General features: G+C 60.6%; 49 protein-coding genes and 1 pseudogene (2 of these 50 running past the window's edge). 25 read left to right on the top strand and 25 right to left on the bottom strand.

All coding sequences use genetic code 11. From position 1 onward, the window contains the following. Both glgA and glgP read left to right on the top strand, forming a co-directional pair. Nucleotides 1-595 carry the end of a glycogen synthase GlgA gene (glgA, locus tag GUC32_RS23065; RefSeq protein WP_025304565.1) on the top strand. 836 nt of this gene lie to the left of the window's left edge, so only the last 595 of its 1,431 coding nucleotides appear in the window; the start codon falls outside the window, past its left edge; it ends in the stop codon at nt 593-595. A gap of 141 nt (nt 596-736) precedes the next feature. Continuing rightward, nucleotides 737-3,184: a glycogen phosphorylase gene (glgP, locus tag GUC32_RS23060; RefSeq protein WP_025304564.1), complete on the top strand. Its 2,448-nt coding sequence runs from the start codon at nt 737-739 to the stop codon at nt 3,182-3,184. 67 nt (nt 3,185-3,251) lie between these two features. Here the strand turns inward: glgP and glpD are convergent, their stop codons facing one another. The 5 genes from glpD to malT all read right to left on the bottom strand — a co-directional run bounded on the left by glpD (nt 3,252) and on the right by malT (nt 9,947). Next, a complete protein-coding gene (gene glpD, locus GUC32_RS23055; protein WP_043138961.1) occupies nt 3,252-4,760 on the bottom strand; it encodes a glycerol-3-phosphate dehydrogenase in 1,509 nt (502 codons plus the stop codon). Nucleotides 4,761-5,005: 245 nt separating this feature from the next. Next, the gene (locus GUC32_RS23050; RefSeq protein ID WP_004930797.1) at nt 5,006-5,764 is read right to left on the bottom strand and encodes a DeoR/GlpR family transcriptional regulator; all 759 of its coding nucleotides are present in this window, start codon (nt 5,762-5,764) and stop codon (nt 5,006-5,008) included. A gap of 50 nt (nt 5,765-5,814) precedes the next feature. Further along, nucleotides 5,815-6,651, bottom strand: a complete 837-nt coding sequence (gene glpG, locus GUC32_RS23045) for a rhomboid family intramembrane serine protease GlpG (protein WP_043138958.1) — start codon at nt 6,649-6,651, stop codon at nt 5,815-5,817. A gap of 172 nt (nt 6,652-6,823) precedes the next feature. Then, nucleotides 6,824-7,150, bottom strand: a complete 327-nt coding sequence (gene glpE / locus GUC32_RS23040; RefSeq protein WP_004930790.1) for a thiosulfate sulfurtransferase GlpE — start codon at nt 7,148-7,150, stop codon at nt 6,824-6,826. An 82-nt stretch (nt 7,151-7,232) separates the two neighbouring features. Further along, a complete protein-coding gene (gene malT / locus GUC32_RS23035; protein ID WP_060435144.1) occupies nt 7,233-9,947 on the bottom strand; it encodes an HTH-type transcriptional regulator MalT in 2,715 nt (904 codons plus the stop codon). A 460-nt stretch (nt 9,948-10,407) separates the two neighbouring features. On the opposite strand from malT, the gene malP reads away from it, so the two are divergent. Together malP and malQ are read left to right on the top strand one after the other, a co-directional pair. Next, nucleotides 10,408-12,813 carry a maltodextrin phosphorylase gene (malP, locus tag GUC32_RS23030; RefSeq protein WP_369435453.1) on the top strand — a complete coding sequence of 802 codons (2,406 nt, stop codon included), beginning with the start codon at nt 10,408-10,410 and terminating at the stop codon, nt 12,811-12,813. Nucleotides 12,814-12,822: 9 nt separating this feature from the next. Continuing rightward, nucleotides 12,823-14,913 (top strand): 4-alpha-glucanotransferase, encoded by a 2,091-nt coding sequence (malQ, locus tag GUC32_RS23025; RefSeq protein ID WP_151429168.1) that lies wholly within the window; start codon nt 12,823-12,825, stop codon nt 14,911-14,913. A gap of 184 nt (nt 14,914-15,097) precedes the next feature. Here the strand turns inward: malQ and nfuA are convergent, their stop codons facing one another. Both nfuA and gntX read right to left on the bottom strand, forming a co-directional pair. Further along, nucleotides 15,098-15,673 carry a Fe-S biogenesis protein NfuA gene (gene nfuA / locus GUC32_RS23020; protein WP_025304558.1) on the bottom strand — a complete coding sequence of 192 codons (576 nt, stop codon included), beginning with the start codon at nt 15,671-15,673 and terminating at the stop codon, nt 15,098-15,100. 58 nt (nt 15,674-15,731) lie between these two features. Further along, the gene (gntX, locus tag GUC32_RS23015; protein WP_099817011.1) at nt 15,732-16,415 is read right to left on the bottom strand and encodes a DNA utilization protein GntX; all 684 of its coding nucleotides are present in this window, start codon (nt 16,413-16,415) and stop codon (nt 15,732-15,734) included. 40 nt (nt 16,416-16,455) lie between these two features. On the opposite strand from gntX, the gene bioH reads away from it, so the two are divergent. Next, the gene (gene bioH, locus GUC32_RS23010; RefSeq protein ID WP_025304556.1) at nt 16,456-17,226 is read left to right on the top strand and encodes a pimeloyl-ACP methyl ester esterase BioH; all 771 of its coding nucleotides are present in this window, start codon (nt 16,456-16,458) and stop codon (nt 17,224-17,226) included. Nucleotides 17,227-17,496: 270 nt separating this feature from the next. Further along, a complete protein-coding gene (locus GUC32_RS23005; RefSeq protein WP_004930765.1) occupies nt 17,497-17,781 on the top strand; it encodes a YdgH/BhsA/McbA-like domain containing protein in 285 nt (94 codons plus the stop codon). Between the two features lie 41 nt (nt 17,782-17,822). Here the strand turns inward: GUC32_RS23005 and GUC32_RS23000 are convergent, their stop codons facing one another. From GUC32_RS23000 to greB, 5 genes are all read right to left on the bottom strand, one after another. Next, the gene (locus tag GUC32_RS23000) at nt 17,823-18,062 is read right to left on the bottom strand and encodes a FeoC-like transcriptional regulator (protein ID WP_033639206.1); all 240 of its coding nucleotides are present in this window, start codon (nt 18,060-18,062) and stop codon (nt 17,823-17,825) included. Beyond that, on the bottom strand, nt 18,062-20,377 hold the full coding sequence (gene feoB / locus GUC32_RS22995; protein WP_060448470.1) for a Fe(2+) transporter permease subunit FeoB: 2,316 nt from the start codon (nt 20,375-20,377) through the stop codon (nt 18,062-18,064). The genes GUC32_RS23000 and feoB overlap by 1 nt, the downstream gene beginning before the upstream one ends. A gap of 62 nt (nt 20,378-20,439) precedes the next feature. Next, nucleotides 20,440-20,664 (bottom strand): ferrous iron transporter A, encoded by a 225-nt coding sequence (gene feoA / locus GUC32_RS22990; protein ID WP_043139125.1) that lies wholly within the window; start codon nt 20,662-20,664, stop codon nt 20,440-20,442. 606 nt (nt 20,665-21,270) lie between these two features. Then, entirely contained in the window at nt 21,271-23,604 is a 2,334-nt protein-coding gene (locus GUC32_RS22985; protein WP_043138931.1) for a Tex family protein, read from the bottom strand. A 157-nt stretch (nt 23,605-23,761) separates the two neighbouring features. Beyond that, on the bottom strand, nt 23,762-24,235 hold the full coding sequence (gene greB / locus GUC32_RS22980) for a transcription elongation factor GreB (protein WP_025304551.1): 474 nt from the start codon (nt 24,233-24,235) through the stop codon (nt 23,762-23,764). Between the two features lie 230 nt (nt 24,236-24,465). On the opposite strand from greB, the gene cbpA reads away from it, so the two are divergent. From cbpA to envZ, 4 genes are all read left to right on the top strand, one after another. Next, the gene (gene cbpA / locus GUC32_RS22975; protein ID WP_025304550.1) at nt 24,466-25,428 is read left to right on the top strand and encodes a curved DNA-binding protein; all 963 of its coding nucleotides are present in this window, start codon (nt 24,466-24,468) and stop codon (nt 25,426-25,428) included. 5 nt (nt 25,429-25,433) lie between these two features. Further along, entirely contained in the window at nt 25,434-25,739 is a 306-nt protein-coding gene (locus GUC32_RS22970) for a chaperone modulator CbpM (RefSeq protein ID WP_004930739.1), read from the top strand. Between the two features lie 257 nt (nt 25,740-25,996). Beyond that, nucleotides 25,997-26,716 (top strand): two-component system response regulator OmpR, encoded by a 720-nt coding sequence (gene ompR / locus GUC32_RS22965; RefSeq protein ID WP_004709363.1) that lies wholly within the window; start codon nt 25,997-25,999, stop codon nt 26,714-26,716. Next, nucleotides 26,713-28,083 carry a two-component system sensor histidine kinase EnvZ gene (gene envZ / locus GUC32_RS22960; protein ID WP_015379311.1) on the top strand — a complete coding sequence of 457 codons (1,371 nt, stop codon included), beginning with the start codon at nt 26,713-26,715 and terminating at the stop codon, nt 28,081-28,083. Before ompR ends, envZ begins: the two co-directional genes overlap by 4 nt. Nucleotides 28,084-28,115: 32 nt before the next feature. On the opposite strand, the gene GUC32_RS22955 is transcribed toward envZ, so the two are convergent. Both GUC32_RS22955 and GUC32_RS22950 read right to left on the bottom strand, forming a co-directional pair. Beyond that, the gene (locus GUC32_RS22955) at nt 28,116-28,595 is read right to left on the bottom strand and encodes a type II toxin-antitoxin system VapC family toxin (RefSeq protein WP_016930378.1); all 480 of its coding nucleotides are present in this window, start codon (nt 28,593-28,595) and stop codon (nt 28,116-28,118) included. Then, on the bottom strand, nt 28,592-28,855 hold the full coding sequence (locus GUC32_RS22950) for a plasmid stability protein (RefSeq protein ID WP_004930730.1): 264 nt from the start codon (nt 28,853-28,855) through the stop codon (nt 28,592-28,594). Before GUC32_RS22950 ends, GUC32_RS22955 begins: the two co-directional genes overlap by 4 nt. Nucleotides 28,856-29,023: 168 nt before the next feature. Between GUC32_RS22950 and GUC32_RS22945 the strand changes: the two are divergent. Then, nucleotides 29,024-30,269, top strand: a pseudogene (locus tag GUC32_RS22945) (IS3 family transposase). An 18-nt stretch (nt 30,270-30,287) separates the two neighbouring features. Here the strand turns inward: GUC32_RS22945 and pckA are convergent. From pckA to GUC32_RS22920, 5 genes are all read right to left on the bottom strand, one after another. Then, nucleotides 30,288-31,907, bottom strand: a complete 1,620-nt coding sequence (pckA, locus tag GUC32_RS22940; protein ID WP_043138920.1) for a phosphoenolpyruvate carboxykinase (ATP) — start codon at nt 31,905-31,907, stop codon at nt 30,288-30,290. A 194-nt stretch (nt 31,908-32,101) separates the two neighbouring features. Next, entirely contained in the window at nt 32,102-32,980 is an 879-nt protein-coding gene (hslO, locus tag GUC32_RS22935; RefSeq protein WP_147823723.1) for an Hsp33 family molecular chaperone HslO, read from the bottom strand. Between the two features lie 25 nt (nt 32,981-33,005). Beyond that, the gene (hslR, locus tag GUC32_RS22930) at nt 33,006-33,413 is read right to left on the bottom strand and encodes a ribosome-associated heat shock protein Hsp15 (RefSeq protein ID WP_164068191.1); all 408 of its coding nucleotides are present in this window, start codon (nt 33,411-33,413) and stop codon (nt 33,006-33,008) included. Further along, nucleotides 33,410-34,090, bottom strand: coding sequence for a GMP/IMP nucleotidase (gene yrfG / locus GUC32_RS22925; protein WP_025304546.1), 681 nt, complete (start codon nt 34,088-34,090; stop codon nt 33,410-33,412). The genes hslR and yrfG overlap by 4 nt, the downstream gene beginning before the upstream one ends. Before the next feature lie 99 nt (nt 34,091-34,189). Further along, nucleotides 34,190-36,325: an intracellular growth attenuator family protein gene (locus tag GUC32_RS22920; RefSeq protein WP_025304545.1), complete on the bottom strand. Its 2,136-nt coding sequence runs from the start codon at nt 36,323-36,325 to the stop codon at nt 34,190-34,192. Between the two features lie 445 nt (nt 36,326-36,770). Here GUC32_RS22920 and nudE point away from each other — a divergent pair, with 445 nt between their 5' ends. Further along, a complete protein-coding gene (gene nudE / locus GUC32_RS22915) occupies nt 36,771-37,325 on the top strand; it encodes an ADP compounds hydrolase NudE (RefSeq protein ID WP_015379304.1) in 555 nt (184 codons plus the stop codon). A gap of 51 nt (nt 37,326-37,376) precedes the next feature. Here the strand turns inward: nudE and mrcA are convergent, their stop codons facing one another. Further along, the gene (gene mrcA, locus GUC32_RS22910; protein WP_049294950.1) at nt 37,377-39,935 is read right to left on the bottom strand and encodes a peptidoglycan glycosyltransferase/peptidoglycan DD-transpeptidase MrcA; all 2,559 of its coding nucleotides are present in this window, start codon (nt 39,933-39,935) and stop codon (nt 37,377-37,379) included. 121 nt (nt 39,936-40,056) lie between these two features. Between mrcA and pilM the strand changes: the two genes are divergently transcribed. The 12 genes from pilM to trpS all read left to right on the top strand — a co-directional run bounded on the left by pilM (nt 40,057) and on the right by trpS (nt 50,086). Then, a complete protein-coding gene (pilM, locus tag GUC32_RS22905) occupies nt 40,057-40,890 on the top strand; it encodes a type IV pilus biogenesis protein PilM (protein WP_049206041.1) in 834 nt (277 codons plus the stop codon). Then, entirely contained in the window at nt 40,890-41,429 is a 540-nt protein-coding gene (locus GUC32_RS22900) for a PilN domain-containing protein (protein WP_369435452.1), read from the top strand. The genes pilM and GUC32_RS22900 overlap by 1 nt, the downstream gene beginning before the upstream one ends. Beyond that, nucleotides 41,422-41,916, top strand: coding sequence for a hypothetical protein (locus tag GUC32_RS22895; protein ID WP_149570048.1), 495 nt, complete (start codon nt 41,422-41,424; stop codon nt 41,914-41,916). The genes GUC32_RS22900 and GUC32_RS22895 overlap by 8 nt, the downstream gene beginning before the upstream one ends. Next, the gene (locus GUC32_RS22890; protein ID WP_025304540.1) at nt 41,909-42,271 is read left to right on the top strand and encodes a HofP DNA utilization family protein; all 363 of its coding nucleotides are present in this window, start codon (nt 41,909-41,911) and stop codon (nt 42,269-42,271) included. Before GUC32_RS22895 ends, GUC32_RS22890 begins: the two co-directional genes overlap by 8 nt. After that, entirely contained in the window at nt 42,268-43,512 is a 1,245-nt protein-coding gene (gene hofQ / locus GUC32_RS22885) for a DNA uptake porin HofQ (RefSeq protein WP_049294948.1), read from the top strand. Before GUC32_RS22890 ends, hofQ begins: the two co-directional genes overlap by 4 nt. A 349-nt stretch (nt 43,513-43,861) precedes the next feature. Next, on the top strand, nt 43,862-44,383 hold the full coding sequence (aroK, locus tag GUC32_RS22880) for a shikimate kinase AroK (protein WP_004391482.1): 522 nt from the start codon (nt 43,862-43,864) through the stop codon (nt 44,381-44,383). Nucleotides 44,384-44,489: 106 nt separating this feature from the next. Then, on the top strand, nt 44,490-45,590 hold the full coding sequence (gene aroB, locus GUC32_RS22875; protein ID WP_025304538.1) for a 3-dehydroquinate synthase: 1,101 nt from the start codon (nt 44,490-44,492) through the stop codon (nt 45,588-45,590). Nucleotides 45,591-45,746: 156 nt separating this feature from the next. After that, nucleotides 45,747-46,760, top strand: a complete 1,014-nt coding sequence (locus GUC32_RS22870) for an SPOR domain-containing protein (RefSeq protein WP_049206049.1) — start codon at nt 45,747-45,749, stop codon at nt 46,758-46,760. Between the two features lie 84 nt (nt 46,761-46,844). After that, a complete protein-coding gene (gene dam, locus GUC32_RS22865) occupies nt 46,845-47,657 on the top strand; it encodes an adenine-specific DNA-methyltransferase (protein ID WP_025304536.1) in 813 nt (270 codons plus the stop codon). 50 nt (nt 47,658-47,707) lie between these two features. Then, complete coding sequence (gene rpe, locus GUC32_RS22860) at nt 47,708-48,385, top strand: ribulose-phosphate 3-epimerase (RefSeq protein WP_004930320.1); 678 nt, start codon at nt 47,708-47,710, stop codon at nt 48,383-48,385. Further along, nucleotides 48,378-49,076, top strand: a complete 699-nt coding sequence (locus tag GUC32_RS22855; protein WP_369435451.1) for a phosphoglycolate phosphatase — start codon at nt 48,378-48,380, stop codon at nt 49,074-49,076. Before rpe ends, GUC32_RS22855 begins: the two co-directional genes overlap by 8 nt. Nucleotides 49,077-49,078: 2 nt before the next feature. Continuing rightward, nucleotides 49,079-50,086 (top strand): tryptophan--tRNA ligase, encoded by a 1,008-nt coding sequence (gene trpS / locus GUC32_RS22850; protein WP_025304534.1) that lies wholly within the window; start codon nt 49,079-49,081, stop codon nt 50,084-50,086. A gap of 51 nt (nt 50,087-50,137) precedes the next feature. Here the strand turns inward: trpS and cysG are convergent, their stop codons facing one another. Genes cysG through nirB form a run of 4 tightly spaced genes read right to left on the bottom strand, consistent with a single transcriptional unit; the run spans nt 50,138 to nt 55,282 of the window. Then, nucleotides 50,138-51,541, bottom strand: a complete 1,404-nt coding sequence (cysG, locus tag GUC32_RS22845; protein ID WP_197824457.1) for a siroheme synthase CysG — start codon at nt 51,539-51,541, stop codon at nt 50,138-50,140. 51 nt (nt 51,542-51,592) lie between these two features. Beyond that, nucleotides 51,593-52,393: a nitrite transporter NirC gene (gene nirC / locus GUC32_RS22840; protein WP_049206055.1), complete on the bottom strand. Its 801-nt coding sequence runs from the start codon at nt 52,391-52,393 to the stop codon at nt 51,593-51,595. 16 nt (nt 52,394-52,409) lie between these two features. Further along, nucleotides 52,410-52,736: a nitrite reductase small subunit NirD gene (gene nirD / locus GUC32_RS22835; protein WP_019456155.1), complete on the bottom strand. Its 327-nt coding sequence runs from the start codon at nt 52,734-52,736 to the stop codon at nt 52,410-52,412. Then, nucleotides 52,733-55,282 (bottom strand): nitrite reductase large subunit NirB, encoded by a 2,550-nt coding sequence (gene nirB, locus GUC32_RS22830; protein WP_127146883.1) that lies wholly within the window; start codon nt 55,280-55,282, stop codon nt 52,733-52,735. Before nirB ends, nirD begins: the two co-directional genes overlap by 4 nt. A 303-nt stretch (nt 55,283-55,585) precedes the next feature. On the opposite strand from nirB, the gene GUC32_RS22825 reads away from it, so the two are divergent. Beyond that, nucleotides 55,586-56,854: a cytosine deaminase gene (locus GUC32_RS22825; protein ID WP_275585106.1), complete on the top strand. Its 1,269-nt coding sequence runs from the start codon at nt 55,586-55,588 to the stop codon at nt 56,852-56,854. A 54-nt stretch (nt 56,855-56,908) separates the two neighbouring features. On the opposite strand, the gene tsgA is transcribed toward GUC32_RS22825, so the two are convergent. Next, nucleotides 56,909-57,671, bottom strand: the 3' portion of a protein-coding gene (tsgA, locus tag GUC32_RS22820; protein WP_025304528.1) for an MFS transporter TsgA. Its footprint extends 422 nt past the window's final position; the window shows 763 of its 1,185 coding nt (coding positions 423-1,185); its start codon lies beyond the right edge, outside the window; the stop codon is at nt 56,909-56,911.

Genomic DNA, 57,671 nt, shown 5'->3' with positions numbered 1-57,671 from the left:
TCTGCAAAAGGCCATGGGACTGAAGGTGGACGAATCGCTGCCGGTGTTCGCGGTGGTGAGCCGATTGACCAACCAGAAAGGCCTCGATCTGGTGCTGCAGGCGTTGCCCGAATTGCTGGCGCAGGGCGGGCAGTTGGCGCTGCTGGGCGCCGGCGACGCGGTGCTGCAGCAGGCGTTTCTGGCCGCCGCCGCCGACTACCCTGAGCAGGTCGGCGTGCAGATCGGTTATCACGAATCCTTCTCCCACCGCATCATCGGCGGCGCCGACGTGATTCTGGTGCCGAGCCGCTTCGAGCCCTGCGGCCTGACGCAGCTCTACGGCCTGAAATACGGCACGCTGCCGCTGGTGCGCCGTACCGGCGGGCTGGCGGACACGGTCGTGGACTGCGCCCTAGAGAACCTGGCCGACGGCACCGCCAGCGGATTTGTGTTCGACGATTGCGACGCCGTCGCGCTGGGCAACGCCATCCGCCGCGCCATGGTGCTGTGGAGCCGGCCGAAACACTGGCGCCACGTTCAGCGCCACGCCATGAGTGTGGACTTCGGCTGGCCGGTGGCGGCGAAAGAGTATTTATCGCTTTATCAACGCTTGTAGCCCGCGTTTCGCGTCTCGGGTTGACGCACGGCGGGCAGCCGTAAGGGTAGATTGTCGGGGCGCGGTGTACCGCGTCCATGTTCAGCGGAGCCCGCTATTCCGCGGCGAATGGCGGGGCTCCCTACAAGGGATTAAAAAGCCATGACTTCACCGTTTAGTTACACCTCACCTACGGTCAGTGTGGAAGCGCTGAAACACTCCATCGCCTATAAGCTGATGTTTATCGTCGGCAAGGATCCGGCTATCGCCAACCGGCACGATTGGCTGAACGCCGTGCTGTTCGCGGTGCGCGATCGCATGGTGGAGCGCTGGCTGCGTTCCAACCGCGCCCAGCTGTCTCAAGACGTGCGGCAGGTGTATTACCTGTCGATGGAGTTCCTGATCGGCCGCACTCTGTCTAACGCGCTGCTGTCGATGGGCATCTATCAGGATATCGACAATGCGCTGAATGAGATGGGGCTGAACCTGGCGGAGCTGCTGGAGGAAGAGAACGACCCCGGGCTCGGTAACGGCGGTCTGGGCCGGCTGGCGGCCTGCTTCCTCGACTCGCTGGCCACGCTGGCGCTGCCGGGGCGCGGCTACGGCATTCGCTATGAATACGGCATGTTCAAGCAGAACATCGTCAACGGCCAACAGATGGAATCGCCGGACTACTGGCTGGAGTACGGCAATCCGTGGGAGTTTCCGCGCCATAACACTCGCTACAAGGTGCGCTTCGGCGGCCGCGTGCAGCAGGAGGGCGCCAAGGCGCGTTGGCTGGAGACCGAAGAGGTCGTGGCCATCGCCTACGATCAGGTGATCCCCGGTTTTGACACTGACGCCACCAACACGCTGCGGTTATGGGGCGCGCAGGCCAGTAACGAGATCAACCTCGGCAAGTTCAACCAGGGCGATTACTTCGCGGCGGTGGAAGATAAAAACCATTCGGAGAACGTGTCGCGCGTGCTGTATCCGGACGATTCGACCTCCTCCGGGCGCGAACTGCGGCTGCGGCAGGAGTATTTCCTGGTGTCGGCCACGGTACAGGATATCCTCAATCGCCATTGGCTGATGCACAAAACCTTCGACAACCTGGCGGACAAAATCGCCATTCACCTCAACGACACCCACCCGGTATTGTCGATTCCCGAGCTGATGCACCGGCTGATCGACGAGCACAAATTCAAGTGGCTCGACGCCTGGGAAGTGGTGGAGCAGGTGTTCTCTTACACCAACCACACGCTGATGAGCGAGGCGCTGGAAACCTGGCCGCTGGACATGATAGGCCGCATCTTGCCGCGCCACCTGCAGCTGATTTTCGAAATCAACGATCACTTCCTCAAGATGGTGCAGGAAGTGGCGCCGGGCGACAACGATCTGCTGGCGCGGGTCTCGATCATCGACGAAACCAACGGCCGCCGGGTGCGCATGGCGTGGCTGGCGGTGGTGGCCAGCCACAAGGTCAACGGCGTTTCCGCTCTGCATTCTGAACTGATGGTGCAGTCGTTGTTCGCCGACTTCGCCCGGCTGTTCCCGACTCGTTTCTGCAACAAAACCAACGGGGTAACGCCGCGTCGTTGGCTGGCGCTGGCCAACCCGCCGCTGGCGGCGGTGCTGGACGACTGCATCGGCCAAACCTGGCGCACCGATCTCAGCCAACTGAGCGAGATCCAGGCCAATATCGACTACCCGAGCTTCCTGCAGGCGGTACAGCGCGCCAAGCGGCAGAACAAGGAGCGGCTGGCGCTGTATATCGCCAAAACGCTCAACGTGGTGGTTAACCCGGATGCGTTGTTCGACGTGCAGATCAAGCGCATCCACGAGTACAAACGGCAGCTGCTCAACGTGCTGCACGTCATCACGCTGTATAACCGTTTGCTGGACGATCCGGAGATCGAGCGCGTGCCGCGGGTGGTGATCTTCGCCGGCAAGGCGGCCTCGGCCTACTATGCCGCCAAGCAGATCATCCGCTTGATCAACGACGTGGCCAAAGTGATCAACAACGATCCGCGCGTGCATACCCAACTGAAGGTGGTGTTCATTCCGAACTACGGCGTCAGCCTGGCGCAGATCATCATCCCGGCGGCGGATCTGTCCGAACAGATCTCGCTGGCGGGCACCGAGGCCTCGGGCACCAGCAATATGAAGTTCGCGCTGAACGGCGCGCTGACCATCGGCACGCTGGACGGCGCCAACGTCGAGATGCGCGAGCACGTGGGGGAGGAGAACATCTTTATCTTCGGCAATACCGCCGAGCAGGTCGAGGAGCTGCGCCGCAACGGTTACAACCCGCGCCAGTACTATGAGCAAGACCCGGAGCTGCATCAGGCGCTGACGCAGATCGCCACCGGCGTGTTCAGCCCGGAAGAGCCGAAACGCTATGGCAATCTGTTCGACTCGCTGGTCAACCTCGGCGACCACTATCAGCTGTTGGCGGATTACCGCAGCTATGTGGACACGCAGGACAAGGTGGACGAGGTCTATCTCAATCAGGACGAATGGACGCGGCGCGCGGTGCTGAACATCGCCAACATGGGCTACTTCTCCTCCGATCGCACCATTCAGGAATACGCGGACGAAATCTGGCACATTCAGCCGGTGAAGCTGTAAAGCGGGGCAGGAAAAAAGCAAAGGGCCGGATAATCGGCCCTTTTTCGTTTTTTCGTTACGCTGCGGCTCAGGAAGCCAGAGACAGCGCTTTCGTTTTCGCGTGTTCTGCCAGCCAGGCTTTCACTCGCGCCTGCTGCGCCTCGTCCAGCCACATACCCAGCTTGGTACGGCGCCAGATGGCGTCGGCCAGCTCTACGACCCACTCTTTCTCGGTCAGGTAGCGCAGCTCGGCTTCATACAGACCGTGGCCGAAATCTTCGCCCAGATCGGCGAGGCCGTTGGCGCCGGCCAGGATCAGCTCGCTCTGGCTGCCGTAGGTGCGGGCATAGCGGCGCGCGAGAGCTTCCGGCAACCAGCCGTGCGCACGGCGCAGTTTGGCCGCGTAGCCGTCGCGGTCGCCGTCGATGTCACCGCCCGGCAGCGTGGCGTTTTTGGTCCACGCCGGGCCGCAGCCTGGGTAGTAGTGGGCCAGTTTTTCCATCGCATGCTCGGCCAGCTTGCGGTAGGTGGTCAGCTTGCCGCCGAAGACCGACAGCAGCGGCGCTTTGCCCTGCTCATCGTGCACGTCCAGCGTGTAATCGCGGGTGATCGCCTGCGGTGAATCGGACTCGTCGTCGCACAGCGGACGCACGCCGGAGTAAGTCCAGACGATGTCGTCGCGGCCCAGCTGCTTCTTGAAGTGATCGTTGTACACTTTCAGCAGATAAGCGATTTCGTTCTCGTCGATCTTCACGTCCTTCGGATCGCCTTTGTACTCCACGTCGGTGGTGCCGATGATGGAGAACTCGTCATTCCACGGGATCACGAACACGATGCGGTGGTCTTCGTTCTGCAGAATGTAAGACTGCGGCTGATCGTGCACGCGCGGCACCACGATGTGGCTGCCTTTGATCAGACGGATGCCGTAAGGTGATTTCAGCTTCAGGCCGTCGTCGAAGAAGTTTTTCACCCACGGGCCGGTGGCGTTCACCAGGCCTTTGGCGCGCCAGGTGAAGGTTTTGCCGCTGTCGATATCGACCGCTTCCACCATCCACAGGCCGTTTTCACGCCATGCGCGGGTCACTTTGGTGCGGGTGCGCACTTCGCCGCCGCGTTTTTCCACTTCCTGCGCGTTCAGCACCACCAGGCGAGCATCGTCAACCCAGCAGTCGGAATATTCGAAACCGCGCTTCAGTTCAGGCTTCAGCACCGACTCTGGTCCAAAGCGCAACCCCTTGCTGCCCGGCAGGCTGGTGCGTTTGCCCAAGTGATCGTACAGGAACAGGCCGATACGGATCATCCAGGCCGGACGCAGATGCGGCTGGTGCGGCAGGCGGAAACGCATCGGGAACGCGATGTGCGGTGCCAGCTTCAGCAGCACTTCACGCTCGGCCAGCGCTTCGCTCACCAGACGGAATTCGTAGTGTTCCAGGTAGCGCAGGCCACCGTGGATCAGTTTGGAACTGGCGGAAGACGTAGCACAGGCCAAGTCTTGCGCTTCCAGTAGCAGTACCGACAGCCCGCGCCCGGCAGCATCCGCCGCGATGCCGGCACCGTTGATGCCGCCACCGATAACGATCAAGTCTTTGGTTTCCACGTCATCTTCCTCCAGATGTTCGAAATAGCTCTTTCATGTTCGTTTTCGCTCATGATTGTAATCAAAAACCAACAAGCAAGCCAAGACTTAACCAAACAAAAACATTTAGGCGTGATAGAGGTAACAGTTTGGTGATGATAGTCACATAAATGATGTGGATATGGCGCGAGCGCGCAAACGGCTGTCGGTAAGGGAGGCGGGGGTGGAAAACGGGGCGGCGGCGCGCCCCGCAGGTTAAGGCCGAATCAGCACAGCTCCAGCTGCACGTCGTACTGTTCGATGATTTTCATCACGCTCGGCGGCGGCAGCTGGTCGGTAAACAGGTAGTCGATCAGGTTCATGTTGCCCAGGTTGACCATGGCGTTGCGGCCGAATTTAGAGTGGTCGGTCACCAGCATCACGCAGCGGGAATTTTCGATAATCGCGCGTTTGGTGCGCACTTCGTGATAGTCGAATTCGAGCAGCGAGCCGTCCATATCGATGCCGCTGATGCCGAGAATGCCGTAATCGAGGCGGAATTGAGAGATGAAGTCCAGGGTGGCTTCGCCCATGATGCCGCCGTCACGGGTGCGCACTTCGCCGCCGGCCAGGATCAGGCGGAAGTCTTCCTTGGCGGTCAGCAGGGTGGCGACGTTGAGGTTGTTGGTGACCACGCGCAGGTTCTTGTGGTTCATCAGCGCATGGGCCACCGCTTCCGGCGTGGTGCCGATATCGATGAACAGCGTGGCGCCGTCCGGGATCTGGCTGGCGACGCGCTGCGCGATGCGGGCTTTCTCTTCCGACCACATCACCTTGCGATCGTTATAGGCAGCGTTGACCGAGCTGGAAGGCAGCGCCGCGCCGCCGTGGTGACGCTGGATCTTGTTCTGGTCGGCCAGGTCATTCAAATCGCGGCGAATCGTTTGCGGGCTGACGTCAAAATGTTCCACCAGCTCTTCCGTGCTGACGTAACCCTGCAGGCGCACCAGCTCGATAATTGCGTCATGACGCTGTGTTTGCTTCACGATAATCCCCTAAAACGCCCGCCATGCCCGCTGGGCACAGCTCCCGGCTGTTATTGTTCGTTGTGTGCGCGATGACGCGTATCCCAAAATGCCATCAATAACCCTAACACTAAACCGGCTACGTGTGCCGCGTTGGCGATCGACATTCCTAAAATATCGAAATATCCGGCCACCAGCCACAGCACCGAGAACACCATCAGGCCGCGTGGCAGCATCAGGCCGCGCTCCGGCGCCCGTTCCCCCGTCAGCCACACATAGCCCATCAGCGCATAGACCACGCCCGACAGCCCGCCGAACAGCGCGCCGCTGAACAGCGATTGCGCCCAGCCGCTGAAGAAGGCCGACACCACCGCCAGCACGAACAGCTTACCGGCGCCGAGGCGTTTTTCCATCTGGCCGCCGAGATACCACCACCACATCAGGTTAAACAGGATATGCAGCAGGGAGAAATGCAGGAACGCATGGCTGACCCAGCGCCACAGCTGCGTGTATTGGCTGCTGTCTTGCGGCCAGGAGAGCCAGTACATCACGGTATCGTCACCCAGCACCTGCATCAGGATGTAGACCGCGATGCACAGTACCATCACGCCGAGCGTCAGCGGCCCGGCCTTGCTGCGCAGGGTGTGCAGGTAGGATTCGCTCTGATAGTGCAGGCCGGCGTCGGTATGGCCGGTCTGCCAACTGGCGGCCTGATAACGGCGGTTGAGCGGATCGACCAGAAACTGCTGCAGCTCGTGTTGCACCTGCTCGAGGTGGCTGTCGTCGGCCAGCCAGATTTCCGCCGCCTCGCCGCTGTTGCGCAGCTCAAGCCGGATGCCCTGGGTCGCCATATAGTCGACAAAGGCCAGCGCCAGGCGCGGGTTGGATATGGCGATTACTCTAACCATTGCTCTTCCGTCGTAAGTGAATGATTTTGGCCGCGGCTTGCTCGCCGATGACCCTGACGGCCGATTATAACGTCGAAATCCTGAGCGCTGGCAAACGGATCTGCGAAAAACCCGCGAAAACGCGCATAAAATCGAAGGGAAAAGCCCGCCGATGCGCAGCGGGCGGCGGGGATCAGGCAGAGGTTTCCACGTCTTGCGGGTACTGGCGGGCCCAGGCTTCGAAACCGCCGTCGATGCTGTAGACCGCGTCGAACCCCTGGTGCAGCAGGTATTGCGCCGCGCTGCGGCTGCTGTTGCCGTGGTAGCACATCACCATCACCGGCCGCTCGAAGTCGTTTTGCTGCATAAAGGCCGACAGGGTGGCGTTGGTGAGGTGAAAGGCGCCCGGCGTATGCCCGGCTTCAAAACTTTGCGGATCGCGGATGTCGACCAGGGCGGCGCTGCCCTCTTTCCAGCGGGTGTACGCCTGCTCAACGTTGATCGCTTCGAACTGTTCCATACTGCTGACTGCCTCGTTATTGGGGGACGCCGCTATTGTAACCAACTCGGCGGCGTTTAAGACCAGAGGGATATCAGGGTTTTTACGCGCCGTACCCCATCATCTTCAACAGCTGCTGCGCTTGCTGCACTGCCTCCTGGCGATGGGCCACGCCCAGTTTCTGATACAGGTTGCGGATATGGGTCTTGATGGTGGTGGCCGCCACGTCCAGCTCGCCGGCGATCTGGTCGTTGCTGTAGCCGGAATAGATCAGCCCCAGCACCTGCCATTCGCGCTGGGTGAGCGGGCTGGTGCGGATCAGCTCCGGCACCTGCGGGTGGGTCAGCAACTTATCGACGAAGTTCTCGTCGAAATGCGCGAATTTGTGCCGATGATGCTGGTTGATGTCGCGCAGGATACGCTGGGCGCGATGCTGCTCCAGCTCCGGCAGCGTGTTGAGCTGGATCAGCTGGCGCAGCTGCTGCGCCATCGCTTCGCCTTCGATGACGAAGTGGCTGATAAAGCCGGTGCGGTTAGCCAGCGACAGTGCTTCGATCAGCGCCTGCTGCGCTTCGCCCTTGCGCTCCTGCAGCCAGTAGAGCTGGTTGCTGAGCAGCAGGTTGCGGTTGAGATCGCTCACCAGCCGCAGGCGGCGGGCGTTCTCGTTCAGTTCATCCAGCACCACCCCGGCCTCTTCGTACTGGCCGAGCAGGATTTGCACCCGCGCGATGTTGCGCCATTGGCCCTGCGTGAAGTGGTTGTCCGCCATACCGGGTTTTTCGGTGTGGCGCAGCCACTGGGCGGCGGCGGCGGTGTCGCCGGTCATCTGCCAGTGGATCACCCGCGATTTGTCGGTGTTGGTCAGCCAGTCGCGATGATAATGAGCGCCGTGCAGCAGGGCTTCGCACCGCTGCAGATGGGTATTGGCGTTGTCCAGATCGCCGCGCGCCAGCGAGCATTTTGCTAACATGGCGATGCACTGCAGCTGCTGTTGCGGTTGGTAGTTCGCCAGAATTTTCAGCCCGGCGCGCGCCGCGTCTTCCGCTTCGTCCAGCCGTGACCACGACCACAGGATCTGCGCGCGAATGCGCAGCAGGAATTCGTGCATCGGCAGCTGTTCCAGGTGCTGTTCGCGGATCAGTTCGAAGGCCTTATCCTGGGTTTCGTAAGCGGCCTGCAGGTAGCCTTGGGCGATAAGAATTTCGCTCTGCTGCAGCAGCGCCCAGAGCGCGTAATGGTTGGCCTGATGACGACGCGCCATCTGTTCGGTTTGCTGCATCATCGGCAGCGCGCGCGCCAGCTCGCCCTTGCAGTGGTGCACTTCGCCGGTCACCGAGGTGGCGACGATGCGGCTGTAGTAGCTGGACAGCGGCAGGAATTTCAACGCTTCGGTCGCCAGCCGCTCGGCTTCTTCCGGTTTGCCGGCGTTGATCGCCACTTGGGCGCGCAGGGCGTCGAACTCGGCGTGCAGCGTTTGGTCTATCTCGATTTTCTGTTCGCGCATGGTGCGCTCGGCACGCTCCAGCAGGGTATTGACCTCGCTGTAGCGGTGCTGGCTCTGCGCCAGCCAGGCCTGCAGCAGCGCCAGCTTGGGGTTTTGGATCAGGCGCTCATAGGGCAGCGCGTTGAGGCACTCCTCCAGCAAGGCCAGTTCGCTGTGGTGGAACAGCGACCAGGCGTGTTGCAGCAGGATGTCGCGCAGCATGCTGACGTCGCTGGCCGCCAACGCGTGGTGAATGGCCTCCGCCGGATACCCCAGCGCCAGCCAGCCCTCGGCGGCGGCGCGGTGCAACCCCGGCAGCTCCAGCGCCAGTTCCCACTGGCAACGCTGGCGCAGGAAAGAGGCGAACAGCGGGTGGAAGTTGAACCACTCGCCGGTGTCGTCCATGCGGTGGATAAACAGCCCCTGGCGCTCCAGCTCCTCCAGCCGCTGCTGGCCGTTGTCTTCGCCGGTCAGTCGCACGATCAGCGCATCGTTCATCGAACGCAGCACCGAACAGCGCAGAAGGAAAGCGCGCGCATCGGCATCGACGTGGTCCAGCACTTCGTCTACCAGGTAGTCGGACAGGTGACTGGCGTTCAGCCCCGCCAGGCGCTTGGCCGACAGCTGAGCCGACGAGGCGGACTGGCGGGCCGACAGCGCGATCAGCTGCAGCGCGGTGGCCCAGCCTTCGACTTCGTCGCACAGGCGGCTGCTGTCCTGCTGTTCCATCGGCGCCGCCAGGCGGCAGTCGAAGAACTGTTTGGCTTCCTGGTGGGTGAATGCCAGCTGCTGCGTGCCCATTTCCAGCAGCTGATCGCGCACCCGCAAATTGGCGATGCCGAGCGGCGGCAGGGTGCGTGAGAGCAGGATCAGCGTCAGGTTTTCCGGCTGATGGCGCAGGAAGAAGCGCATGGCTTCGTGGATGGCGTCGTTGGTGATCAGGTGGTAGTCGTCGATCACCAGGTACAGCGGCTGGTGCCAGTCGGCCAGCTCGATAAACAGCTGGGCGAACAACGCCGACAGGCTGGCGTACTGGTGTTTCTGGCTCAGCACCTCGCTCTTGACGCAGCGGCCGCCGCTGGCCTGCTGCAGCGCGGCAATCAGGTAGCTGGCGAAGCGCTCCGGCTGGTTGTCGCTCTCATCCAGCGAATACCAGCCCAGATCGGCCTTGCCGGCCGCCCATTGGGCGATCAGCGTGGTTTTCCCGTATCCCGCCGGGCAATTGACCAGTGTCAGGCGATAGTTGCCCGCGCTGGCCAGTTTGGCCAGCAGGCGATCGCGGATCACGGTATTTTGCAGCCGTACCGGGCGGCTCAGTTTTGATGGGATCAGCATAGTATTCCAGGGTATAAATCGCGGTTCCCGCCGGGATTGGAGTGGCGCTAATTATTTTATGGTTCGTAATTAATAGCTCCCCCTAACTTCTGCCAACCCTAAACGTATTGCAACAAGCTTCCGCATCGGCTTGGAGTTAAGTTGCTATTGATCACACTTTTTTACGTTTGGCGCCGGCGCGCAGCGATGTGGTCGCGGATCGCATTTCCGGCCATGGACAAAACTTCAGCAGCGCGAATACTTGTGCTAACGTCATGGTTAACGTTCTCAGTGCTCGCCGCACGAGTTGGCGGGCTTTTTTGCATCGTTGCAAGGGAGTCAAACAGTGCCTGAGATCACAATTCCAGCTACGCCCCAATCCTCCTCCCCAGCTAATCCCCAGGCGGGATGATGCCGTCAGGCTTTCTCACCGGCACGATAGCGGCAATTTGACCCACTTACTGGATAGAGAGTTTTCCTTATGTCACAGCCTACGCTCAAGAAGGATGCTTTTCTGGCGGCGCTCGCCCGTCAGTGGCAACGGTTCGGCCTCAGTTCCGCACAGCAGATGACGCAACATCAATGGTGGGAAGCCGTCAGTGCGGCGCTGGCCGAGCAGCTGGCCGCACAGCCAGCGCCGCGCAAAAGCGCCAAATCTCTGCGCCACGTGAACTACATCTCGATGGAGTTTTTGATCGGCCGGCTGACGGCGAACAACCTGATCAACCTGGGCTGGTACGACACCGTCGAGCAGGCGCTGGCCGAGCAGAACGTCAAGCTGGCGGATTTGCTGGAGCAGGAAACCGATCCGGCGCTGGGCAACGGCGGGCTGGGGCGTCTGGCGGCCTGTTTCCTCGACTCGATGGCAACGGTGGAGCAACCGGCCACCGGCTATGGGCTGAATTACCAGTACGGGCTGTTCCGCCAGTCGTTCCGCGAAGGGCAACAGCAAGAGGCGCCGGATAACTGGCAACGCGAGAGCTATCCGTGGTTCCGCCACAACGCCGCGCTGGCGGTGGACGTGGGCATCGGCGGCAAGCTGGAAAAGCAGGCCGACGGCCGCGAACGGTGGCGCCCGGCCTTCACCCTGCGCGGCGAAGCCTGGGATCTGCCGGTGCTGGGCTATCGCAACGGCGTGGCGCAGCCGCTGCGCCTGTGGCAGGCGACCCATCAGCATCCGTTCAACCTGAGCGATTTCAACGACGGCAAATTCTTGCAGGCGGAGAAGCAGGGCGTAGAAGCCGACAAGCTGACCAAGGTGCTTTACCCGAACGACAACCATCAGGCCGGCAAGCGCCTGCGCCTGATGCAGCAGTATTTCCAGTGCGCCTGCTCGGTGGCGGACATTTTGCGCAAGCACCATCAGGCTGGCCGCAAGATTGAAGAGCTGCCGAAGTACGAAGTGATCCAGCTGAACGACACCCACCCGACCATCGCCATTCCGGAAATGCTGCGCATTCTGCTGGACGAGCACCAGCTGGAATGGGAGGCGGCCTGGGCGATCACCAGCAACACCTTCGCCTATACCAACCACACCCTGATGCCGGAAGCGCTGGAGTGCTGGGATGAAAAACTGGTGCGCAGCCTGCTGCCGCGCCATTTCTCCATCATCAAACAGATCAACGCCAGGTTTAAAAAATTGGTGGATAAGCACTGGCCGGGCGACGAGGCGGTGTGGGCCAAACTGGCGGTGCACCACAACAAGCAGGTGCGCATGGCCAACCTGTGCGTGGTCAGTGGCTTTGCGGTCAATGGCGTGGCGCAGCTGCATTCGGATCTGGTGGTGAAAGATCTGTTCCCGGAATATCACCAGCTGTGGCCGAACAAATTCCATAACGTCACCAACGGCATCACGCCGCGCCGCTGGCTGAAACAGTGCAACCCGGCGCTGTCGGGCCTGATCGACGAGACGCTGAAGGTGGAGTGGGCGAGCGATCTCGACGCGCTGCGCGGGCTGGAAAAATTCGCCGACGACGCGGCGTTCCGCCAGCGTTATCAGCAGATCAAACGCGACAACAAGGTGGCGCTGGCCCATTACGTACACGGCGTAATGGGGCTGACACTTGACCCGGACGCGATCTTCGACGTGCAGATCAAGCGTCTGCACGAGTACAAACGCCAGCACCTGAACCTGCTGCACATCCTGTCGCTGTATCGTCAGCTGCGCGACAACCCCAACCTGGACATCGTGCCGCGCGTCTTCCTGTTCGGCGCCAAGGCGGCGCCGGGCTACTACCTGGCGAAGAACATCATCTACGCCATCAATCAGGCGGCCGAGAAGATCAATAACGATCCGTTGGTGAAAGATCGCCTGAAAGTGGCGTTCATCCCTGACTACCGCGTGTCGGTGGCCGAACTGATGATCCCGGCGGCGGATATCTCCGAACAGATCTCCACCGCCGGCAAAGAGGCCTCCGGCACCGGCAACATGAAGCTGGCGTTGAACGGCGCGCTGACGGTCGGCACGCTGGACGGCGCCAACGTCGAAATCGCCGAGCAGGTGGGCGAAGACAATATCTTTATCTTCGGCAATACCGTGGAGCAGGTGAAGGCGATAGTGGCGAAGGGTTACGATCCGCTCAGCTACCGCAAGAAAGACAAGCACCTGAAGGCGATTCTGGACGAGCTGGCGAGCGGCACCTTCAGCCACGGCGACAAGCACGCGTTCGACATGATGCTGCACAGCCTGCTGGAAGGCGGCGATCCCTACCTGGTGCTGGCGGACTTTGCCTCGTACTGCCAGGCGCAGCGCCGGGTCGACGAGCTGTATCGCGATCGGGACGAATGGACGCGGCGGACTATCCTTAACACCGCGCGCGTCGGCATGTTCAGCTCGGATCGCTCGATCCGCGATTACCAGCAGCGTATCTGGCAAGCCAAACGTTAAGGAGAGCGAATGGATCGCAAGCGTATCGATCAGGCGGCAGCGCAGGCGGGGATCGCCGCCGATTTCATCAATGCCCACGGCAAGCGGCAGGCGATTGAACCGCAGACCAAGCGCAAGCTGCTGGCGGCCATGAACCGAACCGATGTCGAGCAGGAAGGAGCGGCGCCGCCGTTACCGGCGGTCAAGGTGTTCTATCAGGGCGCGCCGCTGGCGCTGACCCCGGCGGGCGAAGGCGAGTACCTGTGGGCGCTGCAACGTGAAGACGGCGAATGCCTGCAGGGGCGCATCGGCGCGCGCAAGACCCTGACGCTGCCCGGCGATCTGCCGGTGGGTTACCACCAATTGACGCTGAGCCAGGGCGAGCAGCAGTGGCCATGCCGGCTGATCGTCGCGCCGAGACGCTGCTTCGAGCCGGACGCCTTGCTGACCGGTAAGAAGCTGTGGGGCGCTTGCGTTCAGCTGTATACGCTGCGCTCCGATCGCAACTGGGGCATCGGCGATTTCGGCGATCTGCGTCTGATGGTGGAGCAGGTGGGGGAGCGCGGCGGCGCCTTCGTTGGCCTCAACCCGATCCATGCGCTGTATCCGGCTAATCCGGAGAGCGCCAGCCCTTACAGTCCCTCGTCGCGCCGCTGGCTGAATCTGGCGTATATCGACGTCAACGCGGTGGAGGATTTCCAGCGCAGCGATGCGGCGCAGCGCTGGTGGCAGAAGCCGGCGACGCAGAAGCAGCTGGCCAAGGCGCGCGCCGCGGAGTGGGTGGATTACACCGCCGTGATGCAGCTGAAGCTGGCGGCGCTGAAGCTGGCGTTTCCGCTGTTTCAGGCGCGCAAGCCAAACGACGGGCAGCGTCAGGCGTTCGAACAGTTCGTCAGCGAGGGCGGCGACAGCCTGTATCAGCAGGCGGCGTTCGACGCGCTGCATGCCCATCTGGCGGCCAAAGATGCCCACCAGTGGGGCTGGCCGGCCTGGCCAGAGCGCTATCGGCAGGGGCAGAGCGAAGCGGTACGGCTGTTCTGCTCCGAACATCAGGACGCGGTCCGCTTTTACCTGTGGCTGCAGTGGCTGGCGGCCACGCAGTTCGCGCAGTGTTTTGACCAGAGCCGGCAGCAGCAGATGCCGATTGGCCTGTATCGCGATCTGGCGGTCGGGGTGGCGGAAGGCGGGGCGGAAACCTGGTGTGACCGCGAACTGTACTGCCTGAAAGCGTCGGTCGGGGCACCGCCGGATATTCTGGGGCCTCTGGGGCAAAACTGGGGCCTGCCGCCGATGGATCCGCACGTGATGGCGGCACGCGGGTACCAGCCGTTTATCGATCTTTTGCGCGCCAACATGACCAACTGCGGCGCGCTGCGCATCGATCACGTCATGGCGCTGCTGCGGCTGTGGTGGATCCCGTATGGCGAAACCGCCGATCGCGGCGCCTACGTCAAATACCCGGTGGACGATCTGCTGGCGGTGTTGGCGCTGGAAAGCCAGCGCCACCGTTGCATGGTGATCGGCGAGGATCTCGGCACGGTGCCGGTGGAAATCGTCGGCAAGCTGCGCGACAGCGGCGTCTATTCCTACAAAGTGCTCTATTTCGAAAGCGACGGTGAACACCATTTCCGCGCGCCGCAGGCCTATCCGGTGCAGGCGATGGCGACCATCACCACCCATGATCTGCCGACGCTGCGCGGCTACTGGCAAAGCGACGATCTAACGCTCGGCAACCGGCTGGGTCTTTACCCGGACGCGGAGATCCTGCGGGCGCTGTTCGCCGATCGGGAACGCGCCAAGCAGGGGCTGCTGGATGGATTGCATCGTTATGGCTGCGTGCCGCAGAAGGTGGGCAAGAAGGCAGCGCTGCTCGGCATGAGCCCGCTGCTCAACCGCGGCCTACAGCGCTATGTCGCCGACAGCGCCAGCGCCTTGCTCGGCCTGCAGCCGGAAGACTGGCTGGATATGGCCGATCCGGTCAATATTCCCGGTACCAGCGATCAGTACCCTAACTGGCGGCGCAAGCTGACCCAGACGCTGGAGGAGATGTTTGCCGACCCGCACATAAACCGCTTACTGAAGGATTTGGACAAGCGGCGCCGCAAGGTGTCGGTGGGGTGACGATGAGGTGTCGTTGTATTAGGTCAAAGGACGAGAACTTTAGTCCCATCCAAATGACGGATACCCGAATTAATTGGAGTTGCAGCTAGGCGGCAAGTGCGTAAATCCCCAGGAGCTTACTTAAGTAAGTGACTGGGGTGCGCGCATGCGGCCAACAACGCTGCAACTTCAAGTAAGAAGGGTATCAATAGTAGGAGTGCTCGCCGCGCTGGTGCTCGGTCAGGTCACGCACGCCTTTCAGCTCCGGGAATTTCTGCAGCAGCTCTTTCTCGATGCCTTCTTTCAGCGTGACGTCGACCATCGAACAACCGTTGCAACCGCCGCCGAACTGCAGGATCGCCATGTTGTCGTCGGTGATCTCCATCAGCGTTACGCGGCCGCCGTGGCCCGCCAGCTGTGGGTTGATCTGCGACTGCAGCACGTATTCCACGCGCTCCATCAGCGGCGCGTCGTCATCGACCTTGCGCATTTTGGCGTTTGGCGCTTTCAGCGTCAGCTGAGAACCCAGTTGGTCGGTCACGAAGTCGATTTCGGCGTCTTCCAGATACGGCGCGCTCAGCTCATCGACATAGGCGGACAGTTTGTCGAACTTCAGTTCGGTATCCGTCGCTTCTACCGCGTCCGGCGGGCAATAAGAGACACCGCATTCGGCCGTCGGCGTGCCCGGGTTGATCACGAATACGCGGATTTGGGTGCCTTCTTCTTGATTTGCCAGCAGTTTGGCAAAGTGTTCCTGTGCAGTATCTGTTATACGGATCATAGCATTAGCTCAATAGTTGACTTCTATAGTCGGTTATAATACGCCCATTGCCGTGGCACTACAACGTGCGGCAAATGCACCATATCTGCACCGAGGCGGCGCCTTGCCGCTGCAGCAGCGCCGCTATCTGCGCGACGGTGCTGCCGGTGGTCACCACGTCATCCACCAGGGCGATATGCCGGCCGGCGACCGATGCCACGCAAACGAACGCGCGTTGCAGATTGCGCCTGCGTACCCCGGCGCTCAGCCGCTGTTGCGGGGCGGTTTTGCGCACCCGGCGCAAGGCGGCGGGCTGATAGGTGCAGCCCAGCCAGCGCGCCAGCGGCCGGGCCAACAGATCGCTCTGGTTATAACCACGGTGCCAGCAGCGTGTTGCATACAAGGGTACCGCTAAAATCAGGTCGGGTCTGTTCAGATACTGCTCTCTGCGCGCCTGCTGCCACCGCAACAACATCAGGCGCGCTAGCGTCGGCGCCAGCTCGGGCGCGCGGTGGAACTTGAACCTTTTTACCAGTTGGCTGAGGGGCGCAACGTAGTCGCCGACGAACACCAGCCGTTGCCAGGGCGGTGGCCGTTGCAGGCAGCGGCCGCAGGGCGTTCGCGTCTTCCCGGCGGGCAATCCGCAGCACGGGCAACACGGCGGGTGGGCCGGCAGATGACGCAGGCAACAGCTGCAGATGCCATGACGGATCAGGCTCAACGGTTGTCGGCATAGCCAACAACGGCTGCGGATTGATAGCATAGCGTCTCCGTGACGGATAAGTATGAAAGGACAATAACCAATGACAGCGCTGTACTGGCAAACAATAGGCGAAGGCGAACGCGATCTTGTGCTGCTGCACGGCTGGGGATTGAACGCCGAAGTGTGGAGTTGCATTCAGGCGCGACTGACGCCGCATTTTCGCCTGCACCTGGTCGATCTGCCGGGGTACGGCCGTAGCCAGGGGTTCGGTGCCCTGTCGCTGGAGCAGATGACGGAAATCGTGCTGGCGGCTGCCCCGCCGCAGTCCTGGTGGCTTGGCTGGTCGCTCGGTGGGCTGGTGGCCAGCCAGGCGGCGCTGATGCAGCCCGAGCGAGTCAAGGGGCTTATCACCGTAGCCTCCTCGCCGTGCTTTGCCGCCCGCGATGAGTGGCCGGGGATCCGCCCGGATGTGCTGAGCGGTTTCCAGCATCAGCTGAGCCTGGATTTCCAGCGCACCGTCGAGCGTTTTCTGGCGCTGCAGACGCTGGGCACTGAGAGCGCGCGTCAGGATGCGCGCCAACTGAAAGCGGTGGTGCTCAACCAACCGACGCCGAGCGTCGAGGTGCTGAACGGTGGGCTGGAGATCTTGCGCACAGCCGATCTGCGTGCACCGCTGGCGGAGTTGACGCTGCCGCTGCTGCGGATCTACGGCTATCTGGACGGGCTGGTGCCGCGCAAGGTCGCCGAGCTGCTCGACGCCGACTGGCCGAACTCTACGTCGCAGATCGTGGCCAAAGCCGCCCATGCGCCATTTATCTCTCATCCCGATGAATTTGTGACGATGATCGAAGCGTTTATTGCAGCACATTGAATGCAGCGTGAAAACGCACGATAGAGCGCGAAAAAAAACGCCGCCGGGTGGATAAAAGACAAAGCTGTTCAATACTTAGTGAGTCAATGCGTTGGCTGCAAAATGAAAAGACCGCGTGCGGCGCTTTTCATTTTGGCGTTTCGTCTCTGGGAAACAGGCCCCGTCAGGGAAAGCAACGAGGCCTGAGGATGTCGCGGCAGCCTGCGGTACTACGCATGGATCCTTGACGGCTTTCATAACAGATAAATTATCCATTGAGAGGTTAGTGTCATGAAATCATTGAAGATGATTATTGCAGCGGCAGTGCTGGGTTCGGTGTCTTTCGGCTCCATGGCGGCAACCCTGCTGACCAAGGAAGATCTGGATAAGAATCCGGGTAAATACGAGAAGATCGGCACCGTCACCACGACGGCGGAAACCACGTCACCGATGGATGCCAAGGAAGAGCTGTCCAAACTGGCAGACGAAAAGGGCGGTCAATACTACGTGATCCTGGCGGGCCGCGAACACGGTAAATTCAGCGCCATCGCCGAAGTTTACAAAGACAAGCAATAAGCCTTGAACGGCAAGGGGCGCCGCTGCGGCGCCCCTGATCGTCAGGCCTTCAGCCGGTAGAACACCGTGCTGCATCCCTGGCCCTGCGGGCAGCTTTTGCAACTGCCGCTCAGACAGGCGCCGCCATCCTGTTCGATACGTTCCACTTTCCCCATTGCCGTCAAACGATCCAGCATCGCCTGCACCAGCGGCAACGGCGTCGCCAGCGATTGGCTGAGCTGCTGCGCCTGGGCGCTGCCGCGCAGCGCCAGCGCATCGCGCACCTGCAGCAGCCCGGCCATCAGTGACAGCTCCCTTTGGCGCTCTGGCAACAGGCCGCCGGCGTGGCGTTGCCCAGGCGCACCGTGACGCGGCTGCGCGCCCGGCGCAGGCCGAACAGCACCAGCAGGTTCACCAGCACCACCGCCAGGATCGCCGTCAGGCTGTACTGCGGGTGTTGGTTGAAGGTGGCCGCCTGATAGAACAGCGTCGCCAGCGAGTAGGCCACGTTCAGCCCCCACAGGATTGAGAAGGTCATCCAGCCGCGGCTTGATTCACGTGCGATGGCGCCCATCACCGAGACGCAAGGCACATACAGCAGCACGAAGATCAGGTAGCTGTAGGCGGAAATGCCGGAGCCGAATTTGCTGCTCATCACGCCCATCGAACCGACGCCCATCTCGCCGTCGCCCTTGCTGGCTTCGATCGGGTTGGAGAGCACGCTCAGGCTGAAGGTATTTTTCAGGCCGTCCCAGGTTTCCTGCAGCGCGCCGCCCAGCTCATCGAGCAGGTTGAAGTTGGCGGCGTCGAACGCCTCTTTGTTGATGTGCTCGGCGGTATACAGCGTGTTCAGCGTGCCGACCACCACTTCTTTCGCCATCGCGCCGGTCACCAGACCGACGGTGGCCTGCCAGTTATCGCTGTGGACGCCCATCGGCTGCAGCAGCGGCGTCAGCACCTTGGAGACCGAGGCCAGCGCGGAGTCGTTGATGTTGTCGACCGTTTTGCCGCTGAACGAGAAGCTGTTCAGGCCGCCGATGAATATGCTGGCTACTACGATCACCTTACCGGCGCGCAACACGAAGCCTTTCAACCGCTGCCAGGTTTGCAGCAGCAGGCTTTTCAGGTGCGGCACGTGGTAAACCGGCAGCTCCATGACGAACGGCGAGGCTTCGCCGCGCATGAGGGTATATTTGAGTACCAGGCCGGTCAGGATCGCCACCGCGATGCCGAGCATGTATAGCGAGAACACCACCCCAGCACCGTCCTGGCCGAAGAAGGCGGCGGCGAACACCGCGAAGATCGCCAGACGGGCGCCGCACGACATGAACGGCGCCATCATGATGGTGATCAGGCGCTCGCGCTGGGCGTCCAGCGTACGGGCGCCCATGATGGACGGCACGTTGCAACCGAAGCCGACGATCAGCGGCACGAAGGATTTGCCCGGCAGCCCGAGCGCCTGCATCAGGCGATCCATCACGAACGCCGCGCGCGCCATGTAGCCGGAGTCTTCCAGGAATGACAGGAACAGGTACATCATGCCGATCTGCGGCACCAGCGGCAGCACGGTGTTGATGCCGCCGCCGACGCCCTGCGCCAGGAATACGGTCAGCCAGCCGGGGAAGTGCAGGGTGTAGCCGAGCCACTGAATGCCCTGAATGAAGATCGCCGCCGAGCCGATATCGAAGATCGGCTGCAGCGCGCCGCCGATATTGATCGCCAGCAGGAACATCAGGTACATCACCAACAGGAAGATCGGCACGCCCAGCCAGCGGTTGAGGATCACTTTATCCAGCATATCGGTCAGGCGGTTGGGCATCGCCTGCTGCGAGTTGCTGACCGCGTCGCTCAGGGTGGCGATAGACTGGTAGCGCGCGTCGGCGATCACCAGCGCCGGGTCTTCTTGCTCCTGCTGTTGCAACGTCTGAATGGCCGCAGGCAGCAGCGCGACGGCGGGACCGGCCAGCCGGTGGCTGTAGATGTCGCCCTCCAGCATCTGCAATGCCAGCCAGCGGCGTTGCACTGCCGGCAGCGTTTGCGGCATGGCGTTGCTCAGCGTGGCGACCGCTTTCAGCAGCAACGGTGGGTAGTTCACCAGCGCCTGCTGTTCGTTGATGCGATGATTGTCGATCATCTGTTTCAGCACGCCGATGCCGTCGGCGCGGGTGGAGATCATCGGTACTACCGGGCAGCCGAGGCGCGCCGACAGCGCGGCGACGTCGATATCGATATGCTGGCTTTTGGCGATGTCGAGCATGTTCAGCGCCACGATGCAGGGGATGCCCAGCTCCAGCAATTGCAGCGTCAGGTAGAGGTTGCGCTCCAGGTTGGAGGCGTCGACCACGTTGATCAGCAGATCGGCGTCGCCGCTCAAAATGTAATGGCAGGCGATCTGCTCATCGAGCGACGTTTGCTCTGAAATGGTGGTCAGGGAGTAGGTGCCGGGCAAATCGACCAGCCGCACGTCGGACTGCGGGGTGGTGAAATGGCCTTCTTTGCGTTCGACCGTCACGCCCGCCCAGTTGCCGACCCGTTGGCGTGCGCCGGTCAGCTGGTTGAACAGCGTGGTTTTGCCGGAGTTCGGGTTACCGATTAAGCCGATGGTGAGTTTTTTCATAGTTCAGCGTGTCGTCTTGAAGGAGAACAGCGCCGGCGCAAGAGCGCGTCGGCAAACGGAGGTCAGGGCTGGCCGTCGAGCTGCAGCAGCGCCAGATCCTTCTTGCGCAGCACCAGGCTGACGCGGCGAGTTTTAATTTCTATCGGATCGCCCAGTGGCGCGACGCGCACTACGTCGAATGAAGAGCCAGGCAGCATGCCGAGCGATAACAATTTCTGGCGGTAGGCCGGCGCAATTTCACCGGAAAAGCCGACAATCTTATACGTGCGTTTAGGTTGAAGCTGCATGTGATTAACCTTCCGGGTGCCGATGAACATCGGGCTGATGATAATTGGACGTTGCCGGCGAAAATGCCACGCCGTCGGCGGTATTCATCCATAAGGTCATGCAATAAAGTGAGTGCAAATAATAGTAATTATCATTATCGCGTTCAATACAAAAAGTAAGGGTATTGTAACCAATTATTATGGTGACGGCAGTTTTTAATGGCGTTGTCTTGATTAACGATGTTTTATCACTGCTTGCACTTGGGAACAAATGAGAATGGCGAGTTAAATCAGTTACGTATTTGTAGCTGAGTTTTCTCATTTGCAAATATCGATGGCTTTTTCCCTTTATTTATTTCCGCTGAAAGGCAATTCGATAACATTATTCCACCGTAATGCGAGCGGTAACCATTTGTGTTTCTCTCACAATTCGCGAGATGAAAAATGCGTGTTAACGGAGTTGTTAATAAATGGCTGCAGAAGGCATTTTTGTTGCCTGAATAATGGGAGGGCGGTCACGCAGGAACGGGAAATAAAAAGATGATGGTTTATTGAGACGGGTCAAGAAATGCAGCAAGTTTTATTCATCAGAAAGGGCGGAGCAGGCTCCGCCCTGTTGGCTCTGGCTTAGCGTTTCTTGCCGAATGCCGCCGCCAGCGCGTCGCCCATGGCGCTGTTGCCGGCCGGCGCCGCATTGCGCGGTTTGGCCTTGTTGCCGCCTGCCGAACGGTTGGCGTTGTCGCGTGCCTGTGCCGGCGCGTTGCCGCCGCGGCGCGGTGAACCTTCGCCCGGTTGCTCATCCAGGCGCATGCTCAGCGCGATGCGTTTACGCTGCAGATCGACTTCCATCACCTTCACTTTGACGATGTCGCCGGCCTTCACCACGGTGTGCGGATCTTCGACGAACTTGTCCGCCAGCGAGGAGATGTGCACCAGGCCATCCTGATGCACGCCGATATCCACGAAGGCGCCGAAGTTGGTGACGTTAGTGACCGACCCTTCCAGGATCATCCCCGGCTGCAGATCGTTGAGGGTTTCCACGCCTTCGGCAAAGGTGGCGGTTTTGAACTCCGGACGCGGGTCGCGGCCCGGCTTCTCCAGCTCTTTCAGGATGTCGGTGACCGTCGGCACGCCGAACTTGTCGTCGGTGAAATCGACCGCTTTCAGGCTGCGCACCGCCGAGGCGTTGCCCATCAGGTCCTGCAGCGCCTGCTCGGTGGCGGCCAGGATGCGCTGCACCACCGGGTAGGCTTCCGGGTGAACGGTGGAGGCATCCAGCGGGTTGTCGCCGTGGTTGATGCGCAGGAAGCCGGCGCACTGTTCGAAGGCCTTCGGCCCCAGACGGCTGACTTTCAGCAGCTGTTCACGGTTGCTGAAGCGGCCGTTCTCGTCGCGCCAGTTGACGATGTTCTGCGCCATCATGCGTGTCAGGCCGGCCACGCGGGTCAGCAATGGTACCGATGCGGTGTTCAGATCGACGCCGACGGCGTTCACGCAGTCTTCCACCACCGAATCCAGCTTCTTCGCCAACTGGCTCTGGCTGACGTCGTGCTGATACTGGCCGACGCCGATGGATTTCGGATCGATCTTCACCAGCTCCGCCAGCGGATCCTGCAGGCGACGGGCAATGGATACCGCGCCGCGCAGCGACACGTCGAGATCCGGGAATTCCAGCGCCGCCAGTTCGGACGCGGAGTACACCGATGCGCCCGCTTCGCTGACGATCACTTTCTGCGCCCGGACGTCGCTGAACTGCTTTTGCAGGTCGAGATAGAAACGCTCGGTCTCACGCGAAGCGGTGCCGTTGCCGATGGCCACCAGCTCTACATTGTGTTTGATGCACAGCGCCGCGACGATGGCGGCGGCTTTGGCCGCTTGCCCGGTGTGCGGATAGACGGTGTCGGTGGCCACCAGTTTACCGGTCGCGTCGACCACGGCGACTTTCACCCCGGTGCGCAGGCCTGGATCGAGGCCCATGGTGGCGCGCATGCCGGCCGGCGCGGCCATCAGCAGATCATGCATGTTGCGGGCGAACACGTTGATCGCTTCGTCTTCCGCGCGTTCGCGCACCGTGCCCATCAGCTCGGTTTCCAGGTGCAGGAGCACCTTGATGCGCCAGGTCCAGTTGACCACCGCCTTACGCCAGGCGTCGGCCGGGGCGTTGTTCAGGCGCAGGTTGAGGTGATTGATGATGATCAGCTCCGCCTGGCTTTCGCGCGGCGCTTCCTCAAATTGCGGATCGGCGTTCAGCGCCAGCTGCAGCACACCTTCGTTGCGGCCGCGGAACATTGCCAGCGCGCGGTGCGAAGGCACCTGGGAAATCGGTTCGTGGTGATCGAAGTAGTCGCGGAACTTGGCGCCTTCGTCTTCCTTGCCCTCGACCACTTTGGACACCAGATGGGCGTTTTTCCACAGGTAGTCGCGCACCTTGGCCAGCAGCGCGGCGTCTTCGGCGAAGCGCTCCATCAGGATATAGCGCGCGCCGTCGAGGGCGGCTTTCACGTCCGCCACGCCCTTGTCGGCGTCGACGTAGCGTTCAGCCAGCTGTTCCGGCTGCTGTTGCGGATCCTGCCACAGCGTGTCCGCCAGCGGTTCCAGACCGGCTTCGATGGCGATCTGGCCACGGGTGCGGCGCTTCGGTTTGTACGGCAGGTAGAGGTCTTCGAGTTCGGTCTTGCTCAGCGTGGCGTTGATCGCCCCCGCCAGCTGTTCGGTCAGTTTGCCCTGTTCATCGATCGACTTCAGGATGGTCTGACGACGATCTTCCAGTTCACGCAGATAACCCAGGCGGGTTTCCAGCTGGCGCAGTTGGGTGTCGTCCAGGCCCCCGGTGACTTCCTTACGATAGCGTGCAATAAACGGCACGGTATTACCTTCATCCAGCAGACGGATGGCGGAGTCGACTTGCTCCGGCCGGGCCTGCAGTTCTGTTGCAATAATGCGGCTCAGTGGGTCATTCATAGGTCTGGTATCTGTATTGAGAACGGTGAATAAACAGGGGACAGTTATACGGATTGATCGCGGAAAATGCCAGTGGAGCGGGCCGCCGCCGCGCGGCCGCGGCGTGGAGAACAGCTCAGGCGGCGGCGTTGGCGGCGGTTCGGAAAAAGCTGAAAGCTTACTTCGGGTAGTTTATCTCATTTACGTACCACTGTGCCTCGCCCAGCGGCGTATTGACGGTGGCGATGTCCCCGACCTCTTTTTTCAGCAGGGCGCGCGCCATCGGCGCATCGATGGAGATGTAATCCTTGCGGCCGAAAATCTCGTCGTAACCGACGATGCGAAAGCGTTTGGTCTCGCCGTCGTCATTCTCCACCTCCACCCAGGCACCGAAGAACACCTTGCCTTCCTGCTGCGGGGAGTAATCGACGATCTTCAACTGCTCCAGGCATTTGGTCAGATAGCGGACGCGGCGGTCAATTTCGCGCAGCCGCTTCTTGTTGTACTGGTAGTCGGCGTTTTCGCTTCTGTCGCCCAGGCTGGCGGCCCAGGTCACTTTTTTGGTCACCTCGGGGCGCTCTTCACGCCAGAGGTAATCCAGCTCTTGTTTGAGCTTGTCATACCCTTCACGGGTTATCAGTTGAGTTCTCATCGTGATTTATCTTTATGGGGCCACCGCCACAGTGTACGTGAATGCGGGGGGCTTTAGAAATGGCGCGCGGGCCTGCGCCTTGTCGCACGGTTTTTATTCAGTTTGCGCAGCTTTTAACAATCGGGAGTATGCTTAGCGATAGCGGAAAAGGAATGTGACGAAAGGAGGATATCTGGCGAGAGAGACAAGGAATTTTGGCGCACAACCCAACACATTGAAGGTATTACCGCATGGAATTTAAAGATTACTACGCCACGATGGGCGTTGAGCCCAACGCCGATCTGAAAACCATCAAAACGGCCTACCGCCGGCTGGCGCGTAAATATCACCCTGACGTGAGCACTGAAGACGACGCCGAGAGCAAGTTCAAGGAGCTGGCCGAAGCCTATGAGGTGCTGAAGGACGACGAGCGCCGCGCCGAGTACGATCAGATCCGGCTGCACCGCAACGATCCGAACTTTGGCCGCCAGGCGCGCGGCGATCACGGCGGCTATCAGCAGAGCGCTTCATGGCACGGCGGCGGCGCCGACGCGCAAGACTTCTCCGACTTCTTCGAGAGCATGTTCGGCGGGCGTGCGGCGGGCGGGCACCGCTCCGCTTCGCACTCGCACGGCGGGCATGGCTTCCGCGGCCAGGATCTGGAGATGGAGGTGCCGCTGTTCCTCGAGGAAACGCTGCATGGCCAAAGCCGCGAGATCTCCTATACGCTGCCGGTGTATGACGAGCTGGGGCGGCAGGTGAGCGAAGCCAACAAAACGTTGAACGTGAAAATCCCGGCCGGCGTGGGCGATGGCGAGCGCATTCGCCTCAAGGGGCAGGGCGTTGCCGGCGTGGGCGGCGGCCAAAACGGCGATCTGTATCTGGTCATCCGCCTCGCGCCGCACCCGCTGTTTGAGATAGATGGCCACAACCTGAGCATCGTGGCGCCGCTCGCTCCGTGGGAAGCGGCGCTCGGCGCCAGCATTGAGGTGCCGACGCTGACCGGCAAAATCGCGCTGACCGTGCCGGCCGGCAGCCAGAGCGGCAAACGGCTGCGGGTCAAAGGCAAAGGGCTGGCGGGCAAGAAAGAGCCCGGCGATCTGTATGTCATTCTCAAGGTGGTGATGCCGCCGAAGCCGAACGAGAAGGCCAGCGCCCTGTGGCGAGAGCTGGCTGAACAGGCGGCGTTCAACCCGCGCGCGGAATGGGAGTAAAGCACATGATGAAGAAAGAGATCACATTCACCGTGGTGGAGCTGTGTCAGCGAGTGGAGATTTCAGAGGATGAGCTGGTCGAGATCGTCGGCCTGGGCGTGATCGTGCCGTTGGAGCCGGCGCAGCCGCGCTGGGAGTTCGATTATCCGGCGCTGAGCCATCTGCAGCGCGCGCGCAGGCTGCGGGCCGAGCTGGATCTGGACTGGCCGGGGATCGCCATGGCGCTGACGCTGCTCGATCGGGTTGATGCGCTACAGCAAGAGAACCGGCAGCTGCGTAGGCAGCTGGCACGTTTCCTGCAGACCTCCTGACCCGACAGCTGAACGCCACCGGGCGCTTCCCCGGTGGCGAAATTGCACAAAATTGGGCCGCTGCCCCACATTGCGCCGATAAAGGGCGAAATTTTGACGAACCCCCGTCGACATTCACTGAAAATTGTTGATAAATGGGGAAAAGAATAAGCTTTGTAACAATTTCGTCTAGAATACATACCATTAAACGCTGTCTCAAATGGCAAGGTTTTCTAACAATATTCGAGTCAGGCAATAAAGCCTTTGGGAGTAATACCATGCAAGAGAATCATAAGATCCTGGTTGTCGATGATGACATGCGCCTGCGCGCGCTTTTAGAACGTTATTTAACCGAACAGGGCTTCCAGGTTCGCAGCGTTGCCAACGCTGAGCAAATGGATCGCTTGCTGACCCGTGAATCCTTCCATTTGATGGTGCTCGATCTGATGTTGCCGGGCGAAGACGGCCTGTCCATCTGCCGCCGTCTGCGTAGCCAGAGCAACCCGATGCCGATCATTATGGTCACCGCGAAAGGCGAAGAGGTCGATCGCATCGTGGGGCTGGAAATCGGCGCCGACGACTACATTCCTAAACCGTTCAACCCGCGTGAGCTGTTGGCTCGTATCCGCGCGGTGCTGCGCCGCCAGGCGAACGAACTGCCGGGCGCGCCTTCGCAGGAAGAGGCGGTGATCGCTTTCGGCAAATTCAAACTGAACCTCGGCACCCGCGAGATGTTCCGCGAAGACGAGCCGATGCCGTTGACCAGCGGCGAATTCGCGGTACTGAAGGCGCTGGTCAGCCACCCGCGTGAACCGCTGTCGCGCGATAAGCTGATGAATCTGGCGCGTGGCCGCGAATACAGCGCCATGGAGCGCTCCATCGACGTGCAGATCTCTCGTCTGCGCCGCATGGTTGAAGAAGATCCGGCGCATCCGCGTTATATCCAGACCGTGTGGGGTCTCGGCTACGTCTTCGTCCCGGACGGCAGTAAGGCATGAGGCGATTGCGCTTTTCACCGCGTAGCTCGTTTGCCCGAACCCTGTTGTTGATCGTCACCTTGCTGTTCGTCAGCCTGGTGACGACCTATCTGGTGGTGCTGAACTTCGCCATCCTGCCCAGCCTGCAGCAGTTCAACAAGGTATTGGCCTACGAAGTGCGTATGCTGATGACCGATCGGCTGCAGCTGGAGGACGGCACGCTGCTGGAGGTACCGCCGGCGTTCCGTCGTGAGATCTACCGCGAGTTGGGCATTTCTCTCTACACCAACTCGGCGGCGGAGGAGAGCGGCCTGCGCTGGGCGCAGCACTACCAGTTCCTCAGCCAGCAGATGGCGCAGCAGCTCGGCGGGCCGACCGATGTGCGTGTGGAGGTGAACAAGAACTCCCCGGTGGTGTGGCTGAAAACCTGGCTGCAGCCCGATATCTGGGTGCGCGTACCGCTGACGGAAATCCATCAGGGCGACTTCTCTCCGCTGTTCCGCTATACGCTGGCGATCATGCTGCTCGCGATCGGCGGTGCCTGGCTGTTTATTCGTATTCAAAACCGCCCGCTGGTGGAGCTGGAACATGCGGCGCTGCAGGTGGGCAAAGGGATTATTCCGCCGCCGCTGCGCGAGTATGGGGCTTCCGAAGTGCGGTCGGTGACTCGCGCATTCAATCAGATGGCGTCGGGCGTCAAGCAGCTGGCGGACGATCGCACCTTGCTGATGGCCGGGGTCAGCCATGATCTGCGCACGCCGTTGACGCGTATCCGGCTGGCGACGGAGATGATGAGCGCCGAAGACGGCTATCTGGCCGAGTCGATCAATAAAGACATCGAAGAGTGCAACGCCATCATTGAGCAGTTCATCGATTATCTGCGCACCGGGCAGGAGATGCCGACCGAAAGCAGCGACCTGAACGCCATTTTGGGCGAGGTGGTTGCGGCGGAGAGCGGTTATGAGCGGGTGATTGAAACCGCGTTGTCACCGGGCGAACTGATGATGAACGTGCACCCACTGTCGATTAAGCGGGCGGCGGTGAACATGGTGGTGAACGCGGCGCGTTACGGCAACGGCTGGATCAAGGTCAGCAGCGGCCGCGAGCTGCAGCGCGGCTGGTTCCAGGTGGAAGATGACGGCCCGGGTATCAAGCCGGAAGAGTTGAAGCACCTGCTGCAGCCGTTCGTACGCGGTGACAGCGCGCGCAGCACCAGCGGCACCGGTCTGGGGCTGGCGATCGTGCAGCGTATTATCGACGCGCATGACGGCGAACTGGATATCGGCACCAGCGAGCGCGGCGGGCTGTTGATCCGCGCGTATATTCCGTTGCCGATGGAGAAAAAAGAGTCGACCAACGGTCATCAAACGGCCAGGGAAAACGCCTGACCTCTGATGTGGGCCGCGCCGCTGCGGCCCCGTCAGGACTTTCTGCTCATCACGTAGTATTCCGCCGCATCCTCATGCAACCGGCGGCCGGTCGGCGCCTGCCACGGATCGATTAATTCGATACCGCAGTGGAGGAAGTCTTTGGTATTGCGGGTGGCCAGGGCGGCACCGTAATGCAGGCAGGTGGCGGCGATTTGGGTATCCGGCACGCTCATCGCTTTACCCAGCAGCCGATTCCTTGCCGTCAATTCCGCGTATTGCATCGCGCACAGCCCATCAAACGGCAATATCTGCCCCTCGAACTTCAATTCAATGGCGTCCGCCAATTTCAGCTTGAGATCCCGCTGGCGCTTGCCGTCAGGCATGCAGGCGACGCCGCTGAACAGTTCGGCGAGGACAATGGCGCTGAGATAGAGCTCGTCATTGTCCTTTTCATTTAACCAGTTAATGACGTTGTAGTACGGGCTGGGACGCAGCGTTTCTGAAATGACGTTGGTGTCGATAATGATCATGCGTTGTCATCTTCATCATCAAAGGTGACGATGCGTGGCGGCACGGCGTCACGCGGTGGGATCTCCAGCTCAACGCCGCCGAATTCGGCGAAGTGCTGATGCATCCAGGTACCCAATCCATAGCGCGGCGGCTTTTTCACCAGCGCCTGTTTCAGGATCATGCGCGCTTCCTCTTCCATAGAATGGCCGTTTTTCGCCGCTGAGATACGCAGCAGCTCTTTGATTTCGTCGTCCAGATTTCTGACGGTGATAGTCGCCATTTAAACCTCCTTTGCTATCAATGATTGCATTGACTTATTTTCTCGCCTTGCTGGTTAAAAAGCAATCGATGAAAATAAAAAAAGGCGCGGGATCCGCGCCTTAGCTGAAGAGGTTGACCCGTCCTGAATAGCGTTGACACATTTTACTCACGCACAGAGGAAAATGTGATGAACCAGTATATTAAACGCACACAACGCGATTACTCTCTATCCTTTAAACTGGCTGTCGTCGAACAGGTCGAAAAAGGCGAGATGACATACCGCCAGGCGCAAGATCGCTACGGTATCCAGGGCAGCCAGACTGTCATGAACTGGCTGCGCAAATACGGTCAACTTGACTGGCGAACTTCTCCTTCCACCAGAACGTGCGGAGACAACATGCCCAAACTCCCCCTGACGCCCGAACAGCGTATTAAAGAACTTGAGCAGCAACTGGCTGAATCTGAAGTCAAAGCCCAGTTCTTCGAAGCTGTCGTCAAAGTGATGAACACCGACTTTGGCGCCACGCTGACAAAAAAGCAGCTAACCGCCTTATCGCGCAAACACAAGTACCGGGACTCACAGTAACGCGGGCCTGCCGATGGATGGGCATCAGCCGACAAGCGTGGTATCAGTCCCTGCAGCGTGAAGCAGGCAAAGAGGAGCAGGCCCGGCATCTCGTCGAACAGGTGACGGCCATCCGCTTGCACCAACCCCGACTGGGGACACGTAAGCTGCATCACCTGTTGCGGCAACACCCTGAACCGGCGTTGCATGTGGGCCGTGACCGGCTGTTCAGTATCCTGCGCTGCGCGCGGTTACTGGTGATGCCTAAACGGGCATATCACAAGACGACGCACAGCCATCATCGTTTTTATCGCCATCCCAACCTGCTAAAAGCGGGAGACAATCAAGTAATAGCCAGCCGTCCGGAACAGGTATGGGTGGCGGATATCACCTACCTGCCGCTGAGAACGGGGACGGCGTATGTCAGCCTGGTAACGGATGCCTGGTCGAGAAAAATCGTGGGATATCACGTGCATGACAGTCTGCATACCCGGCATGTCGCCTGCGCGTTCAAAATGGCACTGGCCGGCAGACGCACGGCGTTGCCGTTGGTGCATCATTCGGACAGGGGTATCCAGTACTGCTCGCAGGAATATCAGGCGTTACATCAGCAGTATGGCGTCATCTGCTCGATGACGGACGGGTATGACTGTTATCAGAACGCGCTGGCGGAACGGATAAACGGGATACTCAAAACGGAATACCTGCTCGGCAGGCCAGAAGATATCGCGCAGGCAAGAAAGATGGTCAGGGAATCGGTGAACCTCTACAACACGCGGCGGCCGCACTTGTCGCTGAAATACAAAACGCCCGATGAGGTTCATCGGGCGTTATCCGGCTGAAAAGTGTCAACCTATATCAGGACTAGTCAGGTAACGCTACCGAATTACAGCTTCGGGCCGGCGCTAACCAGCGCGGCGCCCGCAGGCGTGTCGGTGTATTTGTCGAAGTTGGTGATGAAGCGCTCGGCCAGATCCTGCGCTTTTTCCTGCCACTGCTCGAGGCTGGCGTAGGTATTGCGCGGATCGAGGATCTCTGGGTTCACGCCCGGCAGCGCGGTCGGCATCGCCAGATCGAAGATTGGCAGGGTAACGGTTTCCGCCTTGTCGATTTCACCGCTCAGGATGGCGTCGATGATGCCGCGTGTATCTTTGATCGAGATGCGTTTGCCGGTGCCGTTCCAGCCGGTGTTGACCAGGTAAGCCTGGGCGCCGGCGGCCTGCATGCGTTTCACCAACACTTCGGCGTACTGCGTCGGGTGCAGTGACAGGAACGCGGCGCCGAAGCAGGCGGAGAAGGTTGGCGTTGGCTCGGTTACGCCGCGTTCGGTGCCGGCCAATTTGGCGGTGAAACCGGACAGGAAGTGATACTGAGTCTGGTTGGCGGTCAGACGTGATACCGGCGGCAACACGCCGAAGGCGTCGGCGGTCAGGAAGATCACTTTGGTGGCGTGACCCGCTTTGGACACCGGCTTGACGATGTTTTGGATATGGTAGATCGGGTAAGAAACGCGGGTGTTCTCGGTTTTCGAACCGTCGTTGAAGTCGATGCTGCCGTCGGCCAGCACGGTGACGTTTTCCAGCAGCGCGTCGCGTTTGATGGCGTGATAGATGTCCGGCTCGGCTTCTTCAGAGAGCTTGATGGTCTTGGCGTAGCAGCCGCCTTCGAAGTTAAACACGCCGTCGTCGTCCCAGCCGTGCTCGTCATCGCCGATCAGCTGACGCTTAGGATCGGTGGAAAGGGTGGTCTTGCCGGTACCGGACAGGCCGAAGAACACCGCCACGTCGCCTTTCTCGCCCACGTTGGCCGAGCAGTGCATCGAAGCGATGCCTTTCAGCGGCAGCAGGTAGTTCATCATCGAGAACATGCCTTTCTTCATTTCGCCGCCGTACCAGGTGCCGCCGATCAGCTGCATGCGCTCGGTCAGGTTGAAGGCGACGAAGTTCTCCGAGTTCAGGCCTTGTTGCTGCCAGTTCGGGTTGGTGCATTTGGCGCCGTTCATCACCACGAAGTCCGGCTCGAAGTCAGCCAGCTCGTCGTCGCTCGGGCGGATGAACATGTTTTTCACGAAGTGCGCCTGCCAGGCCACCTCGGTGATGAAACGCACTTTCAGGCGCGAGTCAGCGTTGGCGCCGCAGAAGGTATCCACCACGAACAGACGTTTGCCGGAAAGCTGCTCGGTGACCAGGTGTTTCAGATCGGCCCACACTTCCGGGCTGAGAGGTTTGTTGTCGTTTTTGCCTTTGCCCTGATCGGCCCACCACACGGTATCGCGGGTGATGTCGTCGCGGACGATGTATTTGTCTTTCGGCGAACGGCCGGTGAAGATGCCGGTATCGACGGAGACGGCACCCAGCTTGGTGACTACCCCACGCTCAAAACCTTCCAGAGATGGGTCTGTTTCTTCCTTAAACAGCAGTTCATAGCTCGGGTTGTGAACGATTTCGCTAACGTCGTGAATGCCGTAAGCGGCCAGATCCTGAGGGGTTATACCTTTAACGCGCATGTTACTACTCCTTGGTCACAGAATTTCTGGCGGCAATTGTAGGGATCTAACGGTGAGTAACCGCGATGGGTATCAAATATTTAACGTTTTAGGCGGCATTTCGTTACGATCTGAGAGATAGCACACGGAAAAAAGCAAACGTGCAAACGGCGGGCGTTGGCGGGCGCCGGGGGCGCCCGCCGAAAAGGTGTTACTTAGTGCAACTGGTCGCTTTCACTGGTGTTACCCGCATACAACGCGGCAACATCAACCGGGTCAAAGACATAGTGGCTGCCACAGTAGTCGCAGTGCATGTCGATATTACCGTCCTGCTCCAGCATGTCCGCCACTTCATCGGTCGGCAGGGTCATCAGCGCGTCGGCGCAACGCTGGCGCGAACAGGTGCAACGGAACTGCACGTCCTGCGGTTCGTACAAGGTGACCTCTTCCTGATGGTACAGGCGGTACAACACTTCGTTGGCCGGCAGGCCGAACAGCTCTTCGCTTTTGACCGTGTTGGTCAGTTGCACCAGATGATCGAAATCATCGAGGTTGCCGTCCTGCGCCGGCAGCACCTGCAGCAGCATACCGGCCGCTGCGGCATTGCCTTCCACTTCGCCGGTGCGGATGAACAGGCGGGTTGGCAGCTGCTCGGACTGGCGGAAGTAGGCTTCCAGGCATTCTGCCAGGGTTTCACCTTCCAGGCCGACCACGCCCTGATAGCGCTCGCCTTCCGTCGGGGAAATGGTGATGACCATGACGCCGTTGCCGATCATCTGATGCAGGGTGCTGTCGTCGGCGATAGGCGCCTGGGTGCGCGCAACGCCACGCATCTCCTGGCGGTTGTTGCCGTTGATCACCGCCAGCTTCAGCGGGCCGTCGCCCTGCAGCTGCACGGTGATGTCGCCGTCGAACTTCAGGGTTGCGGTCAACAGACTGGTGGCGACCAGCAGCTCGCCCAGCAGTTTTTGCACCGGTGCCGGGTAATCGTGGTTGTTCAGGATCTGCTGATAGGTTTCGCTGACGGTAACCAGCTCGCCGCGCACCGCGTAGTTTTCAAACAGGTAACGGTGCAATTGGTCATGGTTGGACATAATCTTCTCTCATTACGGTGAGGGGTTATTCCGACTCACCAAATTTAAATTTCATCAGGTCGCGCCGCTCCTTTTTGTCCGGACGACGGTCCGGATGCGGCATGGTCAACGCGTTCATCTTGCGCGCCAGCGCCATTTTTTCGCGATTGGCGATGCTGGCTTCGGTTTCCTGATACATTTGCTGCGCCTCGTTGGCGCCGCGGCGTTGGCTGGTCAGCGCCAGCACGATCACCGTACGTTCTTCGTTGCCCTGCCGCAGTTTGAGCTCGGCGTTGAGTTCGACAATCTTGCTCGGCTTGCCGCGCTGGCCGTTGTAATGCACCTTACCGCCGTCGATCATTTCGCGCGCCAGCGCGCGAGTCTTATAGAAGCGTGCGGCCCACAGCCACTTATCCAGCCGGACCGCGTCGTCGCGCGTCGCTTTTTCCTTCATGCTTCCCCCTTGGCCAGCGCCGGTATCAGCAGACGGTAGTCGCGCATCGACGGATGGCGCTGGAAGCTTTTTTCCGCCGTGCTGGAGTCCGGGTTTTGCACGCCCAGGCAGTAACGAATGCCGAAAGTGCGCGCCGCGTCGAGGATAGGCTCGCCGTCGTCGACGAACAGCGTGCGCTGCGGGTTGAATCCGGTGTGCTGCTGCACCGCTTGCCACAGACGCTGATCTTCTTTCGGATAACCAAATGTGTGGGTGGAAAACAATAAATCAAGGTGCCGATCGAGGCCGGTATGCTCGATTTTCACCGCCAGGCTGTGAGGATGGGCGTTGGTCAGCAAAATGGTTTGCAGACCGGCGTCGCGCAGCGCCCGTAAAAACGGCTCGGTGTCTTCGCGCAGCCGCGCGCGGCTACCGACTTCGCTGGTCATGCGGTAGATGTCCAGATCCAACCGCTCGCTCCAGTAATCGAAGCAATACCAGTTCATGGTGTGCTGCACCGCCTGATATTCCCGTTCAATGATATGACGGGCTTCGTCGAACGGAATGGCGCGCCTTTCGCTCAGCGCTTGCGGCACCAGGCTGAGCCAGAAGTGGCTGTCGAACTCCAGATCCAGCAAGGTGCCGTCCATATCCAGCAGCACGGTATCGATCTGCGGCCAATCAAACTCGGGAACCATAAAAACTCCATGGGCGGACCGACGGGCGGTCCGCAGATGAGAATAATAGCGTTAGCGTAGCATAAGCAGATGACAGGGCGGAGACCCCCGGCGTCAGGTTCAGGCCATCGGCCGCATTGACATCGGATTGAGCTGCGGATTGAAGCAGCTGTCGTAGTAACGCTGGATATCGGCGACGCGGTGCTGATTGATGCGCCGACGCTGTACCAGCCGCCAGGCGTTATAGCCCAGGCTGACGACCACCGCCAGCAACAGCAGGCTGGTACCGAGGTAGCGCCACAGGGTGATCATGTCCGGTTCGCTGTGCAGCGCCACGTGGCGGGTGCCGTTGGCATCGACGCTGAGGCTGGTGATCACCCCCTGCGCCTGGAATGGGGTATGCAGCAGCAGAGTGGAAAGGCGCTGCAACTCATTCCACTGGTCAAGAGCGTTGTATTCGCTCTGCGGCGCTGAGGATTGCGGATGGCTGACCAACTGTCGACCTTCATCGCTGCGGATCAGGAAGCCGCCCGGCGGCGGGCTGTTGAGCGCCGCGGCGGCCAGACGCGTTTCATTGAAGATGAACGACGACGTGGCCACTTTGGTCAGGCTTTCCAGCGACTCGGCGCTTACCGGGCGCAGCAGGACGTTGACGCCTTGCAGCGCGCCTGATCTGGCGCGTTTCACCAGGCCGCTCCAGTTTTTGGCGTTGCCCAGGTTGACCAGCGCGTTTTTCAGCCGCACACAGTCGTTTTCTGCCTGGCATAAATCCTGTGTTTTCAAAACGATATCAGAAAAGTCATCCAACAGGATCATGCCGGATTTCTCGATGGCGCTGGCCAGCTGCGGGTTGATCTTCTGATCGGTACCGCTCGGATGCAGCTGGCTGTTGACCGTGGCCAGCAGGGCCGTCGCTTTGTCTATGACTTCTGATTCCGGCTGCGGCAGCGGGGCGGCGTTGTTCCAGTAAATGCCGGAGCAATCGAACGGCGCAAAATTGACGGCGCCGCCACCGTTGGCCGGCGGCGGCACATAGCACATGCCGCTGCCGCGCACCTTCAGGGTGTCGCCGATGCGCAGCGGCGTAGCTTCCAGCGCCTGTACGCTGGTCACTTCCACTTTTTGCGCGCCTTGCAGCCAGGCCATGCTGAGGGTCAGCGGCAGATTAAGCGGGATATAGATCAGCAACAACAGCAGTACCAGTGCCGAACTGGCGACCAGCACCGCGTTGCGGCCCCACTGCTGCAGCGGAAAATTCTTCACTTCGTCATGCAGCGAGAGGAAACGGCCCTGGCGCACCACCTGCCGATTGAGGTAGACGTCCACATCGGTGGTCTTGCCCAAGTCTTGCGTCAGGTACGGCTGCCAGTGCGGCGGGTAGATAAGATCGATGATGCCGAGTGAAATGTTGCTGATCTGTCCCTGGCCGGATTCGCCGAACAGTCCCCAGCGCTTCGGCGTGCCGCGCAGGCAGTGGATCTCTTTCAGCTCGCGTGACGCCGGACGGCGGAACAGGTTCCAGCATCCCCAGGCGATCATCAGCACCGCCACGAAAATCATCCACGGGATCACCAGCACCGGGCTGATCAGGCTGAAGAACAGCAGCAGCAGCGCGGCGGAGATGATGACGGCTTCACGGATGCCGTTCGGCCGGTTCAGCGCATGCTCTTCCGGCGTTTCCTTACGAATGTTCACCAGCTCGACATGTTCGCTCTCTTCCTTGCGGATGGAAGCGTTTTTGGTCGGCGCGGCGGTCACCACCGGCGGCTGCGGCCGGTCGTGAATATGATCTTTCAGCGAGTGCCCGTTGAGCGAAATCACCAGCGGCAGCGTCTGGGTTCGGATCACTTCCACATGGTTGTCGGCGGTGATGTAGGGTTCCCAAAACGGCGGCAGATGTACCTCTTCGGCATCGAGGTAATAGCGCCATTTATTGGGATCGTCGCTGGCCAGACCGTAGCGGGTGATGGCGTGCGTGACGGGATAAACGTTATCGCTTTGCGGGGTGAGCGCCAGTTTGGCTGCGGGCAGCGTAGCGCCGCCGCCGGGCAACAGTTTGTTGCTCAGCTTGTTTTGCTGATTGAGGTAGAACTCGACCGCGGCGCGCTCTTCATCGGTCAGCTTGCGGTGGGCAGGCTTGATAAACGGCAACGCGTGCGCCAGCGCCGACGGGTTGCGGGCCTTGAACCACAGGTACAGGCCGGCGGCAATCAGGCAGACAAGCACTAAGGCCAATATCAACACTATTGTGCTCATGCAATCCCCATCTCACACCCGTGAATTTCGCCAACCTGATGAAAAGCTGAATATTATACGGAGTAAACCGCCAGGAGGCACCCAGAACTAATGAGGGAACAAACAGATTCTCGCTCTGGATCTCATTCCTTCATGACGCAAGGCCATTTTATCACTGATTCTTGCCTGCGTGATACTAGCAACCGGCCTCTGCCGTCGATATCGGCATTATCCTATTTTCATGCGTGCTGTTTGCTGAATCAGTACGGAAAATCGCCCGCTGCTGGCTACGCTTGTTAAAAGAAAGTAAATTACTGTTCATGCTCGTTGCGGCGGAGCTTGCCCTTAACGCACAATGTGATCAGGATCGAATTTGGTCAGCATTTGAGCGCCAACGAGCCGTGCGTTACGCCAATCATTATTTCGGTTGCCCCGTCCACGCCTGGGTAACCTCTTTGAGGCAATCATGGATAAACACCTGCAAAAACCTAAAATTCTGAAAGTGGAAACGGTCGCGCGTTCGCGTTTGTTCAACGTCGAGTCGGTCGATTTGGAATTCAGCAACGGGGTTCGGCGGGTGTATGAGCGCATGCGGCCTTCGGATCGTGAAGCGGTGATGATCGTGCCGGTGATTGGCGATGACCTGCTGCTGATCCGCGAATATGCGGTGGGCACTGAATCCTATGAGCTGGGTTTCCCGAAAGGGTTGATCGATCCCGGAGAGGGCGTGCTGGAAGCGGCCAACCGCGAGCTGATGGAAGAGGTGGGATACGGCGCGAAGCGCTTTGATTTTCTCAGTAAGCTGACGATGGCGCCATCCTACTTTTCCAGCAAAATGAATATCGTGCTGGCCCACGATCTCTACCCGCAGAGCCTGGAAGGGGATGAACCGGAGCCCTTGCCGCAGGTGCGCTGGCCGATCGCCAACATGATGGCGTTGCTGGCGGAACCGGATTTCCGTGAGGCGCGCAACGTCAGCGCGCTGTTTCTCTCCGAGGCGTTTTTGCGCGCGTCGCGCTGATACGCTTCGCGCCGAATAAAAAAAGGGCCAGATTTCTCTGGCCCTTTTCGATCAGAACAGCTCGTGGCTTTCACCGCCCGGATCGGTCAATGTGGTGCCGGTATCGCGCGATGGGTAGTCCGTCGGCTGCGTCCCTTCGATAAAGTACTCGGAACGGCTGCCGCCGCCACCGCCGGAGAGCTTGCCGCTGCTTTTGTCGATGGTGACGCTGATGATGCCTGGCGGCGGCGTGACTTTCTGCTCCGGAATGCCTTCCAGCGCGGTCTTCATGAAGTCGTCCCACGCCGGCTGGGCGCTCTTGGCTCCGCCTTCACCGCCGGAAATCTGATCCGGGATAGCGCCGGATACCGTCGAACGGCCCAGATCGCGGCGGTGATCGTCGAAACCGATCCACACCGACGTCACGGTATCCGGGCCATAGCCGGAGAACCAGGCGTCTTTGGAACTGTTGGTGGTACCGGTTTTGCCGCCGATATCATGACGTTTCAGATCGCGCCCGGCACGCCAGGCAGTGCCCATCCAACCCGGTTCGCCGAAGATGTTGCTGTTCAGCGCGTCGTGGATCAGGAAGGCCAGCGGCGTGCTGATCACGTGCGGCGCATACTGTTGGTCACCGTCCTGCTGCACCTGAGCCGGGGTAACCTGCTCCAGCTGCGGCATCGGCACCGTGCTGTTGCTGCCTTCCTGCGAGGTGGCGACGTTTTCGATGTTGTCGTCGGACAGCACCGCCGAACGGTGGGTGTCGCCGTAGATCACCGGCAGGTTGCAGCTGCTGCACACCACTTTCGGTTTAGCTTCGAACACCGTATTGCCGTTGTCGTCTTCAATCTTGGTGATGAAGTACGGGTCAACCAGGTAACCGCCGTTCGCCAGCACCGCGTAGCCGCGTACCAGCTGCATCGGGGTGAAGGAGGCGGAACCTAGCGCCAGCGATTCGGTATGCACGATGTTCTGTGCCGGGAAGCCGAAGCGCTGCAGATATTCCGCCGCGTAGTCGACGCCCATCGCACGCATTGCGCGCACCATCACCACGTTCTTCGATTGCCCCAGCCCCTGCCGCAGGCGAATCGGGCCGTCGTAGGTCGGCGGTGAGTTCTTCGGCCGCCAGTCGGTGCCGGCGCCGGCATCCCAGCGGGTGATCGGCAAATCGTTCAGGATGGTGGCCAGCGTCAGGCCTTTATCCATCGCGGCGGTGTACAGGAACGGTTTGATGTTTGACCCCACCTGACGCAGGGCCTGCGTCACGCGGTTGAACTTGCTCTGGTTGAAGTCGAAGCCGCCGACCAGCGCTTTCACCGCGCCGTCGTTCGGGTTGATCGAGACCAGCGCCGAGTTGACGTCCGGCACCTGCGACAGCCACCAGGCGTCGTTCACTTTACGCACCCATACCTGCTGACCTGTCTGCACCACGTCAGTGACGCGTTTCGGCGTTGGGCCTTGCTGAGTGTCTGAACGGTACGGCCGCGCCCAGCGCATGGTGGCCATCGGCAGGGCAATGCTGCTGCCATCGGCCAGCATCGCCGTCGCTTCCTGCGGGTTAGCAGCGGTGATGACCGCCGGCGCCAGTGGGCCGTAGCTCGGCAAGTTTTTCAGCGAGTCGACAATCTGTTTGCGATCCCAGGCCGCTTCGCCGACTTTCCACAACACGTTGGATGGGCCGCGGTAGCCGTGGCGCATGTCATAGGCCAGCACGTTGTTGCGTACCGACTCCTGCGCCGCCAGCTGCAGCCGTTTGGTGACGGTGGTGTAAACCTTGTAACCGTCGGTATAGGCGTTTTCACCGTAGCGCTTGATCATCTCCTGACGCACCATCTCGGAGAGATACGGCGCGGAGAAGCTGATTTCCGGCGCATGGTAGTTGGCGACCAGATCTTCGGCGCGCGCCTGATCGTACTGCGCCTGCGTGATGTAATGCTCGTCCAGCATGCGCGACAGCACCACGTTGCGGCGGGCAACGGCGCGATCGTGCGAATAGAGCGGGTTGAAGGTAGACGGGGCTTTCGGCAGGCCGGCGATGGTCGCCATCTCGCTCAGGGTGAGCTGGCTGACGTCTTTGCCGAAATAGACCTGTGCGGCGGCGCCCACGCCGTAGGCGCGGTAACCCAGATAGATCTTGTTCAGATACAGCTCAAGGATTTCATCCTTGGTGAGCATCTGCTCGATGCGTACCGCCAGGAAAGCTTCCTTGATTTTACGCATCAGGGTGCGTTCCGGGCTTAAGAAGAAGTTACGCGCCAGCTGTTGGGTAATGGTACTGGCCCCCTGCGAAGCGTGGCCGGAGACCAGCGCGATTGAGGCGGCGCGGAAGATGCCGACCGGATCGACGCCATGGTGATCATAGAAGCGGCTGTCTTCGGTGGCGATAAATGCGTGCACCATCACCGGCGGAATTTGTTCCAGTTTCAGCGGAATGCGGCGCTTCTCACCGTATTGGGCGATCAGTTCGCCATCGGCGCTGTAAACCTGCATCGGTATCTGCAGCCGTACGTCTTTCAGCGTTGCGACGTCGGGCAGCTGCGGCTCGACATATTTGTACAAGCCGAAAATCGAGGCTGCTCCCAGCACGATGCAACATACTGCAAGGATTAGTAAATACTTTACGAACTTCACCTGAGATTTCCCATTTCTAAGTCATTTGGGCAGTTTATAAACAACCGCGCGGTAGTATAAAGGCAAGCCTGCGACATGGATATGTTCTTTTATCATCTGATGTTATGGAGGCTTGCGAAACATGTTCCCTCAAGCATGGCAGGTGGGGCTGGATATACAAATCGACTGCGTGCGCGCGGTGGCGGCCCAACGCCGCCGCAATGGCTGGCAGTTGCGCCACTGGTGGCAGCAGGCGCTGCCGCAGGCGGTTTTACGCGATGGCTGCCTGGAACCTTCCGAATTCCTGATCCGGGCGCTGCGGCAATGGCGCGTTCAACTGCCGCGACATATTTCCTTACGCATTGCTCTGCCGGCGCAGCGCGTGTTGCAGCAGCGCATGGCGCAGCCGGACGCGCGGCTGCGCGAGCCGGAACGCAGCGACTATATCGGTGGCCACGGTTTGAAGCAGTTTCCGCTCGATGGCCAGACGCTGGCGCTCGACTATCGCACCGCGCCGGCGGATGAGGCGGCGCTGTTGCTGACCGCCGCGCGGCGGCAGGAGCTGCAGCAGTGGCTGCATTGTTTGCGTCAGGCTGGCCTGCATCCGCAAGCGGTCGATATCACCCCTTGTGCGCTGCGGATGATGGCGACGGCGGCAGGCGTACCGCCCGCTGCGGGGCTGATGCACCGTCTCGAACGAGAATGGCTGTGGGTGGCGCCGGCTGACGGCGCGTTCGCCTTTGGTCTGGCGCCGGGCGACGATGACGCGCAGGCGCTGCGGGCGCTGCAAGCCCAGATGCCGGCGGGCGACGATCGGCCGGTCTATGCCGGCAGCGTGCTGGCAGGTGCCTTGCCCACCGGTTGCCTTGCCTGGTCGCCGCTCAGCGCCTTCACGCAGTTGCGCCCACCGTTGCCTGCGCATCCTGCGGCGTTCGCATTGGCCGGTGGTCTGGCGCTGCGCGAGGAGGATCGCTGATGTATCAGGTCAACTTTCTGCCCTGGCGACAGCGCCGCGATCGGCGGCGCGGCTGTTTCTGGCTGGGTGCGCTGCTGTTGCAGGTAACGCTACTGCTGCTGGCGCTGTTTCTGGTTGCCGGCCAACTGCGTCACCAACAGGCGCAGCGGCAGGCGCGGCTAACGATGCTGGGTGAAGAGCTGGCGGCCTTGACGTTGCTCGCCCATCAGCAGCAGCAAGAGCGGGCGCAGCGAGCGCTGCACAGCGCCCGCGCCGAACGGCAGGCGCGCAACGGCCAACATAACCGGCGTTATTTGCAGTTGCTTCAGCAATTGTCCTTCAGCATTCCTCCACCGCTGTGGCTCACGGAGCTGGACAGCGATGCGACGAACGGTCTGCGGCTGCGTGGATTGAGCCGCTCTCCTGCGGCCATCACGCAGTTCGAACGGCGGCTGGCGGGGATGCCTGCGTTGCCACGGCTGCGTTTGGCTGAGGTAACGCAACGGGACGACGGTCTGTATTCCTTTCATCTGGCGGCGCAGTGGGGGCGTGATGGATAGCCGTTTGTCATCCGGGCTGCGCTTTTGGCTGAACTTGCCGGGCTGGCTATTGCTGGTGGCGCAAGGGCTGGGCAGCGTTACATTGGCTCTATTGGGCGGAGGTTGGCTGCTGCAAGACGAATGGCGTCAGCGGGAAAACGCGGCGGAGCGGCAACAGCGCCTGTTGCAACAGATTTCCATGGTACAGCACCAACTGGACGAGGCGCCGGAAGCCCCTATGCCGCCAACGCCGATCGGTCCGACCACCGCCGGCGATCTGGCGAACGTGCTGCAACAAGCGGGGGGCGCCTTGTTGCGCTGGCAGCGGCAGGAAAAACCGCTGCGGCAAACGCTGAGTTTGCGCATTGATTATGCCGGTTTGTTGGCGCTGTTGGAGGCGCTGCCCGCCGATTTGCGTCTCGAACAATTGAGCGTGGAAACGGCGCCGCAGGGCATGACGGCGCGGTTGGTGTTGCAGGATGCCGCCGAGGAGCAGGCCGATGAGTAAAAGACCGGGCCGTTGGTGGTGGCTGCTATGGCCGTGGGCCTTGTGTGCAGAACCGCGCGATCCGTTTGCGCCGCCTCCGCTGCCTGTTTGTGCCCATCAGGAGGCATCGCCGGCGGGTTGGCGACTGAAAGGCGTCATCGGGCAACCGCCGCTGCGCTATGGCTGGGTGGTGACGCCGGCAGGGCAGTGGTTGCGCCTGCGGCCGCAGCAGTGGGTGCTGGACGAGCGTTGGCAGGTGGCGCAGGTGCGGGCGCGCAGCCTGACGTTAACGGCGCTGGCGGCCGAACCGGATTGTCCGGCGAGCCAGGGCGACATCTCGCTCATGATGGACAACAACAAGGATGGCAAACCATGAAAGGACTCGCTGGATTGGGCGTGGCGTTGTGGTGTCTGTCGCTCGGCATCGTCCAGGCGCAGGATAAACAGCAGGTTTCCCTGGAGTTCCAGGATGCGCCAGTGACGGTCATCCTGCAGGCGCTGGCGGATTATCGGCAGATGAACCTGATCGTCGCGCCCGGCGTAAGCGGCAACCTGACGCTGCGGCTGGAGAATGTGCCCTGGCCTCAGGCGCTGGCGCTGACCCTGCGTATGGGCAAGCTGACGATGACGCGGGAGGGGAGCGTGATGCTGGTCGCCCCGGAGCCGGACGCGCAGGAAAAAAAACAGCAGCGAGAAGCGCTGGCGCAGCGGCAGCCTTTGCACAGCCTGACCCTGACGTTACAAAACGGCGATGCGGCGGAGATTGCCGAAAGCCTCAATGCTCAACGCGGCGCCTTGCTCAGCGAGCGTGGCAGCGTGCTGGCGGATAAGCGCACCAATACGCTGTTACTGCGCGACACGGCGCCAATCCTGGCGCAGTTGAAAAAAAGGGTGACGGAAATGGACGCGCCGCTGGCACAGGTGCAGCTGGCGGCGCATATCGTGACCATCAACAGCGAAAGCCTGCGTGAACTTGGCGTGCGTTGGGGATTGGCGGCCGACGAAAAACCGACGCGGCCGCTGCGGCCGGGCAATCTCGGCGTTAATCTGCCGTTGGAGCGCAGCGCGGTGAGCGCCGGTTTCCATTTGGCGCGCATCAGCGGGCGTTTGTTGAGCCTCGAGCTGACGGCGCTGGAGCAGGAGAATCAGGTGGAGATCATCGCCAGCCCGCGTTTGCTGACGGCGCACCTGCAAACCGCCAGCATCAAACAGGGGACGGAGATCCCTTATGAAGTGTCGAGCGGCGCCAGCGGTGCGACCGCGATTGAGTTCAAAGAGGCGGTGCTGGGCATGGAGGTGACGCCGAAAGTGTTGCCGGACGGGCGCATCACGCTGACGTTGCACATCAGCCAAAATATGCCGGGGCGCGCCATCAGCCGCGGGGCGGGGGAGGCATTGACCATCGATAAACAGGAGATTAAGACGCAGATCACGGTGAAAAGCGGTGAAACCCTGGTGCTCGGCGGTATTTTTCAACGGCATAGCGGCAAGACGGCGGACAAGGTGCCGGGATTGGGAGATGCGCCACTGCTGGGGGGCTTGTTCCGGCAAAGTGGCGTACAACAGAAAAAACGCGAGCTGGTGATCTTCATTACGCCGACCTTGATTAAGGGATAAGCGGCTGCCTGTCGGCTGGGCGGCAAATCTCCTAAAGTTGATGAGCAGATACACTTTTTTATCCCCTTGGGGGGATCTGCGTTTGACGCTGCGGCCGATTTAGCTTACAAGGGTTACCGAATTGAGCACCGAGGTTTTTTGTTAGCGTCAAGACGCCGTTAAAAACATATGGTTTCCCTCCCGCGGCGTGGATTGCGATTTATTCGGTTGCCAAACTACCAAGAGTGTTGAGATAATTTTTCGTCTGATCTCGCACTATCGCTCATGAGGTTTCAGTTTAGGTCCCGCCGCTGATTTGATTGGCGGGGCGGGTTAACATTAACGAATTGTCTTAGTAATACCGAAAAACATGGCAGAGAAACGCAATATCTTTCTGGTTGGGCCTATGGGTGCCGGCAAAAGCACTATTGGCCGTCAGTTAGCTCAGCAACTCAATATGGAGTTCTTCGACTCCGATCAAGAAATTGAGCGACGTACCGGAGCTGACGTGGGCTGGGTATTCGACGTGGAAGGGGAAGAAGGTTTCCGCGATCGTGAAGAAAAAGTCATTAATGAACTGACGGAAAAACAAGGGATTGTGTTGGCGACCGGCGGCGGTTCGGTGAAGTCGCGCGAAACGCGCAACCGTCTGTCCGCGCGCGGCGTGGTGGTCTATCTGGAAACCACGATCGAGAAGCAGCTGGCTCGCACTCAGCGTGATAAAAAACGCCCGCTGCTGCAGGTTGATTCTCCGCCGCGTGAAGTGCTGGAAGCCTTGGCGAAAGAACGTAATCCGTTGTATGAAGAGATTGCCGATGTCACCATCCGCACCGACGATCAGAGCGCTAAAGTGGTTGCTAACCAGATCATCAACATGCTGGAAAGTAACTGATTGCCAATTTTCGCGTTCGCCGTCGGCCAATGCGAAAAACTGATTTGTGTTCCCCGCTGTTGCGGGGATCAACCACCGCCGCACCATACAGAGAACTGAGCGCGACATGGAGAGAATTACTGTAACGCTTGGGGAGCGCAGCTACCCGATTACCATTGCCGCCGGATTGTTTAACGATCCGGCTTCTTTTATGCCGTTAAAGGCGGGTGAGCAAGCGATGTTGGTCACCAACCAGACCCTGGCGCCGCTCTATCTCGAGCGTGTCCGGCAGGTGCTGGAGCAGAGCGGCGTCGTGGTGGATCAGGTAATTCTTCCCGATGGTGAGCAGTACAAATCTCTGGCGGTGTTGGAGCAGGTGTTTTCGGCGCTGCTCGAAAAACCGCACGGTCGCGATACCACGCTGATCGCCCTCGGTGGCGGCGTTGTCGGCGATCTGACCGGTTTTGCCGCCGCGTGTTACCAACGCGGCGTGCGCTTCATTCAGGTTCCCACCACGCTGTTGTCGCAGGTGGACTCCTCCGTAGGCGGCAAGACCGCCGTCAACCACCCGCTCGGCAAAAACATGATCGGCGCTTTCTATCAACCCGCTTCGGTGGTGGTTGATCTGGATTGCCTGAAAACGTTGCCGACGCGTGAACTCTCTTCCGGCCTGGCCGAAGTCATCAAATACGGGATCATCCTCGATCGCGAGTTCTTCGTCTGGTTGGAAAATAACATCGATGCGCTGATGGCGTTGGATATGCAGGCGTTGGCCTACTGTATCCGCCGCTGCTGCGAACTGAAGGCCGAGGTGGTGGCCGCCGACGAACGCGAAAGCGGTCTGCGCGCCCTGCTAAATCTGGGCCATACTTACGGTCATGCTATCGAAGCCGAGATGGGCTACGGCGTGTGGCTGCACGGTGAAGCGGTGGCTGCAGGCATGGTGATGGCGGCGGAAACCGCGCACCGTCTCGGCCAGTTCTCTGTTGAAGACATCGAACGTATCAAAGCGCTGCTGCTGCGCGCCGGCTTGCCGGTCTGCGGGCCGCAGGAAATGACGCCGGAATCCTATCTGCCGCACATGTTGCGTGACAAGAAAGTGCTGGCGGGTGAACTGCGTCTGGTGCTGCCGACCATGATCGGTGCGGCGGAAGTGCGCGGCGGCGTAGGGCATGAGCTGGTGCTGGCGTCGATCGCCGCCTGCTTGCCTGAGCAGCAGCGTAATTAAATCGGACTAAGTAACAGTGGCTTAGCCGCCATTTGCATCTATATTAATACAGTGAGCAGAGCACGACGGGTGTCGCTTTGCCATCATCGGGTTAATCTGCCCGTGCCACGGTAGGTCTACGGTGGTGGGCTTTTGCCTCTAGTTGGAGGGTTTCAGATGGACGAGTTTAAACCGGAAGACGATCTCAGACCTGATAGCAGCGATCGTCGTCCTACGCGTTCGCGCAAGCCGGCCGCCGCGCCGCGCTTCGCCGTTTCGCGCCAGCATTTGATGATTGGCATCGGCATTTTGGTGCTGTTGCTGCTGATTATCGGCATCGGTTCCGCCCTGAAGGCGCCAACCAAACATGAAGCGGCTCAGGAGAGCGGCGCGCAAAACGGCGCGGCCCGCGATATCAACCTGTCCGGTTCTTCGTCGCTGACCACCGCCAATAACGGCGTGCCGGGCGGCACGACGGATACCCACGATAACAACGGCGTGAGCGCGACTCAGCCGCAGCAACCGCAGAACGTCAGCGTTCCGCCGATCTCCGGCACACCGACCGAAGCGCAAACGCAGCCTCAGCAGGGCGGCGCGCAGCAGCGCGTCGATTTGCCGGGCAACATGGCGGATGCGCTGTCGCAGCAGCAGGGGCAGGTGGATGCCGCGACTCAAGGCATGACCGGCGCAGCGTCGACGCTGCCGACCGCACCGGCGACGGTGATGAGCGGCGCCGCGGCGCGCGAAGCGACGCGTCCTGTGCAGGGCACCGCACCGCAACAGCATAAAACGCCGGCGAAAACCGCCGCCACCAAACCGACCGCGACGCAGCATAAATCACCGACCACGGTGTATACGCCGCCGGCCAAGCCGTCTTCCACCGCGAAAGCGGGAGCGGTCGCCAGCAGCGGCAGTTCACTGCAGTCTGCGCCGGGCAGCCACTATACCTTGCAGCTGAGCAGCGCTTCGCGTTCCGACACGCTGAACGCCTACGCCAAACAGCAGAAGCTGCAGAACTACCTGGTGTACGCCACCAAGCGTGACGGCAAACCGTGGTACGTGCTGGTGAGCGGCAACTATGCGTCTTCTGCGGAAGCGAAGCGCGCCATTGCTTCGTTGCCGGCGGATGTGCAGGCGAAAAAACCGTGGGTCCGACCTGTACACCAAGTGCAGCAAGATCTTAAAAAATAAATCATTTAAATTTGTGCGCTGATGTGCTGTCTGAAACAGAGTACAATCCGCCGCTCTGAATTGTATAAGTAGCTAATTGACGGCATGAAGAAAAACCGCGCTTTTTTAAAATGGGCTGGTGGAAAATACCCGCTGGTAGATGAGATTCGTCGCCATCTGCCGGCGGGAGACTGCTTAATCGAGCCCTTCGTGGGTGCGGGATCCGTCTTTCTGAATACGGATTACGACGCCTACATTCTCGCCGACATCAATAGCGATCTTATCAACCTGTATAACATCGTTAAGCTGCGCACGGATGACTTCGTGCGCGATGCCCGCACGCTTTTCGCCGATGAATTCAATAACTCGGATCAGTTTTACCTGCTGCGAGAAGAGTTCAATACTAGCACCGAGCCTTACCGCCGGGCGCTGCTGTTCCTGTACCTGAACCGTCACTGCTATAACGGCCTGTGTCGCTATAACCTGCGCGGCGAGTTCAACGTGCCGTTTGGCCGGTACAAGAAACCGTACTTCCCGGAAGAAGAGCTCTACTGGTTTGCCGAAAAATCGCGCAATGCCACTTTTGTCTGCGAGCATTACCGCGATACCATGGCGAAGGCCGTGGCCGGTGCCGTGGTGTATTGCGATCCGCCTTATGCGCCGCTGTCGGCGACGGCGAATTTCACCGCTTACCACACCAACAGCTTCAGCATCGCCGATCAGCAGAGCCTGGCGCAACTGGCGCACCAGCTCTCGGTAGAGAGCCAGGTACCGGTATTGATCTCCAATCACGATACCGAGCTGACGCGCGACTGGTACCAGAATGCTGCGCTGTATGTGGTGAAAGCGCGCCGCACAATCAGCCGAAACATTCTCGGCCGCAGCAAAGTGAACGAGCTTTTGGCGCTGTATCGCTAAGCCGGGGCACCCCGGCGCATAACAACTCGACCCTACGTTTGGAGAAGCGGATGAAAAAGTTTTTGATTGCCCCGTCCATTCTGTCGGCAGATTTTGCCCGGTTAGGTGAAGATACCGCTAACGTGCTGGCTGCAGGCGGCGACGTGGTGCACTTCGACGTGATGGATAACCACTACGTGCCCAATCTGACCATCGGTCCGATGGTGTGCGAAGCGCTGCGCAACTACGGCATTACTGCGCCGATTGACGTGCACCTGATGGTCAAGCCGGTGGACCGCATCGTGCCTGATTTCGCCAAGGCAGGCGCGTCTTATATCTCTTTCCACCCTGAAGCTTCCGAGCATGTCGATCGCACCATTCAGCTAATTAAAGAGCACGGCTGTAAAGCCGGCCTGGTGTTCAACCCGGCGACGCCGCTGAGCTACCTCGATTACGTGATGGATAAAATCGACGTGATCCTGCTGATGTCGGTCAACCCGGGCTTCGGCGGCCAATCGTTCATCCACGGTACTCTGGACAAGCTGCGCCAGGTGCGCAAATTGATCGACGACAGTGGTCGAGATATCCGCCTGGAAGTCGACGGCGGTGTGAAGGTGGATAACATCGCTGAAATCGCCGCCGCTGGCGCCGATATGTTCGTCGCCGGTTCCGCCATCTTTGGCCAGCCGGACTACCGCAAGGTGATCGACGAGATGCGCAGCGAGCTGGCGAAGGTTACCCATGGCTGATTTCGGCGCGATCCGCGCATTGGCCTTCGATCTGGACGGCACGCTGGTCGACAGCGCGCCGGGTCTGGCGGCGGCCATCGATATGGCGCTGGAAGAGACGGGCCTGCCGCAAGCGGGTGAGGAACGGGTCGGCACCTGGATCGGCAACGGCGCCGACGTGCTGGTGCAACGCGCGCTGCGCTGGGCGGAAGCGGAAGGCACGCCGGCGCAGTGCAGCCGGCTGCGTGAGCGTTTCGACCATTTCTACGCGCAGACCGTTGACAGCGGCAGCCTCCTGTTCCCGCAGGTGCAAGAGACGCTGGTCCGCCTGGCCGCACACGGTTACCCGATGGCGCTGGTGACTAACAAGCCGACGCCGTTCGTGGCGCCGCTGCTGGCATCGTTGGGCATTGGCGATTATTTCTCGCTGGTGATCGGCGGCGACGACGTGACGGAAAAGAAACCGCACCCGGCACCGCTGTACCTGGTGCTCGGCAAGCTTGGGCTGCGCGCGCATGAACTGCTGTTCGTTGGCGACTCGCGCAACGATATTCAAGCCGCACAGGGCGCCGGTTGCCCGAGCGTCGGCTTTACCTACGGTTATAACTACGGTGAATCGATCGCCCTGAGCCACCCCGATCGGGTGTTGGAGCGCTTCGCCGATTTGTTGCCCGCTCTTGGGCTGTCATCTTTAGAGAATCAGGAAATTTAAACATGAGTAAGCCCATCGTATTTAGCGGCGCGCAGCCGTCCGGCGAACTGACCATCGGCAACTACATGGGTGCGCTGCGTCAGTGGGTGCAGATGCAGGACGACTACGACTGCATCTACTGCATCGTCGATCTGCATGCCATCACCGTTCGCCAGGACGCCGAGAAGCTGCGCAAGGCCACGCTGGATACGCTGGCGCTGTACCTGGCCTGCGGTATCGATCCGGAAAAAAGCACCATCTTCGTGCAGTCGCACGTGCCTGAGCACACGCAGCTGAGCTGGGTGCTGAACTGCTACACCTATTTCGGCGAACTGAGCCGCATGACGCAGTTCAAGGACAAATCCGCGCGCTACGCCGAGAACATCAACGCCGGGTTGTTCAGCTATCCGGTGCTGATGGCGGCAGACATCCTGCTGTATCAAACCAACCAGGTGCCGGTGGGCGAAGACCAGAAACAACACTTGGAGCTGAGCCGCGACGTGGGCCAGCGTTTCAACGCGCTGTACGGCGACGTGTTCAAAGTGCCGGAGCCGTTTATTCCTAAATCCGGCGCGCGCGTGATGTCGCTGCAGGAGCCGACCAAGAAGATGTCCAAGTCGGACGACAACCGCAACAACGTGATCGGCCTGCTGGAAGATCCGAAAGCGGTGACCAAGAAGATCAAACGCGCAATGACCGACTCGGAAGAGCCGCCTGTCGTGCGTTACGACGTGGTTAACAAAGCGGGCGTCTCCAACCTGCTGGATATCCTCGCCGGTGTGACCGGCAAGAGCATTGCGCAGTTGGAAGCCGAGTTCGAAGGCCAGATGTACGGCCACCTGAAAGGCGCGGTGGCGGAAGCCGTCTCCGGCATGCTGGGTGAGCTGCAGGAGCGCTACCATCGCTTCCGCAACGATGAAGCCTACCTGCAGCAGGTGATGCGCGACGGCGCCGCCAAGGCCCGCGCACGCGCGCAGGAAACCCTGGCGAAGGTCTATCAGGCTGTCGGTTTCGTACCGCCGCAGGCATAACGCCGGCGCAAATAGAAAAAGCGGCCACAGGCCGCTTTTTTTACGTCGGTCTTACGCCATTTGCGCCAGGTTGGCAGGCGATTCTTCGCTGGCGAACCAATTGAGCTTGCTGCGCAGGCTGACCACGCTGCCGACGATGATCAGGCTGGGGCTGGCGGCCTGCAATGACAGGGAACCCAGTTGGCGGAGCTCCCCTTCGATCACCCGTTGGCGGCAAGAGGTGCCGTTTTCCACCAGTGCCACCGGCGTGGCGGCTGGCAACCCGTTAGCGATCAGCTGGCGCTGGATTTCAGCCGCTTGCGATAGCCCCATATAGAACACCAGCGTCTGTTGCCCGGCGGCCAGCGTCGCCCAATCCAATCCACCGTCGGCCTTGGCGTGGCCGGTCACCAGGCGCACGCTCTGCGCATGGTCGCGGTGGGTGAGCGGGATGCCGCTGTAGGCGGAACAGCCCGAGGCGGCGGTAATGCCCGGCACCACCGAGAACGGCACGTTGGCGTCTGCCAGCGTCTCCAGCTCTTCGCCGCCGCGGCCGAAGATAAAGGGATCGCCCCCTTTCAGGCGCACCACGCGTTTGCCTTGCTGCGCCTGCTGCAGCAGGATTTGATTGATCTGCTCCTGCGGCACGCAGTGGTGGCCGGCGCATTTGCCGACGAAGATACGCTCGGCGTCGCGGCGCACCAGCGTCATGATCTCTTCGGAGACCAGCCGGTCGTAAACCACCACGTCGGCCTGCTGGATTTGTTGCAGCCCTTTCAGCGTAAGCAGGCCGGCATCGCCCGGCCCGGCGCCCACCAGAACCACTTCACCGCGATCTGCCGGCTGTTGGCTGAACAGCTGCTCGATCTGGCGTTCAGCCAGCGCGGCGTCGTCGTTGGCCAGCGACTGCGCCAGCCGATCGTGAGCGAACAACCGTTCCCAGAAGCGCCGACGCGCGCCGAGGCTGCTGAAGCGTTGTTTTACCCGCTGGCGCAGCGAGCCGCCCAGTTGGGCCAGCTTGCCGAGGTGCTGTGGCAGCATCGCTTCCAGCTTCTCGCGCAGCAGCCGCGCCAACACCGGTGCTTTGCCGCCGGAGGACACCGCGACCATGATCGGCGAACGGTCGATAATCGACGGCATGATAAAGCTGGCGCGTTTCGGATCGTCCACCACGTTGCAGAACACCCGCTGCTGGTTGGCGCACTGATACACCCGTGCGTTGACCTCTAGCCGGTCGGTAGCGGCGATCACCAGCCATTTTTCCACCAGCAGGGCCGGGCTGAATTCGCCTTCGGCCAGCGTCAACCGGCCTTCTGCCGCCCACAGGCGGAACTGCGGGGTGAAGTCTACGGCGTTGACGGTCAGCGCCGCACCGGCGTCCAGCAGCAGGCGCGCCTTGCGTTCGGCGATCTCGCCGCCGCCGACCAGCAGGCAGGCTTTGTGTTGCAGTTGGCAGAAAATCGGCAGGTAGTCCATCGGCACTCCTCGGGGGTAATCAGTATGGGGGCGAAATGCGCCCCCGAAAACTTAGGCGGTCTGACGTACGGCGGCTTTCGCCGCCTGCGGGCGTTCGGCGCGCGGCGTGGCGTACCAATACCCCAGACCCATTAGCACCGAGCCGGACAGGATGTTGCCCAGCGTCACCCACAGCAGGTTGTGGCCGATGCCGGTGAGGGTGTAGGCCTCGCTGTGGTTGCCGAACCAGGAGAGGGCAAACAGCGTCATGTTGGCGACGGAGTGTTCGTAACCCGAGGCGATAAAGGCCAGCAGACACCACCAAATGGCGATGAACTTGGCGGCGCCTTCTACGCGGATCGCCATCCAGATCGCCAGGCAAACCAGCCAGTTGCACAGCACGCCCTTGAAGAACAGCACCTCGGCCGGCGCGGTGGTTTTTGCCAATGCGGCGCTGTGCACCAGACTGGTATCCACTGGCAGCAGGCTACCGCCGCCGTAGTAATACATCAGCGCCACCAGCACCGAGCCGAGCAGGTTGCCGAACCAGGTTTGCGGCAGCACTGCCCACATCTGGCTTTGGCGGATGGTGCCGGCCTTGACGCCGAGCGTCAGGAACATCGTATGGCCGGTGAACAGTTCGGAACCGGCGATGATCACCAGCGTCAGCGCGATGCCGAAGGTGGCGCCCATCACCAGCGGCCGCACGCTTGGGTCGGCCAGGTTGCCGAGGGTGAAGATCAGGATGATGCCGAGGCCGACGTAGGCGCCCGCCATCGCCGAGCTGATCCAGAAGCCGAGCGGGCTCTCCTTCGCCAGGCGGACGATGCGCGCCGCGTTGGCGGCGCATTTGTTTATCGTGTCGGTAAACATGTTGCCTCCCGAAAGGTTATGCCGCGACTTGCACGATGCCGTCGACCACCCGGCTGGCGAAGCTGGCGACGGAACGGCTGTCATCTTCCAGACAGTGACCGTCGTACAGGCGGAAATGCTGTTTCTTCAGCGGGCTGGCGACCCACAGTTCACCCTGATGCTCGGCGATCAGCCCGCGTGACAGCACGCTGGCCTGGGCGAACGGGTCGATATTGCTGATGGCGAACACCTGTTCGTCGGCATAGGGGCGGAACACCGCCACCTGCCGATCGCCGATCAGGGCACATACGCCGGTGCCGGGCAGAATGTCGGCGACGGGACAAACGGTAATCCACTGGCTCATGCGTGGCTCTCCTCGGTATCGATCAGGGTGACGGGAATGCGCTCGTCAGGGCGCGCCGGGCGGTGCTGGTCGCGTTCGGTCACCACCTGCACGTTCGGATCGCGCAGCGGGCTGTTGATGAAGTGGGCGAAGCGCAGCTGCGTTTCCGGATGCTCGACGGTCTCTTTCCACTCGCAGACCACCGCGTCGCGCAGGCGGGCGATCTCCGCTTCCAGTTGGTCGTTGATGCCGAGCTTGTCGTCGACGATCACCTTGCGTAGGTAATCGATGCCACCTTCCAGGCTCTCCAGCCATACCGAGGTACGCTGCAGCTTATCGGCGGTGCGGATATAGAACATCATGAAGCGGTCGAGGTAGCGCACCAGGGTCTCGCGATCGAGATCGGCGGCCAGCAGGTCGGCGTGGCGCGGTTTCATGCCGCCGTTGCCGCAGACGTACAGGTTCCAGCCGTTCTCGGTGGCAATGATGCCGACGTCCTTACCCTGCGCCTCGGCGCATTCGCGGGTACATCCCGAGACGCCGAACTTCATTTTGTGCGGGGTGCGGATACCTTTGTAGCGATGTTCCAGCGTGACGCCGAAGCCGACGCTGTCGCCGACGCCGTAGCGGCACCAGGTGCTGCCGACGCAGGTTTTCGCCATGCGTAGCGCCTTGGCGTACGCGTGGCCGGTTTCAAAGCCGGCGGCGAGCAGCTTGCTCCAGATGGCCGGCAGATCGTCTTTCTGCGCCCCGAACATGCCGATACGCTGCGAGCCGGTCATTTTGGTGTAGAGGTTGTACTCCTTGGCGATCTGGCCGATGGCCAGCAGGCCGTCCGGGGTGATTTCGCCGCCGGCGGAGCGCGGGATCACCGAGTAGGTGCCGTCTTTTTGGATATTGCCGAGGAAGTTGTCGTTGGTATCCTGCAGCGGCGTATGCTGCGGCTTGAGGATGTACTCGTTCCAGCATGAGGCCAGCAGCGAGCCGACGGTCGGTTTACACACTTCGCAGCCGTAGCCTTTGCCGTATTTGGCCAGCAATGCCTCGAACGACTTGATGCCTTCGACGCGGATCAGGTGGAACAGCTCCTGGCGTGAATAGGCGAAGTGTTCGCACAGGTGGTGGTTGACCTCGATGCCTTGCTTGCTCAGCTCGGCGTTCAGTACCTGGGTGAGCAGCGGGATGCAGCCGCCGCAGCCGGTGCCGGCCTTGGTTTCGGCCTTCAGCGCCGCCACGGTGTGGCAGCCTTTGTTGACCGCCTGGATGATGTCACCTTTGCTGACGTCGAAGCAGGAGCAGATCTGCGCGCTTTCCGGCAGCGAATCCACGCCGATGGCTGGTTTGCTGCCCGCATGGGCCGGCAGGATCAGGCCGTCCGGGTTCTCCGGCAGCTCGATGCCGTTCAACGCCAGCTGCAGCAGGTTGCCGTAGTCGCTGGTGTCGCCCACCAGCACTGCGCCGAGCAGGGTTTTATTGTCGGCGCTGACCACGATGCGTTTGTAGACTTCTTTGCTTTCATCCAGATAAACGTAGCTGCGGGCGCCTTCGGTGCGGCCGTGTGCATCGCCGATGCCGCCGACGTCCACGCCCAGCAGCTTCAGCTTGGCGCTCATGTCGGCGCCCTGGAAGCCGTTTTCGCGGCCCAGCAGGCGATCGACGGCCACCTGCGCCATTTTGTACCCCGGGGCCACCAGACCGAAGGTGCGATCGCGCCAGGCGGCGCACTCACCGATGGCGTACACGTCCGGATCCGACGTCTGGCAGCTGTCGTTGATGGCGATGCCGCCGCGGCGGCCGATCTCCAGCCCGCACTGGCGCGCCAGCTTGTCCTGAGCGCGGATGCCGGTGGAGAACACGATGAAATCCACTTCCAGCAGGCTGCCGTCGGCGAAATGCATGGTTTTGCGCGCCGTGCCGCCGCCGTTGACGATCTCCTGGGTATTTTTGCCGGTGTGTACCTTGACGCCCATGCGCTCGATCTTACGGCGCAGCTGGTCACCGCCCATCGGGTCGAGCTGTTCGGCCATCAGCATCGGAGCGAACTCGATCACGTGCGTTTCCACCCCCAGGCTTTTCAGCGCGCCGGCGGCTTCCAGCCCCAACAGCCCGCCGCCGACCACCGCGCCGCGTTTGCTGCGGCGCGCGCAGGCTTCGATGGCATTCAGGTCTTCGATGGTGCGGTAAACGAAGCAGTCCTGGCTATCCGAGCCTTTAATCGGCGGGATCCACGGATAGGAACCGGTTGCCATGATTAGCTTGTCGTAATAGACGGTGCGGCCGGTGTTGGAGTGGATCACCTTCTCGTCACGATTGATGGTGATAGCGCGTTCGCCGACCAGTACCTTTACGCCGTGTTTTTCGTAAAAGCCTTCGCGCACCAGCGACAGCTCTTCGGCGGTATGGTGAGAGAAGTAGGAAGAGAGGTGCACGCGATCGTAAGCGATACGCGGCTCTTCGCAAAATACGGTGATTTCGAACTGGTCTTTGTCTGCTTTATCCAACAGATCTTCGATGAACCGGTGGCCGACCATGCCATTGCCGACGACGGCAAGTTTGACTCTGCTCATTATTGCCTCAAAATTCTGGTTTCCTAGGGTTACCTTATCCCTCCCGATGAGCAATTTATTGATGCAAATCAATCACACTCCCATATACCTCCAATGTGGTATATAAATGATTTTTCAAGTTTTTTGATAAGTTGCGGATTTTATTCATCTTTAGCTGAAGCGAGTCAGTTTGCAGGTAAATTACCCCGCAGGGAGTAAACGCAAGGGGTAGGCATGGCACGGCGACTTTGTCAGCGCGATCCGCTGCCAGTATGATGAAGAAAACCAGCGCAACGGCAGAGGTGAAGGGTGGCGAAACGTCCATTGAAGTTTATCGACAACCTGCGTTTAAGCGGGCATGAAGGATTGTGGCAACTGGCAATCGAGCAGGGGCGCATCGCGCATCTGGTGCCACAGCCGGAAGGACAGGAGTGGCGCAGCGACGTGCTGGATGCGCAGGGCGGGTTGGCGTTGCCGGCGTTCGTCGAACCGCATATCCACCTGGATACCACGCAGACCGCCGGTCAGCCGGCCTGGAACCAGTCCGGCACGCTGTTCGAGGGCATTGAGCGCTGGGCTGAACGCAAAGCGCTGCTGACTCATGAAGACGTCAAACAGCGCGCCTGGCAAACGCTTAAGTGGCAGATCGCCAACGGCGTGCAGTATGTGCGCACCCACGTCGACGTTTCCGATCCCACGCTGACCGCGCTGCGCGCCATGCTGGAGGTGAAGCAGGAAGTGGCGCCTTGGGTGACGCTGCAGATTGTCGCCTTCCCGCAGGAGGGGATCCTTTCCTACCCCAACGGCGAAGCGTTGCTTGAAGAAGCGTTGCGGCTTGGGGCCGACGTGGTGGGCGCCATTCCGCACTTCGAATTCACCCGCGAGTACGGCGTGGAGTCGCTGCATAAGGCGTTCGCGCTGGCGCAAAAATACGATCGGCTGGTGGACGTGCACTGCGATGAAATCGACGACGAGCAATCGCGCTTCGTCGAGACCGTGGCGGCGCTGGCACTGAAGCTGGAGATAGGAGCGAAAGTCACCGCCAGCCACACCACGGCGATGCACTCTTACAACGGCGCTTACGCCTCGCGGCTGTTCCGTCTGTTGAAGATGTCCGGCATCAACTTCGTCGCCAATCCGCTGGTGAACATTCACCTGCAGGGCCGTTTCGACAGTTACCCGAAACGGCGCGGCGTGACCCGAGTGAAGGAGATGCTGGAGGCGGAGATCAACGTCTGTTTCGGCCATGACGACGTGTTCGATCCTTGGTACCCGCTCGGCACCGCCAACATGCTGCAGGTGCTGCACATGGGGCTGCACGTGTGCCAGCTGATGGGCTATGGCCAAATCGACGACGGACTGAAGCTGATCACCCACCATAGCGCGCGCACGCTTAACCTGAGCGACTACGGCCTGGCGGCCGGCAACAGCGCCAACCTGGTGATCCTGCCGGCGGAAAGCGGCTTCGACGCGGTGCGTCGCCAGACGCCGGTGCGTTATTCGATTCGCCAGGGTGCGGTGATCGCCGAAACGCGGCCGGCGGAAACCACGCTGCATTTGCAGCAGGAGGAGACGGTGGATTTTCGGCGCTAAGGCGCAAAAAAAGGGCGCCTTGCGGGCGCCCTTGATGTATTTGATGCGAAGAAATCAGTGCGTCACGTGACCGTGGCTGCGGTGCTTGGTCACGAAGCCCAGCAGCAGACACATCACGAACACCGCCAGATACAGGCCGTTAGCGGTGGTCAGCGCCGCATGCGCGCCGCCTTTCGCCACGATCGGGCCGGTGACCACGAAGGTCAGCATGGTGCCGATGGTACCGCAGGTCAGGATAAAGTTGACCAGCTTCGGCGAGGAGACCTTGGTCTGCAGCGAGCCGAGGGTGATCAGCGTGGTGTAGATGGCGCTGGAAACGAAGCCCAGGGCCATGATGTAGTAGCCCAGGTGCTCCGGATTGTCGGTGCTGACGAACAGGTACATCGCGCCGGTAGCCAGCGCGGCCAGCACGGTGACGATGCGTTGCAGATCGAAGAAGCGCAGGATGAAGCTGAACACCCACATGCCAACCATATAAGAGGTCCAGAAGTCGCTCACCAGCTTACCGGCCTGGCCGATGTCCATGTTGAACGACTTGGTGGCGTACTCAGGCACCCACTGAATGAAGCCCAACTGGCCGAGGATGTAGCACAGCGCGGCGATCGATAGGAACAGCACGCCGATGCCCCATTTTTCTTTCTCGACTGGTTGACCGGCATCGGCGCCTTTCTTGCCCAGCACCGGGAAGTCGGAGCACAGGGTCAGCACGAAGATCCCCACGTACAGCAGGCCGATGCAGGCATAAACCCAGTACCAGCCGATATGGCGGGCCAGCAGCATCGCGGCGACGATCGGGAAGATCATCCCGGCCATGCTG

This window comes from Serratia sp. NGAS9 (genome assembly GCF_009905295.1).
GTDB lineage: Bacteria > Pseudomonadota > Gammaproteobacteria > Enterobacterales > Enterobacteriaceae > Serratia > Serratia bockelmannii.
The sequence above is the reverse complement of the archived record's forward strand: the minus strand, read 5'-3'. Positions and strand labels throughout refer to the sequence as shown.

What these genes read in the sequence shown, in the direction of transcription:
- feoB (WP_060448470.1), bottom strand. Translation starts at nt 20,377, where the DNA reads ATGAAAAAACTCACCATCGGCTTAATCGGTAACCCGAACTCCGGCAAA.
- GUC32_RS22950 (WP_004930730.1), bottom strand. Translation starts at nt 28,855, where the DNA reads ATGGCGACTATCACCGTCAGAAATCTGGACGACGAAATCAAAGAGCTG.
- aroK (WP_004391482.1), top strand. Translation starts at nt 43,862, where the DNA reads ATGGCAGAGAAACGCAATATCTTTCTGGTTGGGCCTATGGGTGCCGGC.
- aroB (WP_025304538.1), top strand. Translation starts at nt 44,490, where the DNA reads ATGGAGAGAATTACTGTAACGCTTGGGGAGCGCAGCTACCCGATTACC.
- greB (WP_025304551.1), bottom strand. Translation starts at nt 24,235, where the DNA reads ATGAGAACTCAACTGATAACCCGTGAAGGGTATGACAAGCTCAAACAA.
- gntX (WP_099817011.1), bottom strand. Translation starts at nt 16,415, where the DNA reads ATGCTATCAATCCGCAGCCGTTGTTGGCTATGCCGACAACCGTTGAGC.
- GUC32_RS23000 (WP_033639206.1), bottom strand. Translation starts at nt 18,062, where the DNA reads ATGGCCGGGCTGCTGCAGGTGCGCGATGCGCTGGCGCTGCGCGGCAGC.
- GUC32_RS23005 (WP_004930765.1), top strand. Translation starts at nt 17,497, where the DNA reads ATGAAATCATTGAAGATGATTATTGCAGCGGCAGTGCTGGGTTCGGTG.
- pckA (WP_043138920.1), bottom strand. Translation starts at nt 31,907, where the DNA reads ATGCGCGTTAAAGGTATAACCCCTCAGGATCTGGCCGCTTACGGCATT.
- GUC32_RS22985 (WP_043138931.1), bottom strand. Translation starts at nt 23,604, where the DNA reads ATGAATGACCCACTGAGCCGCATTATTGCAACAGAACTGCAGGCCCGG.
- malP (WP_369435453.1), top strand. Translation starts at nt 10,408, where the DNA reads ATGTCACAGCCTACGCTCAAGAAGGATGCTTTTCTGGCGGCGCTCGCC.
- trpS (WP_025304534.1), top strand. Translation starts at nt 49,079, where the DNA reads ATGAGTAAGCCCATCGTATTTAGCGGCGCGCAGCCGTCCGGCGAACTG.
- glpE (WP_004930790.1), bottom strand. Translation starts at nt 7,150, where the DNA reads ATGGAACAGTTCGAAGCGATCAACGTTGAGCAGGCGTACACCCGCTGG.
- GUC32_RS22895 (WP_149570048.1), top strand. Translation starts at nt 41,422, where the DNA reads ATGGATAGCCGTTTGTCATCCGGGCTGCGCTTTTGGCTGAACTTGCCG.
- malT (WP_060435144.1), bottom strand. Translation starts at nt 9,947, where the DNA reads ATGCTGATCCCATCAAAACTGAGCCGCCCGGTACGGCTGCAAAATACC.
- GUC32_RS22920 (WP_025304545.1), bottom strand. Translation starts at nt 36,325, where the DNA reads ATGAGCACAATAGTGTTGATATTGGCCTTAGTGCTTGTCTGCCTGATT.
- rpe (WP_004930320.1), top strand. Translation starts at nt 47,708, where the DNA reads ATGAAAAAGTTTTTGATTGCCCCGTCCATTCTGTCGGCAGATTTTGCC.
- glgP (WP_025304564.1), top strand. Translation starts at nt 737, where the DNA reads ATGACTTCACCGTTTAGTTACACCTCACCTACGGTCAGTGTGGAAGCG.
- nirD (WP_019456155.1), bottom strand. Translation starts at nt 52,736, where the DNA reads ATGAGCCAGTGGATTACCGTTTGTCCCGTCGCCGACATTCTGCCCGGC.
- GUC32_RS22870 (WP_049206049.1), top strand. Translation starts at nt 45,747, where the DNA reads ATGGACGAGTTTAAACCGGAAGACGATCTCAGACCTGATAGCAGCGAT.
- nfuA (WP_025304558.1), bottom strand. Translation starts at nt 15,673, where the DNA reads ATGATCCGTATAACAGATACTGCACAGGAACACTTTGCCAAACTGCTG.
- GUC32_RS22970 (WP_004930739.1), top strand. Translation starts at nt 25,434, where the DNA reads ATGATGAAGAAAGAGATCACATTCACCGTGGTGGAGCTGTGTCAGCGA.
- GUC32_RS22955 (WP_016930378.1), bottom strand. Translation starts at nt 28,595, where the DNA reads ATGATCATTATCGACACCAACGTCATTTCAGAAACGCTGCGTCCCAGC.
- bioH (WP_025304556.1), top strand. Translation starts at nt 16,456, where the DNA reads ATGACAGCGCTGTACTGGCAAACAATAGGCGAAGGCGAACGCGATCTT.
- hofQ (WP_049294948.1), top strand. Translation starts at nt 42,268, where the DNA reads ATGAAAGGACTCGCTGGATTGGGCGTGGCGTTGTGGTGTCTGTCGCTC.
- envZ (WP_015379311.1), top strand. Translation starts at nt 26,713, where the DNA reads ATGAGGCGATTGCGCTTTTCACCGCGTAGCTCGTTTGCCCGAACCCTG.
- glpG (WP_043138958.1), bottom strand. Translation starts at nt 6,651, where the DNA reads ATGGTTAGAGTAATCGCCATATCCAACCCGCGCCTGGCGCTGGCCTTT.
- nudE (WP_015379304.1), top strand. Translation starts at nt 36,771, where the DNA reads ATGGATAAACACCTGCAAAAACCTAAAATTCTGAAAGTGGAAACGGTC.
- nirB (WP_127146883.1), bottom strand. Translation starts at nt 55,282, where the DNA reads ATGAGCAGAGTCAAACTTGCCGTCGTCGGCAATGGCATGGTCGGCCAC.
- hslO (WP_147823723.1), bottom strand. Translation starts at nt 32,980, where the DNA reads ATGTCCAACCATGACCAATTGCACCGTTACCTGTTTGAAAACTACGCG.
- nirC (WP_049206055.1), bottom strand. Translation starts at nt 52,393, where the DNA reads ATGTTTACCGACACGATAAACAAATGCGCCGCCAACGCGGCGCGCATC.
- malQ (WP_151429168.1), top strand. Translation starts at nt 12,823, where the DNA reads ATGGATCGCAAGCGTATCGATCAGGCGGCAGCGCAGGCGGGGATCGCC.
- hslR (WP_164068191.1), bottom strand. Translation starts at nt 33,413, where the DNA reads ATGAAGGAAAAAGCGACGCGCGACGACGCGGTCCGGCTGGATAAGTGG.
- GUC32_RS22900 (WP_369435452.1), top strand. Translation starts at nt 40,890, where the DNA reads ATGTATCAGGTCAACTTTCTGCCCTGGCGACAGCGCCGCGATCGGCGG.
- ompR (WP_004709363.1), top strand. Translation starts at nt 25,997, where the DNA reads ATGCAAGAGAATCATAAGATCCTGGTTGTCGATGATGACATGCGCCTG.
- dam (WP_025304536.1), top strand. Translation starts at nt 46,845, where the DNA reads ATGAAGAAAAACCGCGCTTTTTTAAAATGGGCTGGTGGAAAATACCCG.
- cbpA (WP_025304550.1), top strand. Translation starts at nt 24,466, where the DNA reads ATGGAATTTAAAGATTACTACGCCACGATGGGCGTTGAGCCCAACGCC.
- cysG (WP_197824457.1), bottom strand. Translation starts at nt 51,541, where the DNA reads ATGGACTACCTGCCGATTTTCTGCCAACTGCAACACAAAGCCTGCCTG.
- GUC32_RS22890 (WP_025304540.1), top strand. Translation starts at nt 41,909, where the DNA reads ATGAGTAAAAGACCGGGCCGTTGGTGGTGGCTGCTATGGCCGTGGGCC.
- pilM (WP_049206041.1), top strand. Translation starts at nt 40,057, where the DNA reads ATGTTCCCTCAAGCATGGCAGGTGGGGCTGGATATACAAATCGACTGC.
- yrfG (WP_025304546.1), bottom strand. Translation starts at nt 34,090, where the DNA reads ATGGTTCCCGAGTTTGATTGGCCGCAGATCGATACCGTGCTGCTGGAT.
- feoA (WP_043139125.1), bottom strand. Translation starts at nt 20,664, where the DNA reads ATGCAGCTTCAACCTAAACGCACGTATAAGATTGTCGGCTTTTCCGGT.
- GUC32_RS22855 (WP_369435451.1), top strand. Translation starts at nt 48,378, where the DNA reads ATGGCTGATTTCGGCGCGATCCGCGCATTGGCCTTCGATCTGGACGGC.